Origin of the sequence: Pseudoalteromonas sp. TAE79, from assembly GCF_000498015.1 — a bacterium.
GTDB lineage: Bacteria > Pseudomonadota > Gammaproteobacteria > Enterobacterales > Alteromonadaceae > Pseudoalteromonas.
Genome location: NZ_AUTL01000292.1, coordinates 1 through 51,832 on the forward strand (window position 1 = coordinate 1; position 51,832 = coordinate 51,832).

The 51,832-nt window shown below is 38.6% G+C and carries 42 protein-coding genes and 1 tRNA gene; 15 read left to right on the forward strand and 28 right to left on the reverse strand.

The window, feature by feature from the left end; genetic code table 11:
• Window positions 1-94 precede the first annotated feature (94 nt).
• A complete protein-coding gene (locus L655_RS0124180) occupies window positions 95-1,417 on the forward strand; it encodes an IS4 family transposase (protein WP_198925100.1) in 1,323 nt (440 codons plus the stop codon).
• A 50-nt stretch (window positions 1,418-1,467) separates the two neighbouring features.
• Here L655_RS0124180 and L655_RS0124185 read toward each other — a convergent pair whose 3' ends face one another.
• Window positions 1,468-2,475: a rhodanese-related sulfurtransferase gene (locus tag L655_RS0124185; RefSeq protein WP_002961191.1), complete on the reverse strand. Its 1,008-nt coding sequence runs from the start codon at window positions 2,473-2,475 to the stop codon at window positions 1,468-1,470.
• Window positions 2,476-2,683: 208 nt separating this feature from the next.
• Here L655_RS0124185 and L655_RS0124190 point away from each other — a divergent pair, with 208 nt between their 5' ends.
• Window positions 2,684-4,012, forward strand: a complete 1,329-nt coding sequence (locus L655_RS0124190; RefSeq protein WP_024595714.1) for a DEAD/DEAH box helicase — start codon at window positions 2,684-2,686, stop codon at window positions 4,010-4,012.
• Window positions 4,013-4,014: 2 nt separating this feature from the next.
• Entirely contained in the window at window positions 4,015-4,848 is an 834-nt protein-coding gene (locus L655_RS0124195; RefSeq protein ID WP_002961188.1) for a S1-like domain-containing RNA-binding protein, read from the forward strand.
• A gap of 39 nt (window positions 4,849-4,887) precedes the next feature.
• On the opposite strand, the gene L655_RS0124200 is transcribed toward L655_RS0124195, so the two are convergent.
• The 10 genes from L655_RS0124200 to gyrA form a co-directional block, all read right to left on the reverse strand.
• Complete coding sequence (locus tag L655_RS0124200) at window positions 4,888-5,262, reverse strand: hypothetical protein (protein ID WP_024606545.1); 375 nt, start codon at window positions 5,260-5,262, stop codon at window positions 4,888-4,890.
• Between the two features lie 93 nt (window positions 5,263-5,355).
• Window positions 5,356-6,060, reverse strand: a complete 705-nt coding sequence (gene pyrF / locus L655_RS0124205; RefSeq protein ID WP_002961184.1) for an orotidine-5'-phosphate decarboxylase — start codon at window positions 6,058-6,060, stop codon at window positions 5,356-5,358.
• 44 nt (window positions 6,061-6,104) lie between these two features.
• Window positions 6,105-7,241 (reverse strand): lipopolysaccharide assembly protein LapB, encoded by a 1,137-nt coding sequence (gene lapB, locus L655_RS0124210; protein WP_002961182.1) that lies wholly within the window; start codon window positions 7,239-7,241, stop codon window positions 6,105-6,107.
• 2 nt (window positions 7,242-7,243) lie between these two features.
• The gene (locus tag L655_RS0124215) at window positions 7,244-7,525 is read right to left on the reverse strand and encodes a LapA family protein (protein WP_024606546.1); all 282 of its coding nucleotides are present in this window, start codon (window positions 7,523-7,525) and stop codon (window positions 7,244-7,246) included.
• A 21-nt stretch (window positions 7,526-7,546) separates the two neighbouring features.
• Window positions 7,547-7,834, reverse strand: a complete 288-nt coding sequence (gene ihfB, locus L655_RS0124220) for an integration host factor subunit beta (protein ID WP_002961178.1) — start codon at window positions 7,832-7,834, stop codon at window positions 7,547-7,549.
• A 67-nt stretch (window positions 7,835-7,901) separates the two neighbouring features.
• Window positions 7,902-9,569, reverse strand: a complete 1,668-nt coding sequence (gene rpsA, locus L655_RS0124225) for a 30S ribosomal protein S1 (RefSeq protein WP_002961176.1) — start codon at window positions 9,567-9,569, stop codon at window positions 7,902-7,904.
• A 95-nt stretch (window positions 9,570-9,664) separates the two neighbouring features.
• Window positions 9,665-10,375 carry a (d)CMP kinase gene (gene cmk / locus L655_RS0124230; protein ID WP_024606547.1) on the reverse strand — a complete coding sequence of 237 codons (711 nt, stop codon included), beginning with the start codon at window positions 10,373-10,375 and terminating at the stop codon, window positions 9,665-9,667.
• 106 nt (window positions 10,376-10,481) lie between these two features.
• Complete coding sequence (aroA, locus tag L655_RS0124235; RefSeq protein WP_024606548.1) at window positions 10,482-11,759, reverse strand: 3-phosphoshikimate 1-carboxyvinyltransferase; 1,278 nt, start codon at window positions 11,757-11,759, stop codon at window positions 10,482-10,484.
• Entirely contained in the window at window positions 11,759-12,841 is a 1,083-nt protein-coding gene (gene serC, locus L655_RS0124240; RefSeq protein ID WP_024606549.1) for a 3-phosphoserine/phosphohydroxythreonine transaminase, read from the reverse strand. The genes aroA and serC overlap by 1 nt, the downstream gene beginning before the upstream one ends.
• Before the next feature lie 158 nt (window positions 12,842-12,999).
• Window positions 13,000-15,699 carry a DNA topoisomerase (ATP-hydrolyzing) subunit A gene (gene gyrA, locus L655_RS0124245; RefSeq protein ID WP_024606550.1) on the reverse strand — a complete coding sequence of 900 codons (2,700 nt, stop codon included), beginning with the start codon at window positions 15,697-15,699 and terminating at the stop codon, window positions 13,000-13,002.
• A 176-nt stretch (window positions 15,700-15,875) separates the two neighbouring features.
• Between gyrA and ubiG the strand changes: the two genes are divergently transcribed.
• The 5 genes from ubiG (at window position 15,876) to yfaE (ending at window position 22,081) form a co-directional block, all read left to right on the forward strand.
• Window positions 15,876-16,586 carry a bifunctional 2-polyprenyl-6-hydroxyphenol methylase/3-demethylubiquinol 3-O-methyltransferase UbiG gene (gene ubiG, locus L655_RS0124250; RefSeq protein WP_024597262.1) on the forward strand — a complete coding sequence of 237 codons (711 nt, stop codon included), beginning with the start codon at window positions 15,876-15,878 and terminating at the stop codon, window positions 16,584-16,586.
• Entirely contained in the window at window positions 16,586-17,266 is a 681-nt protein-coding gene (locus tag L655_RS0124255) for an HAD-IA family hydrolase (RefSeq protein WP_024606551.1), read from the forward strand. The genes ubiG and L655_RS0124255 overlap by 1 nt, the downstream gene beginning before the upstream one ends.
• A gap of 1,064 nt (window positions 17,267-18,330) precedes the next feature.
• A complete protein-coding gene (gene nrdA, locus L655_RS0124260; RefSeq protein ID WP_002961160.1) occupies window positions 18,331-20,613 on the forward strand; it encodes a class 1a ribonucleoside-diphosphate reductase subunit alpha in 2,283 nt (760 codons plus the stop codon).
• A 65-nt stretch (window positions 20,614-20,678) separates the two neighbouring features.
• A complete protein-coding gene (nrdB, locus tag L655_RS0124265) occupies window positions 20,679-21,809 on the forward strand; it encodes a class Ia ribonucleoside-diphosphate reductase subunit beta (RefSeq protein WP_002961159.1) in 1,131 nt (376 codons plus the stop codon).
• Window positions 21,809-22,081, forward strand: coding sequence for a class I ribonucleotide reductase maintenance protein YfaE (yfaE, locus tag L655_RS0124270; protein WP_007583035.1), 273 nt, complete (start codon window positions 21,809-21,811; stop codon window positions 22,079-22,081). The genes nrdB and yfaE overlap by 1 nt, the downstream gene beginning before the upstream one ends.
• A gap of 79 nt (window positions 22,082-22,160) precedes the next feature.
• On the opposite strand, the gene pbpC is transcribed toward yfaE, so the two are convergent.
• The 4 genes from pbpC to L655_RS0124290 form a co-directional block, all read right to left on the reverse strand.
• Window positions 22,161-24,542: a penicillin-binding protein 1C gene (pbpC, locus tag L655_RS0124275; protein WP_024606552.1), complete on the reverse strand. Its 2,382-nt coding sequence runs from the start codon at window positions 24,540-24,542 to the stop codon at window positions 22,161-22,163.
• Complete coding sequence (locus L655_RS0124280) at window positions 24,523-30,447, reverse strand: alpha-2-macroglobulin (protein WP_024606553.1); 5,925 nt, start codon at window positions 30,445-30,447, stop codon at window positions 24,523-24,525. The genes pbpC and L655_RS0124280 overlap by 20 nt, the downstream gene beginning before the upstream one ends.
• 65 nt (window positions 30,448-30,512) lie before the next feature.
• Window positions 30,513-31,106, reverse strand: a complete 594-nt coding sequence (locus L655_RS0124285) for a DUF1287 domain-containing protein (RefSeq protein ID WP_024606554.1) — start codon at window positions 31,104-31,106, stop codon at window positions 30,513-30,515.
• A 27-nt stretch (window positions 31,107-31,133) separates the two neighbouring features.
• Window positions 31,134-31,607, reverse strand: a complete 474-nt coding sequence (locus L655_RS0124290) for a hypothetical protein (RefSeq protein WP_024606555.1) — start codon at window positions 31,605-31,607, stop codon at window positions 31,134-31,136.
• A 284-nt stretch (window positions 31,608-31,891) separates the two neighbouring features.
• Here L655_RS0124290 and L655_RS1000000128320 point away from each other — a divergent pair, with 284 nt between their 5' ends.
• Both L655_RS1000000128320 and L655_RS01000000126150 read left to right on the forward strand, forming a co-directional pair.
• On the forward strand, window positions 31,892-32,131 hold the full coding sequence (locus tag L655_RS1000000128320; protein ID WP_241764555.1) for an alpha/beta hydrolase: 240 nt from the start codon (window positions 31,892-31,894) through the stop codon (window positions 32,129-32,131).
• Window positions 32,132-32,146: 15 nt separating this feature from the next.
• On the forward strand, window positions 32,147-32,887 hold the full coding sequence (locus L655_RS01000000126150) for an alpha/beta hydrolase (RefSeq protein WP_241764556.1): 741 nt from the start codon (window positions 32,147-32,149) through the stop codon (window positions 32,885-32,887).
• Window positions 32,888-33,022: 135 nt separating this feature from the next.
• Here the strand turns inward: L655_RS01000000126150 and L655_RS0124300 are convergent, their stop codons facing one another.
• Window positions 33,023-33,451 (reverse strand): hypothetical protein, encoded by a 429-nt coding sequence (locus tag L655_RS0124300; protein WP_007586178.1) that lies wholly within the window; start codon window positions 33,449-33,451, stop codon window positions 33,023-33,025.
• 199 nt (window positions 33,452-33,650) lie between these two features.
• Window positions 33,651-33,830 (reverse strand): hypothetical protein, encoded by a 180-nt coding sequence (locus tag L655_RS0124305; RefSeq protein ID WP_024592379.1) that lies wholly within the window; start codon window positions 33,828-33,830, stop codon window positions 33,651-33,653.
• Window positions 33,831-34,113: 283 nt separating this feature from the next.
• Between L655_RS0124305 and L655_RS0124310 the strand changes: the two genes are divergently transcribed.
• Together L655_RS0124310 and L655_RS0124315 are read left to right on the forward strand one after the other, a co-directional pair.
• Window positions 34,114-34,503, forward strand: a complete 390-nt coding sequence (locus L655_RS0124310) for a YkgJ family cysteine cluster protein (protein ID WP_024590141.1) — start codon at window positions 34,114-34,116, stop codon at window positions 34,501-34,503.
• A gap of 215 nt (window positions 34,504-34,718) precedes the next feature.
• Entirely contained in the window at window positions 34,719-37,088 is a 2,370-nt protein-coding gene (locus tag L655_RS0124315; RefSeq protein WP_024606556.1) for a TonB-dependent receptor, read from the forward strand.
• A 365-nt stretch (window positions 37,089-37,453) separates the two neighbouring features.
• Here L655_RS0124315 and L655_RS0124320 read toward each other — a convergent pair whose 3' ends face one another.
• The 7 genes from L655_RS0124320 to L655_RS0124350 all read right to left on the reverse strand — a co-directional run bounded on the left by L655_RS0124320 (window position 37,454) and on the right by L655_RS0124350 (window position 42,830).
• Entirely contained in the window at window positions 37,454-38,074 is a 621-nt protein-coding gene (locus L655_RS0124320) for an FKBP-type peptidyl-prolyl cis-trans isomerase (RefSeq protein WP_007586200.1), read from the reverse strand.
• Window positions 38,075-38,143: 69 nt separating this feature from the next.
• Window positions 38,144-38,530 (reverse strand): hypothetical protein, encoded by a 387-nt coding sequence (locus L655_RS0124325; protein WP_024590139.1) that lies wholly within the window; start codon window positions 38,528-38,530, stop codon window positions 38,144-38,146.
• Window positions 38,531-38,582: 52 nt separating this feature from the next.
• A tRNA-Ser gene (locus tag L655_RS0124330) sits at window positions 38,583-38,673 on the reverse strand.
• Window positions 38,674-38,831: 158 nt separating this feature from the next.
• A complete protein-coding gene (locus L655_RS0124335; protein WP_007582705.1) occupies window positions 38,832-39,209 on the reverse strand; it encodes a hypothetical protein in 378 nt (125 codons plus the stop codon).
• Between the two features lie 203 nt (window positions 39,210-39,412).
• Entirely contained in the window at window positions 39,413-39,961 is a 549-nt protein-coding gene (locus L655_RS0124340) for an NAD(P)H nitroreductase (RefSeq protein WP_024590138.1), read from the reverse strand.
• Between the two features lie 130 nt (window positions 39,962-40,091).
• Window positions 40,092-40,775: a DoxX family protein gene (locus tag L655_RS0124345; RefSeq protein ID WP_024606557.1), complete on the reverse strand. Its 684-nt coding sequence runs from the start codon at window positions 40,773-40,775 to the stop codon at window positions 40,092-40,094.
• A 93-nt stretch (window positions 40,776-40,868) separates the two neighbouring features.
• The gene (locus L655_RS0124350; RefSeq protein ID WP_024606558.1) at window positions 40,869-42,830 is read right to left on the reverse strand and encodes an NADPH-dependent 2,4-dienoyl-CoA reductase; all 1,962 of its coding nucleotides are present in this window, start codon (window positions 42,828-42,830) and stop codon (window positions 40,869-40,871) included.
• A 219-nt stretch (window positions 42,831-43,049) separates the two neighbouring features.
• Here L655_RS0124350 and sppA point away from each other — a divergent pair, with 219 nt between their 5' ends.
• On the forward strand, window positions 43,050-44,915 hold the full coding sequence (gene sppA, locus L655_RS0124355; protein WP_024606559.1) for a signal peptide peptidase SppA: 1,866 nt from the start codon (window positions 43,050-43,052) through the stop codon (window positions 44,913-44,915).
• 82 nt (window positions 44,916-44,997) lie between these two features.
• Window positions 44,998-46,008, forward strand: a complete 1,011-nt coding sequence (gene ansA, locus L655_RS0124360; RefSeq protein WP_024606560.1) for an asparaginase — start codon at window positions 44,998-45,000, stop codon at window positions 46,006-46,008.
• Between the two features lie 68 nt (window positions 46,009-46,076).
• Here the strand turns inward: ansA and gndA are convergent, their stop codons facing one another.
• The gene (gene gndA / locus L655_RS0124365; protein WP_024606561.1) at window positions 46,077-47,450 is read right to left on the reverse strand and encodes an NADP-dependent phosphogluconate dehydrogenase; all 1,374 of its coding nucleotides are present in this window, start codon (window positions 47,448-47,450) and stop codon (window positions 46,077-46,079) included.
• A 377-nt stretch (window positions 47,451-47,827) separates the two neighbouring features.
• Between gndA and pyk the strand changes: the two genes are divergently transcribed.
• On the forward strand, window positions 47,828-49,264 hold the full coding sequence (pyk, locus tag L655_RS0124370) for a pyruvate kinase (RefSeq protein ID WP_002962904.1): 1,437 nt from the start codon (window positions 47,828-47,830) through the stop codon (window positions 49,262-49,264).
• A gap of 68 nt (window positions 49,265-49,332) precedes the next feature.
• Here pyk and L655_RS0124375 read toward each other — a convergent pair whose 3' ends face one another.
• The 3 genes from L655_RS0124375 to L655_RS0124385 form a co-directional block, all read right to left on the reverse strand.
• A complete protein-coding gene (locus L655_RS0124375) occupies window positions 49,333-50,157 on the reverse strand; it encodes a LytTR family DNA-binding domain-containing protein (protein ID WP_024606562.1) in 825 nt (274 codons plus the stop codon).
• The gene (locus L655_RS0124380; RefSeq protein WP_024606563.1) at window positions 50,150-51,226 is read right to left on the reverse strand and encodes a histidine kinase; all 1,077 of its coding nucleotides are present in this window, start codon (window positions 51,224-51,226) and stop codon (window positions 50,150-50,152) included. The genes L655_RS0124375 and L655_RS0124380 overlap by 8 nt, the downstream gene beginning before the upstream one ends.
• A 294-nt stretch (window positions 51,227-51,520) precedes the next feature.
• Window positions 51,521-51,832 (reverse strand): group II intron maturase-specific domain-containing protein (locus L655_RS0124385; RefSeq protein ID WP_024605253.1); only part of this gene is annotated, 312 nt, incomplete at its 5' end.

The following is a 51,832-nucleotide window of genomic DNA, read 5'->3' on the forward strand; positions in this document are numbered from 1 at the left end:
TAATGCCGATCAGTTAAGAAAATGACCGGTTGACCGATCCAAACGATCATGCAAAATCCGTAGTTAGGAAACTAACTACGGATTTTTTGTGAATATAGAACAAGCACTGCAAGCAACACTTGAAGAAAGCAGCCGATACCATACCTTTGAAAAATTATCAGAAATTCTTGACCCTGAAATCATTGAACAAGGTTTTCAACAAGCAGGGATTGCAACCGTTCGTAAGCGAAGATTACCGCTTGAAGCCGTTTTGTGGTCAGTTATTGGCATGGCATTGTTTCGAAAAGAATCAGTTTGGAATATCGCTAATAAGCTAGATATCATGTTACCTGGCAAGAACCCACTCGTTGCTCCAAGTGCGATGGTACAGGCGAGACAAAGGTTAGGTGATGATTCCGTTAAACACGTTTTCAATAAATCTGCTCAATCAATGTATAAGCAACAGTCATTCGAAACATGGAATGGTTTGAACCTATTAGCTGTTGACGGTGTTGTGTGGCGAACAGCCGACACGCCTGATAATCGTAAAGCCTTCTCTTCAGGTAGCAACCAATACGGTGATACAGCCTTTCCTCAAATACGCATGGTCTGTCATATGGAATTGACCAGCCATCAACTTCTCAGTAGCGAGTTTGATAACTATAAAACCAACGAGATGAAATTAGCTGAGCGTTTAATTGAACGTACACCAGATAATTCACTGACTATGTTTGATAAAGGATATTATTCTTTAGGCCTGTTAAACCGTTGGCACCAAACTGGGGAGATGAGGCACTGGTTGATACCAGCAAGGCCCGACTTACAGTATGAAATCATCTCCAGCGCGGGTAAAAATGACCATATCATTGAATTGAAAACAACAAAGCATGCACAAAAAAACTTTCCCGATGTTCCTGAAACGATTAAAGCGAGATTAATCAGCAAAACAATAAAGGGCAAAAGCTACCGTATATTAACCTCGATGACGGATAGATTGCGTTATCCAGGTAATGAAATTGTTGAATTATATTGTCATCGTTGGGAGATAGAACTTGGGTTTAGAGAAATCAAACAAACCATGCTTGATAGCGCATACCATTTAAGAAGTAAGCGTCCAGACATGGTGCGTCAGGAGCTATGGGCCGTGTTACTCGCCTATAATTTAATACGAAGAATAATGACGATGGCGGCGACAGTCACAGGGATATGGCCTAACCAGCTTAGTTTCTCTAGCAGTTCGATGGCTGTCATTCAGTATTTCTCGTCAGTATCTATAATGAGCCCAGGGAACATTCCAATACACTGGCAGCACTTACTCGATACACTGGTCTTATTTAAGCTTCCAGCTAGACGAGAAGATAGAAGATATCCCCGATGGGTTAAGCCAAAACCATCTAAGTATCCCCATAAAAAGAAAGATGCCAGTCAGCTTAACTGACTGGCATTAGCCTAAATAGACTCTTTAAATGTAATACTTATTGTATAAATTTATTTACCGCGCTGAGCGTCTTTTTGGGCTTTTTTAGCTTCTTTACGTTGCTGTAAAACAGCTTGTGCTTCATTACCAATATGGCCTTCACCACGCGCTTGCGCTAATTCTATTTGCTTTTGGCGCTCTGCAAAACGTGCGCGTTGTTCATCCGTAACTTCTTCAATACAATGATGACAAGATACACCTTCCATGTATTCAGGCTTTAACTTTTCGTCTTCTGTAATTGGCATACGGCACGCGTGGCATTGATCATAAGAGCCCTTTTGTAAGTCGTGATCAACCGCAACGCGATTATCAAATACAAAACATTCTCCTTCCCACATGGTTTCTTCTTTTGGCACTTCTTCTAGATATTTTAAAATGCCGCCTTCAAGATGATAAACTTCGTCAAAACCTTGCTCTTTCATGTAGGCCGTCGATTTTTCGCAGCGGATACCACCTGTACAAAACATCGCTACTTTTTTATGTTTTTCAGGGTCTAAGTTTTCTTTAGCCCACTGTGGAAATTCGCGAAAAGTTTTAGTATTTGGATCGACTGCATTTTGAAATGTACCAATTTCAATTTCGTAATCATTACGTGTATCAATTAAAATTACTTCTGGGTCAGATATAAGTGCGTTCCACTCATTTGGCTTTACATAGCTACCCACAACTTTAAGCGGATCTACGCCTTCAACGCCCATCGTTACAATTTCTTTTTTTAGTTTTACTTTAGTGCGGTAAAACGGGCATTCATCATCGTAAGATTCTTTTGTTACGATGTTTTTTAAATTTGGTTGCTCATCAAGCCATGCTAATAAGTTGTCTATCCCTTCACGTTTTGCAGAAACAGTGCCGTTTATACCTTCGGCAGCGAGTAGTAAAGTACCGCGTACTTCATTTGCTTCCATCACTTCAAGCAACGGCTTACGGATAGCTTCAAATTCAGGTAAACCAACAAATTTATACAGCGCACATACTACAAAGTGATCGCCCGTTACATTATCTTTATGAACAACAGTCATTATATTTCCTATTTTGCCTTATTAGCCAGTATTGGCGTTTACCGAATCGTAAATCCGGCGCATATGGGGCGCGTATTTTACGCTTTTTTAGTTTAATTGCAAAAAATAGCGCTATAGATTGGTTTTTACTGTTAGCGACCTAGCTGTGTAAGCTATAATGCGCTGATAAATTTATAGACTTAATTTGCTCATTTTGGAGAAACACACATTGCAGTTTACTGATCTTGGGATTGATACACGCCTTGAAACACAACTAGCACATCAAGGGATCACCCAGCCCACCGATATTCAAGCGCATGCAGTGCCTACCGCACTTGCAGGGCATGACATTTTCGCTCAGTCTAAAACTGGGTCGGGCAAAACCTTGGCGTTTTTATTACCTGCTGTACAAAGGGTTATGAAACAAAAAGCACTCAGTAAACGCGATCCTCGTGTACTTATTGTTGCTCCTACTCGTGAGCTTGCTACGCAAGTATTTACTCAGCTGCGTTTATTAATTGCAGGCACAGCCATTAAGGCCGTAAAAATACTTGGTGGCGAAAACTTTAATGACCAAATAAAAGCACTTAGAAACGACCCACAATTCGTAGTTGCTACACCAGGGCGTTTAGCTGATCACATTACAAAACGTTCATTACAATTGAGTGGACTAGAACTGCTTATTTTTGATGAAGCCGATCGTATTTTAGATTTAGGCTTTACCGAGCAGTTAAAAATGATTAACGAGCAAGCTAATCACCGTTTACGTCAAACGTTATTGTTTTCTGCAACACTTGACCATGCTCAAGTAGATGCTCTATCACGTAACCTATTAAAAAAACCAAAGCAAATTACGCTAAGTGCAGCGAACGAGCAACATAGCGATATTAAACAAACTTTATATCTAGCCGATCACCTTGATCATAAAGAAGCGCTATTAGAGCACTTTTTGAATCAAGATGATGTTGGTCAATGCATTATCTTCACAGCAACACGTTCTGACACGAGTCGCTTGAGTGAAGCGCTTAATGCTAAAGGCTTCAAGTCTGTAGCGCTTGCTGGTGATTTAACACAAAATAAACGTTTAGATATAATGGATTCGTTTAGTCGCGAAAACTTTAAAATATTGATTACCACCGACGTTGCATCTCGTGGTTTAGATTTGTTAAGCGTAACGCACGTTATTAACTTTGATTTACCAAAACACGCTGAAGAGTATGTACACCGCATAGGTCGTACAGGACGTGCTGGCTTTAAAGGAAATGCAATTTCATTAGTTGGCCCAAAAGATTGGGCAAGTTATTTAGCTATTAAAGCATTTTTAAATGACGAATTAAAATTTGCGAGCGTAGAGAGCTTAAAAGCTAAGTTTAAAGGCTTAAAAGAGAAAAAGCCTGAGGCAACGTGGGATAAATCTAAAGAAAAATCCGCCGCTGTTAAAAAGCCTGTATTTAAACGCAAAGCCAAAGCTAAAAAGCCAACAGCACCTATTAAAGCACCAATGAACATTGATGGCGATACACCAATGCGCCGTAAAAAAAAGACTGAGCAGGAATAATTATGAGTTACCTAGGAACCACACAAACATTATTTGTAAAAGAAGTGAGTAACGAAGGTGCTTACTTAGACGGCCATGATTTAGGTGAAGTATTTTTACCAAAACAAGAAATAAAACATGAGCTTGAAGCGGGCGATAGTATTAGTGTATTTATCTTTTTAGACAATGCTAATTTAGCCACAGCAACAATAAAGAAACCACATGCTCAAGTTGGCGAGTATGCCCTACTACGCGTTAAAGAAATAAATAGTATTGGGGCATTTTTAGATTGGGGGCTTGAGAAAGATGTGCTTGCACCTTTTAATGAACAAAAGCCACGCATGCAAGAAGGCCATTCTTATTTAGTACGCCTGTACCTTGATAATGCAAGTCAACGTATTTGTGCCTCAAACAATTTTAATCGTTTCTTATCAAAAGATGAGCCGCAATATACTCACTTACAAGAAGTGGATTTAATTGTTGCTGGCAAAACAGATATTGGCTACAAAGTATTAATTGAAGAGTCGCACTTCGGTGTTGTTTTTTACAATATGGTATTTAAAAGCTTATTTGTGGGTCAAAAGCTTAAAGGCTATATTCAAAAAGTACGTGACGACGGAAAAATTGATGTTGTACTAGAAAAGCCAGGTATGGGAAAAGTAAGTGACCTTGGTGAAACTATTATGCAAAAGCTTAAAAACGAAGGCGGTGTTATTCCACTTGGTGATAAGTCTGATCCTGAAGCAATAAAAAAGATGTTTTCTACAAGTAAGGCTAATTATAAAAAAGCAATTGGTGGCTTATTTAAACAAGAGTTAATAGATATTGAAGCGAAATCCATTCGCTTAAGATCTTAATTATAATTGGCTGTAATTACTAATAATACCTGTTTGTAATTAACCTAAAATATATTTATAAGGCAATGTACATTGCGTATATTGCCTTGAATAATCAAGCACTTCAACTTCCGACTCAAGATTGAGCGGCGCCAAACGAAAAACCTTTTTTTCACATTCTGTTTTTTTATCATCAAGCTTTGATATACATTCACTAACGCTTACATGCTGAGATATGAGTGTATCTTCATTTTTGTAACACAGATGATGAGCATAATCTTGCATTGTTTTTTTAAAATCAAACATATCGACTGGGTACGTTGGAATTATATCTGTAACGGTTGTTACACCATCGTATGCTTTATAAGAAAAAACGTACTTATTTACTGAAAAACCCGCAATAACAATTATTATAGAACCAAAAAATAACTTCAAAACAAACCCCTACTACATTTTGATTTTATTAATGTAACATAAAACTCACATAAGGTAAGGGGTTTTAGCACTATATGACTGCTTATTGTTAAATTAAGCTATAGAGTTATTAACATCACTAAGCACTTTTACAGGATTATCTGCTTGAGTAATCGGTCTGCCTATAACTAAATAGTCACTTCCTGAATCTATAGCTTGCTTAGGAGTCATTATACGCTTTTGATCACCCGCATCACTCCCTTCAGGGCGTATACCAGGCGTAACAAGCTTAAAGCTATCACCTAACTCTGTTTTTAAAGCTTTTGCTTCTTGTGCAGAACACACAACACCATCAAGCCCAGCTTCCTTTGCAAGCTTAGCTAAATAGATAACTTGCTCTTGAGCTGATTTATCAACACCTAAACGCTTAAGTTCTGTTTCATCCATACTTGTTAATACAGTCACAGCGATAAGTAATGGCGCTTTGTCACCGAATTGCTCTAGAGCCGATTTAGCTTTACTCATCATTTCAAAGCCACCAGAAGCATGAACGTTTACCATCCACACCCCCATTTTAGCAGCTGCAGTAACCGCTTTAGCTACTGTATTAGGAATATCATGAAATTTTAAATCTAAGAAAACATCAAAACCTAAATCAATTAACTCTTTAACAAATGCAGGTCCAAAATAGGTAAACATTTCTTTGCCGACCTTGAGACGGCAAGTATCAGGAGAAAGTTGTTTAACAAAGTTTAAAGCAACTTCTTGATCATCGTAATCTAATGCAATAAGAATTTTTTTTGAGTGTTCGAAAGACATAACTATCCTAGTGAATGGCAGTAAAGTTATTAATTATGGGGTTATTAAAATCCGTCTAAGCCTCGACTTGGAACAATGGTTTCCCAATGCTTACAAGAAGGGCAGTTCCAATATATGGTGTAGCTTGTAAAACCACAATGCTGGCATTGGAAATCTGGTTTTGTAGCAATATAAGAGGTTACAAGCTTATCAATTTCGTTAAGTACTTCCTTAGTATTTTTATTTTGGTCACCCATTAATTGCAGTAAAAAACTAAAACCACGAATAGTAGGTTGACGTTTTAAGCTATCAGTTAAAAATTCAAAGGCTTGCTTGGTGTGACCTTGCTCAAGTAATGCTTGGCAATGCTTTATTTTAATTAATACACCGCCCTTCTCTAACAAGTCACTGACTAACTCGTGAAATTGATGCGTCAAATTCAATTGTTTATAACTGTGTGCCAGCTCATCAATAAACAACGGAGCAAACAAGGTAAATTGAGAGACAAGTTCACGCCAGTAATAAATAGCTTTAACGTAATCTTCTTTTGCGTAAGCAACTAACCCTAACTCGTAAAGCGGACGCACGGCTTTATAATTTAAGCTAATCGCTTTTCTCATTAGTTGGGGTGTATTGTCACTTAAAGCTGACTCACAATAAAAATTAGCAATTGCTTTAAATTGCTGTTCTTTTGAAAATAGTTCGCTATGGGCTTCAAACATGTTGATGCCTTTTTCCCACTCACGGGTTTGCGAATATAAAGTGATAATAGGGTCCAGCGCTTCTACATGCCCTGCTTTAACTAGCCAAACTAAGTGCTCTTCCGCACTATCTAGTAGTCCGGCCATTATATAATCTTCGGCTAATTCTAAACGGCTAGTTGCAGCTTGTTGTTCATTTAAGCTTGGGTGTTTTAATAGAAGTTCGTGAATTTTTATTGCGCGGTCTAATTCACCTCTACGGCGAAACATGGTGGCAAGTGTAGAATAGTGTTCAACCGAGTCGGCTGAAACTTCAAGTAAGTTGATTAAATGCTCTAAGCCTTGATCTTCTTCTCTATCGAGTAGAAATTTTAAGCCTTTGCTATATTCAGAAGTGATCTGACGATTAAGTTGATGAGCTTGGTTTTTAGCACTGTTTTTACCCATAATCCAACCGTAACCAGCGGCAACAGGTAATAGTAAAAACAAAAGCTCAATCATAGTTAGGTGTCTTTATTCGCGGCAAGCTTTTTTTTATCTTTTTCAGGCGCTAATTGCTTTTTTAAGCGGTAGTTTTGCCACTTTAATCGCGAAAACAATTTAAAGCTAATAAAACAACCAATCAAAACACCTAATAAAAAGCAGATACTTATTATTACAGCTAAAGGTAGCGTATTACTGGCTATAATGTAATTTACTTGTACTAACTGTGGGTTTTGTGACCCTAATACAAATGCACTGATAAAGCATAGTGCAACCAGAATAATTTTTAATACCTTGAACAAGTAACTACTCCACTAAGTTAACTAGGCAATGCTTTCATTCACGCGGTCGCGTAATTCTTTGCCTGGTTTAAAATGAGGTACATGCTTTCCTTCAAGCTCAACTGTATCGCCAGTCTTAGGATTACGACCTGTGCGAGGAGCGCGGAAATGCAAAGAGAAACTACCAAAACCTCTGATCTCAATACGATCTGAAGTAGATAATGAGCCGGCCATTTGTTCAAGAATTTCTTTTACAGCATTCTCAACATCTTTCACTGGAACGTGTGCGTGTTGTTCCGCAAGTATTTCTATCAATTCTGACTTAGTCATAGCGTTTCCTTAAAAAGAGATATAGGAAGGGCAAAAAATGCCCTTCCAACTAAAAACTAATTATATATTAGTCTTTTTGTGCATTTGCGAAAGCAGCTGCCATTGCGTTTTCAAACACTGGCTCTTCTTTCTTAAGCTTCTCTAGTACTTCTTTCTCTTCTGCTTCGAAAAGAGCTTTTACAGATAAGCTTAAAGTGCGGTTCTTACGATCAACACCAACGTATTTAACTTCAATCTCGTCGCCTACAGAAACAACAGTAGTTGCATCTTCAACGCGCTCTTGAGCGATATCAGCTACACGGATGTAACCTTCAACGCCTTCGATAAGTTCAACAGTTGCGCCTTTCGCATCAACTTCAGTCACTTTACCTTTAACAATAGCACCTTTTTTGTTTGCATCAAGGTAGTTATTGAATGGGTCAGCTTCGATTTGCTTAACACCTAGAGAGATACGTTCACGCTCTGGGTCAACTTGCAATACGATAGCAGTGATTTCGTCGCCTTTCTTGAATTCACGTACAGCTTCTTCGCCAGGTGTATTCCAAGAAATGTCTGAAAGGTGTACAAGACCGTCAATACCACCGTCAAGACCGATAAAGATACCGAAGTCAGTGATTGATTTGATCTTACCAGTAACTTGATCGCCTTTGTTTTGTAGACGAGCAAATTCCTGCCAAGGATTAGCAATACATTGCTTAAGACCAAGAGAAATACGACGACGTTCTTCGTCAATTTCTAAAACCATAACTTCAACAGTGTCGCCAAGGCTTACAACTTTTGAAGGATGGATGTTCTTGTTAGTCCAATCCATTTCAGAAACGTGTACTAAACCTTCAACGCCTTCTTCGATTTCCACGAAACAGCCGTAATCTGTAAGGTTAGTAACACGACCAGAAAGTTTAGAACCTTCTGGGTAACGACCAGCGATAGCTGCCCATGGATCTTCACCAAGCTGTTTAAGGCCTAGAGAAACACGAGTTTTATCTTTGTCGAATTTTAGAACTTTAACTGCGATTTCGTCGCCAACATTAACGATTTCTGAAGGGTGCTTAACACGCTTCCAAGCCATATCAGTAATGTGTAGTAGACCATCAACACCACCAAGGTCAACGAATGCACCGTAGTCAGTAAGGTTCTTAACGATACCTTTAACTTCTTGGCCTTCAACAAGGTTAGCAAGAAGCTCTTCACGTTCTTGTGAGTTTTCAGATTCGATAACTGCACGACGTGAAACAACAACGTTGTTACGTTTTTGGTCAAGCTTGATTACTTTAAACTCAAGCTCTTTGCCTTCAAGGTGAGTTGTGTCACGTACTGGACGAACATCAACAAGTGAACCAGGTAGGAAAGCACGGATTGAATCAACTTCAACTGTGAAACCGCCTTTAACTTTACCGTTGATAACACCAGTAACAGTCTCTTGCTCTTCACATGCTTTCTCAAGACGGATCCATGCTTCGTGACGCTTAGCTTTCTCACGAGAAAGGATAGTTTCACCGAAACCGTCTTCAATTGCATCTAGTGCAACATCTACTTCGTCGCCTACAGCAACTTCTAGTTCACCAGCAGCATTTTTGAACTGCTCTGCAGGGATAGCACTTTCTGATTTAAGACCAGCATCTACAAGTACAATGTTATTCTCGATAGAGATTACTGTACCTTTAACGATAGAGCCTTGCTCTGCTTCAAAACCCTTTAAGCTTTCTTCAAATAACTGCGCAAAATTTTCTGACATACGAATATACGTCTCATATATTAATACCAATAAGCAACCATGCTGCATGGGGTTGTTAAAATAGCACTGGCATCCTGCTGGCGCATAAAATGTGTTTAGCTTCGTTTAGGAAGCTTACCTTCAGAGATAGCAATATCCAATAAAGTTATTACCTTATCAAACACTTGCTGTGCATTAAGATCGCTAGTATCGATCTCAATAGCATCCTCTGCAGGTACAAGCGGAGCAACGGTGCGATTCATATCGCGCTCGTCACGAGCTTGAATGTCCTGTAATAGACCACTTAGTGTAACATCAAGGCCGCGCGTATTCAACTCAACAAAGCGTCTACGAGCACGCTCTTGTGCACTGGCTGTTAAATATATTTTTAACGGCGCATCTTGAAAAACCACAGTGCCCATATCACGGCCATCGGCAATTAAGCCATTTTCAGTGCGAAATGCACGCTGGCGACGTAATAACGCTTCACGAACGCGAGGTAATGCTGCAATTTTTGAAGCCGCAGCGCCTACTTCTTCATTACGAATAGTAGTGGTTACATCTTCGCCTTCTAAAATAACTTTTCCTGCATTAGTTTGACTATCTACCAAAAACTGCACATCTAAATTTGCAGCAAGCGGGACAAGCCCTTCTTCATTGTCTAATGCAATTTGGTGATGAAGTGCAGCTAAAGATAAAACACGATAAATCGCACCGCTATCTAATACATCCCACCCTAACTTGTCGGCTAACAAGCGACAAACAGTTCCTTTACCTGAACCACTTGGGCCATCAACGGTGATCACGGGCATTAATAACGCCTGCATTTAAAACCTCCTGCAATGCACACCTAAATAAACCGCGACATTATACGTCAGTTATTAAAATATATCTGCTATTAGTGTGTAACTTTTGTAATTACTTCTAATTAGCTTATTCACTGACTGACGCTAAAACATTGAAAAATGTAGGAAATGTTTTATAGGTACACTTTGGATCATTAATTGTTATTGGCTTTCCACCAACGGCAACCATTGCAAAACACATGGCTATACGGTGATCGTCGTAAGTATCAACAGCAACATCATTAAATGTTTCAGGTGGGGTGATCTCTATAAAATCTTCACCTTCTACAACCTGTGCGCCTACTTTACGAAGCTCAGTTGCCATTGCATATAAACGGTCTGTCTCTTTTACTCGCCAGTTATAAATGTTACGAATGGCTGTTGGGCCTTTGGCAAAAAGAGCAACAGTTGCAAGAGTCATAGCTGCATCAGGAATTGCATTGGCGTCAATATCCACACCTTTTAGTTCGCCTTTGCGAACAACTAAACGCTCATCATACCAATCAATTTTTGCGCCTACTTGCTCCATTACTTTGGCAAAGCCTATATCACCTTGCACCGACTTGGCACCCACGCCCTTAATTTCAATCTCACCGCCTGCAATTGCAGCCGCAGCAACAAAGTAAGAGGCAGAAGATGCATCGCCTTCAACCATTATGCGATCTAATGATTGATACTGTTGACCACCTTTAACTTTAAAGGTTGCATAATCACTGTGCTCAACATTAACCCCAAAACGTGCCATTACATCAAGTGTAATATCAATATAAGGTTTAGAGACTAAAGTACCTTTAATAGTTATTGTTGTATCACCGTTAAATAATGGCGCTGCCATTAATAGAGCGGTTAAAAATTGACTTGAAATACTGCCGTCAATTTCAACCTCACCGCCTTTTATTTGGCCACCAACAATTTTAAGTGGTGGGTAGTCTTTGTGCTTTGTATAAGTAACATCACCACCCAATGCTTGCAGTGCGTCAACCAAGTGCCCTATCGGGCGCTCTTCCATACGTGGCTCGCCTATTAGCTCGTACTCACCAGCAACGCCAGCAAGTACTGCTGTTAAAGGTCTATAAGCAGTACCCGCATTACCTAAAAACAAGGGCTCAGTCGGTGTATTAAACACACCACTAACACCCTCTACGGTGGCTACAGTGCGTTCATCATTTAAAGTTACATTTACACCTAATAACTTTAAGGCGCCCAGCATATGGCGTATATCGTCACTATCAAGTAAGTTTTCTACAACGGTAGTACCGCTTGCAAGTGCTGCTAATAATAAAATTCTGTTCGATAGACTCTTTGAACCTGGTAGGGTTACTGTGCCATTTACTCTAGAAATAGGTTCTAAACGAAGCTGCTCCATTAGCTGTGCTCCTTTGCAAAAGCAGCCATAAAGTCTACAAGTGCTTGAACACCTTCAATAGGCATTGCGTTATAAATACTTGCGCGCATACCGCCCACAATTCTGTGGCCTTCAAGAGCTAGTAACCCTGCATTTTTAGACTGAGCAACAAACTTATCATTTAAGCTTTCATCATTAAGCCAAAACGGAACATTCATACGTGAACGGCAATGTTTAGCTACTTTATTGGTATAAAAGCTCGATTCATCAATAAAGTCATAAAGTAGCTGCGCTTTAGCAATATTTTGAACTTCCATCGCTTTTACGCCACCATTACTTTCAAGCCATTGAAATACTTCAGCAGCTAAATACCAAGCAAATGTAGGGGGCGTGTTAAACATACTGCCTTGTTTTGCTTCTAATGCGTAATCTAAAATGCCTGGCTTAGGTAAGCCTTCACGCTCAAGTAATGTTTTACGAACAATAACGATTGATATGCCCGACGGGCCGATATTTTTTTGCGCACCAGCGTAAATTAAATCAAATTTATTAACGTCTATTTCGCGTGATAAAATAGTTGACGACATATCAGCAACGATCGGTGCTGTTGGGTGGCTTGGTACATCAAAAATTTCTAAGCCGTCAACCGTTTCGTTAGGGCAATAGTGAATGTAAGATGCATCTTCTGGTAACACCCAATCAGCAACCTGTTTAATAGAAAACTCGCCATTGGCATCATTACGCACATCAATAGAGGTTGCTTGAGTAAACTTGTTGGCCTCGTCTGTTGCACTTTTTGACCACACGCCGTTTTCGCAATAAACCGCAACTTTGTCTTCTTGGTGTAAATTTAATGGCACAGCACTAAACTGACCACGGCCACCACCATGCATAAACAGCACTTCAAATTCATCACTGATATTCATTAGGCGACGAAGGCTGGCTTCACATTTAGCTGTAAGGGCTAAAAACTCTTTGCTACGATGGCTTATTTCCATCACAGACACACCTAAATCTTGCCAATCTAGAAACTCTTTTTGTGCTTTTTTCATAACCGCTTGCGGAAGCATAGCTGGCCCCGCACAAAAATTATATTTACTCATTACCTTTGCCTCATTCCAGTAATTTAACTACTAAGCATGAACGCTCAATACCCACCCACTAAACCTTTGAGTTTTAATGAATGAATATAACTTCACACCCTATTAATTTTTTTCAACAACATTAAAAAAAGCGGCCAAGGCCGCTTTTTCAATATCAATTATTCTGAAGGAGGATTATCATCCGCTACTTCATCAATAACCGTATCTACAGTTTCAACGTCTTCAATATCAATCAAGTCACTTTCTGTAACTTCAATCTCTTCTATACGTTGTAAACCAACTACTTGCTCTTCGTCAATAGTTCTGATCAAAATAACACCTTGGGTGTTACGTCCAACCGTAGAAACTTCATTAACGCGAGTACGTACTAAGGTACCACGATTTGAAATAATCATGATTTCGTCGTTATCATCAACTTGTACAGCGCCAACAACAGCACCGTTACGCTCACTCACCTTGATAGATACAACACCCTGTGTTGCACGGCTCTTAGATGGGTAATCTTCAAGTTGTGTACGCTTACCGTAACCATTTTCAGTTACCGTTAAAATAGCACCGTCAGTTTTTGGTACAATTAACGATACTACGCGTTGATCATCGACCATTTTAATACCACGAACACCTGTAGCAGTACGACCCATTGGGCGAACACCTTTGAAACGAATCTCAGGGTTACCTTCTTCGTCTAATACTGGGTTACCGTTTTCATCAACAACTGTTGTTTCTTCAGCTTCTTTAAAGCGTACAACTTTACCTGCATCAGTGAACAACATAATTTCGTTGCTACCATCGGTAATATCAACACCAATCAAGCTATCGCCATCATTTAAGTTAACAGCAATAATACCGCTTGCACGTTGACGACTGTAAGCCGTTAATGGTGTTTTCTTAACTGTACCAAATGCTGTTGCCATAAAGATGTATTTATCTTCTGCGTACTCGCGTACTGGCAATATAGCAGTAATACGTTCATCAGCTTCAAGTGGTAACAAGTTAACAATTGGCTTACCGCGCGCTGCACGACTTGCTAGTGGTAACTGATACACTTTAAGCCAATATAAACGACCGGCCGTAGAGAAACACAATATAGTATCGTGTGTATTTGCAACTAAAAGACGTTCGATGAAATCTTCATCTTTCATCTTCGTTGCTGACTTACCTTTACCACCACGACGCTGTGCTTCGTAATCAGACAATGCCTGATACTTCACATAACCTTCGTGAGAAAGCGTTACTACTACGTTTTCTTCAGTAATTAAGTCTTCAAGGCTGATATCGTGAGCAGCTGCATTAATTTCAGTGCGACGCTCATCACCATATTGCTCTTTAATTTCAACTAGCTCGTCACGAATAACTTCCATTAAACGCTCAGGAGTTGCCAAAATATAAAGTAGTTCAGCAATTAGTTCTAATAACGCTTGGTATTCGGTCAAGATTTTTTCGTGTTCAAGACCTGTTAGCTTATGTAAACGCAAATCAAGAATTGCTTGAGCTTGTTGCTCAGAGATATAATATTGACCATCGCGAATACCAAGTTCGCTTGCTAACCAATCTGGACGAGCAACATTGTCTTCTCCTGCTTTTTCAAGCATACCTTGTACATTACCTAATTCCCACGGACGCGCTGTTAAAGCAATTTTAGCTTCAGCAGGTGTAGGGGATTTACGAATAAGCTCAATAATTGGGTCAATGTTTGCAAGCGCAATCGCTAAGCCTTCAAGCGTGTGTGCACGGTCACGGGCTTTACGTAAATCAAATACTGTACGACGAGTTACTACTTCACGACGGTGAATAATAAACTCTTCTAACATTTCTTTTAAATTGAAACATTTAGGTTGGTTATTAATTAGCGCAACCATATTCATACCAAACACAGTTTGTAACTGAGTTTGTGAATACAAGTTGTTTAAAATAACTTCGCCTACGTCACCACGTTTAATTTCAATAACGATACGCATACCGTCTTTATCTGATTCATCACGTAGCGCACTAATACCTTCAATTTTCTTATCTTTAACCAGCTCAGCAATTTTTTCAATTAAACGAGCTTTATTAACTTGATAAGGAATTTCGTGAACGATGATTGTTTCACGGCCTGTTTTTTCATCGGTTTCGATGTCGGCGCGTGCACGCATGTACACTTTACCACGGCCAGTTAAGTAGGCTTGTTCAATACCCTTCTTACCGTTGATAATTGCAGCCGTTGGGAAATCAGGACCAGGGATATAATCCATTAACTCTAAAATAGTTAAATCTGGATTTTGAATAAGTGCCAAACAACCATTTACAACTTCAGTTAAGTTATGTGGTGGTATATTTGTAGCCATACCTACTGCAATACCTGACGAACCATTCACTAATAAATTAGGAACTTTCGTTGGTAAAACATCAGGGATGAACTCAGTGCCATCGTAGTTAGGAACGAAATCAACCGTTTCTTTTTCAAGATCGGCTAATAACTCATGCGACATTTTAGCCATACGTACTTCTGTATAACGCATTGCCGCTGCTGAATCACCATCAACCGAACCGAAGTTACCTTGGCCATCTACTAGCATATAACGCAGTGAGAATGGCTGAGCCATACGAACTATCGTGTCATAAACTGCACTGTCGCCGTGTGGGTGGTATTTACCGATTACGTCACCAACCACACGGGCCGATTTTTTGTAAGGCTTGTTCCAGTCATTACTAAGCTCGTTCATTGCAAACAAAACGCGGCGATGAACAGGTTTTAAGCCGTCACGTACGTCTGGTAATGCACGTCCTACAATTACGCTCATTGCGTAATCTAAGTAGGAGTTTTTTAACTCGTCTTCAATATTGACTGGCAGAATTTCATTGGCGAGATCAGTCATTTGATATCACATTCCTTCAGTATCAGCTCTCAACAACCCGGTATTGGGTATTAAGAGTATTGTTATTATTTCTAACAGCCATGCTATCACAATTAATTTTAATTTACAGGCGCAAAACTTTGCGATTTATCAATTTAGCCCTATATAATGGCCTCAGATTGACGAGGAAGTATTTTATGACCGAACATCAAAATGTAGATCACGCAGAAATAGCAAAATTTGAAGCCATCGCCGAGCGTTGGTGGGACCTAGACGGAGAATTCAAACCTCTTCACGAAATTAACCCGTTACGTTTAGACTTTATAGCAAACAAAACGCAAGGCTTATTCGATAAAGAAACACTCGATGTTGGCTGTGGTGGCGGTATTTTAAGCCAAAGCATGGCGCGCATGGGCGCAAAAGTAACTGGCATCGACATGGGGCAAGAGCCTTTAACTGTTGCTAAGTTGCACAGTTTAGAAACTGGTGTAAATGTAGATTACATAAAAGTGCCAGCAGAAGAGTTTGCATCGCAACACCCAGAGCGCTTTGATGTAATAACCTGTATGGAAATGCTTGAGCACGTTCCCGACCCAGCATCTATCATTCATGCCGTAGCTGCACTTGCCAAACCAGGCGCAGACGTGTTTTTTTCAACCCTGAACAAAACACCTAAAGCATATTTATACGCTATTGTTGGTGCTGAAAAGCTTTTAAAAATGGTGCCTGAAGGTACACACGACCATAAAAAGTTTATAAAACCTGCGCAGCTTATTACATGGGCAGAGCAAGCGGGTTTAAAAGTTCGTGCAAGTACAGGCCTTTCTTATAACCCACTATCAAAGCAATATACGCTCAATAGTGACGTTAGCGTAAATTACATACTGTACTTTGAGAAGTTAGCTTAATGGCTAACTCTCAAGCCCCCCTCCCCCTTATTGAGTACGATGCATTTTTATTTGATTTAGACGGCACTCTACTCGACACCGCTGATGATTTAGGTGCGGCTTTAAATGCAGTTCTCATTAATAATAAAGTAGAGCCTGTTAGTAGTGATGTATACCGTCCTGCGGCATCTAACGGCGCAGGCGCATTATTAGAGGCTGGTTTTAAAGAATTATGGGCTAAACAACCCCAAAGCGAGCTTATTAAGCAATTAGTTGACGAATACGCTGCAAACATAGCAAATCACACGCATTGCTTCAGCGGTGTTGAATCGTTGCTTATTGCCCTTGATCAGAAAAAGATCAAATGGGGGATCGTGACTAACAAACCAGGGTTTTTAACCGATCCTTTAGTGGAAGCTATGCCCGCATTAAAAAATGCCAGTGTAGTAATAAGTGGCGACACATTAGCTGAAGCTAAGCCATCCCCATTACCGCTGCTACACTGTGCAAAGCTTATGCAGGTAGAACCAAGCCGTTGTTTATACATTGGTGATGCACAGCGTGACATACAAGCAGGCAAAGCGGCAGGTATGCATACCGCAACGGCACTTTGGGGTTACATCCCAAGTAAAGATGAAGCGATAGCTTGGGAAGCCAATTTTAACTGGCTAAGCCCAATTGATGGTTTTAACCATATATAGTGCTATGTTAATTATTAAACACTATATATTGTGATTGTGTTAGTTTTCACATAAAGCTTGCTGATAAAAAAAGCAGTCAGAATTTTTTTTAAAATGCGTAAATTTAGCAGATCATTAGTTTACTTTTTAAACGCCTTTAGTTAAATGCTCGTTTAAGTGTGAGCGTCTACTAACACAAATACGCTATACCGAAGTTATCCACAAATAGGGGCAATTATGTCCCTTGCAAAACAACTCAGACCACATTAGAGTTTTATTAACACTTTGATGGGATTGATATTTCAATTAAGTGGAGGGGCTAACACCATACTCAAATTTTGAATATGATGTTAGCAAAGACACTTGCTCGAGTTTTAAGAAAGTGCCCAAGTTTGGAAGTTTGAGCGTAACTTATTCTTATATTCTCAGCAAGTGACTAACTCAGATTTAGGATAACTAAAATTGAAGTTCAGTTTATCTATAGAAATATCAGAAAGTGTAATAATAGGTATTTTTAAAATTATTACACTGAGCAGCATGCTCTTTGTATAAATTTAAATGGGCTATCTTTTAGCCCATTTCTATATCTTCCCTCTAATTATGCTTTTTATTTATAAAAGCGTTCAACCATGAACACTAAACAACTCACTTAGATAGTGCACTGAAACCATATATAGTGCCATGTTAATTAATAAACACTATATATTGTGATTGTGTTAGTTTTTACGCAAAGCTTGCTGATAAAAAAAGCAGTCAAAATTTATTTTTAAAATGCGTAAATTTAGCAGATCATTAGTTGATTTTTGCATATTTCAACTTAAATGATTGTTCGAAGGTGAGTGTCTACTAACACAAATACGTTATCCCGAAGTTATCCACAAATAGGGGCAATTATGTCCCTTGCAAAACAACTCAGACCACACTATCTTGTGATCTCTAAATTGAACAACACCAGATATTGTGGCCAAATGTTATTCAATTAAATTCGCAAATATGGCGAAACTTATAATAAATGAGTATATACCTTGCCTCGGCGAGGTATAAAGCATTGGTCAAAATACATAATTCCCAAGGAATACAGGCAAATGAACCAACAGTTATCTGTAAGCAAACGTGACGGGCGTAAAGAGCCTCTTGATCTGGATAAGATCCATCGCGTTATTGAATGGGCCGCCGAAGGTTTAAACAACGTTTCGGTTTCGCAAGTTGAATTAAAGTCACACATTCAGTTTTACGACGGTATTCGTACTAAAGACATTCACGAAACCATCATTAAAGCAGCAGCGGATCAGATTTCAAAAGAATCGCCTGATTACCAATACTTAGCTGCACGTTTAGCTGTATTCCATTTACGTAAAAAAGCGTACGGTCAATTTGAGCCACCACGTTTATTTGACCACGTAACAAAAATGGTTGGCGATAAACGCTACGATGCTCATTTACTAGTAGATTACACAGAGCAAGAGTTAGATGAGCTTGATGCATACCTTGATCATTCTCGCGATCTTAACTTTAGCTACGCTGCTGTAAAGCAACTTGAAGGTAAGTACCTCGTTCAAAACCGTGTATCGGGTGAAATATACGAAAGTGCACAGTTTTTATATATTTTAGTTGCGGCAAGCTTATTTTCAGATTACCCACGTGAAACACGTACTGATTACATTAAACGTTTTTACGATGCAGTATCTTTATTTAAAATATCTCTACCAACGCCAATTATGTCGGGTGTACGTACGCCTACTCGCCAGTTTAGCTCGTGTGTATTAATTGAATGTGGCGACAGCCTTGATTCAATCAATGCAACGTCGTCAGCTATTGTTAAATACGTTTCACAACGTGCGGGAATTGGTATTAATGCAGGTAGAATACGTGCGCTAGGTAGCCATATTCGTAACGGCGAAGCGTATCACACAGGGTGTATCCCTTTTTATAAGCACTTTCAAACAGCGGTTAAAAGTTGTTCACAAGGTGGTGTACGTGGCGGCGCAGCAACATTGTTCTACCCGCTTTGGCATTTAGAAGTAGAGAACCTACTTGTACTTAAAAATAACCGTGGTGTAGATGATAACCGCGTTCGCCACCTAGATTACGGCGTACAGTTTAATAAATTAATGTACTCTCGTTTAATTAAAGATGATTACATTACATTATTTAGCCCATCAGATGTGCCTGGCCTTTATGATGCATTTTTTGAAGACCAAGCTGAGTTTGACGCACTTTACGTTAAATACGAACAAGACGAGTCTATTCGTAAAAAGCGTATTAAAGCCATTGAGCTTTTCTCAATGTTTGCGCAAGAGCGTGCAAGTACTGGTCGTATTTATTTACAAAATGTGGATCACTGTAATACACACAGCCCATTTATTTCTAAAGTTGCGCCAATTCGCCAATCTAACTTATGTTTAGAAATTGCATTGCCAACTAAGCCACTTAATAACGTAAATGACGAAGAAGGCGAAATTGCCCTTTGTACACTTTCTGCGTTTAACTTAGGTGCAATAGAGTCACTTGATGAGCTTGAAGAGCTAGCTGAACTTGCAGTACGCGCACTTGATAACTTACTTGATTTCCAAGACTACCCTGTACCGGCTGCTAAAAATGCAACTATGGGTCGTCGTACACTAGGAATAGGCGTAATTAACTACGCATACTACCTAGCTAAAAACGGTAAACGTTATTCTGATGGCAGCGCTAATGCATTAACACATAAGACCTTTGAAGCTATTCAATATTACTTGATGAAAGCATCAAACGAGCTTGCTAAAGAGCGTGGCGCGTGTCCTAAGTTTAACGAAACAACGTATTCACAAGGTATTATGCCAACAGATACGTATAAACGTGATTTAGATAAAATTTGTGATGAGCCACTTCATCTTGATTGGGATACACTACGTGCAAGTATTAAAGAGCACGGTATGCGTAACTCAACACTAAGTGCGTTAATGCCATCAGAAACATCGTCGCAAATCTCTAACGCAACTAACGGTATTGAGCCACCACGTGGACATATTAGCGTTAAAGCAAGTAAAGACGGTATTTTAAAACAAGTTGTTCCTGAGTATGAGCGTTTAAAAGATCAGTACGAGCTACTATGGGACATTCCATCAAACGATGGTTATCTACAACTTGTTGGCATAATGCAAAAATTTGTTGACCAAACAATTTCTGCAAATACAAATTATGATCCAAACAAGTTCGAAGGCGGTAAAGTACCTATGCAAGTCTTATTAAAAGACTTACTAAGCGCGTACAAACTAGGTGTTAAAACCTTGTATTACCACAATACTCGCGACGGCGCCTCAGATTCACAAGAAGATGCTCCAGAAGTGGAAGATGACGATTGTGAAGGCGGCGCGTGTAAAATTTAACTGCTGATTTTTATTTTAAGCGGGCATTTAGCCCGCTTTTTCTGATAGTTTTTTGAGTGATAAACATGTCTTATACTACTTTTAGCCGAAACCATAATAACCAAATGCAAGAGCCAATGTTTTTTGGCCAAACTGTAAACGTATCTCGTTACGACCAACAAAAATACCCAATTTTTGAAAAGTTAATTGAAAAGCAACTGTCTTTCTTTTGGCGTCCTGAGGAAGTAGATGTAAGTAAAGACCGTTTAGACTTTCAAGCATTACCAGATCACGAAAAGCATATATTTTTAAGCAACTTAAAATACCAAACACTGCTTGATAGTGTACAAGGTCGTTCGCCAAACGTGGCTCTACTTCCAATTGTATCGCTACCAGAGCTTGAAACATGGATAGAAACGTGGGCGTTCAGTGAAACAATTCACAGCCGCTCATACACGCATATTATCCGTAACGTAACACAAGCACCTGAGCTTATTTTTGATGACATTGTTAGCAACGATAAAATTAGCGAACGTGCTGATGCCGTAACTAAATACTACGATGACTTAATTAACTCTGTATCGCTTTACAACTTATACGGTGAAGGCAAACACGAGATTAACGGTAAAACAGTTATCATTAATTTATTTGAGCTTAAAAAGAAACTTTACCTGGCTATGATGTCGGTAAATATTCTTGAAGCGATTCGCTTTTACGTAAGCTTTGCATGTTCGTTTGCATTTGCTGAGCGCGAATTGATGGAAGGTAACGCTAAAATCATCAAGCTAATTGCACGCGATGAAGCACTTCACCTTTCTGGTACTCAGCATATTTTAAACATCATGCAAGACGGTAAAGACGACCCAGAAATGGCGATTGTTGCTGCCCAGTGCCGCGACGAAGCAATTAAAATGTTTGTTGATGCTGCAGAGCAAGAAAAAGAGTGGGCCGAATACTTATTTAAAGATGGTTCGATGATTGGCTTAAATAAACATATTTTATGTCAGTACGTTGAATACATTACCAATGCACGTATGACTGCGATTGGTTTGCCAGCACAGTTTGAAAATAACAGTAACCCTATCCCGTGGATAAACTCGTGGTTAGTGTCTGATAACGTGCAAGTAGCGCCTCAAGAAGCAGAAATTAGCTCATACCTTGTTGGTCAAATAGACTCTCAAGTTGATGCATCAGAATTTGGTGATTTTGATTTATAATGAGTGACAAGTCTACTGCAAGCATAACGCTTGCAGAAAACAGCCAGTGTATAGAATTTACCGCTGGCTGCCCTTCTCTTCTACAGTGCTTAGAATCCATGAAAATAGACGTTGCATTCCAATGCCGCGAAGGTTACTGCGGCGCCTGTAGAGCAACGTTAGTGTCAGGTAGTGTTGAATATAACGAAGAGCCCCTTGCATTTGTGCGCGAAGGCGAAATACTCCTGTGCTGCTGTAAACCCAATGGCAATGTAAGTATTAATTTAAAGTAGTCTAAACGCTAAATACAGTTTATAAACGCCAATCTAATTGTTTAATACCCGATAACTAGCTCTTTAGCTTATTTACGTATCACTGAACGAGCTTTACACGCATTGAAACTGATGCGCTACGCCCTAAATTATCAACCACTCTTACGTCAAATTCGCCTACTTGCGGGTGCCAGAAAAAAGGCGTATCTCGCTCTACTTTACCAACAAAGCTGTTATCTACAAACCAATATAAAATACGTGAATCTGTATCTGTGATTGCGCTAAAAGGCAGGCCTTCTTTTTTCAATTTACTGGCTCTTATCGTGTAGCTAATTAAATTACTCGGGGATGTAATACTCGGTGCTGAGCCTCGTGTACTCGTGTCATTAATTAAGCATGAATCTAAATAAGGTGGAGGCTGGCGTTTAACAATGCCTGCTTGTTTGAATAATCTGACTAAGTCAGATGGCCAAAATTCATAAACTGCCTTTGTAGTTGTAGATTCAACATACTGACAAGCACGTAATCCCGATACTTTATCAATATAAATTTCACGATGTACATCGGACACTTTAATTGGCGACTTACCTGGAATAAAAAGTCCTTTTTCTGTTTTAGGGCAATGCACATTAGGTAAATCACCTGTTGTTGAACAAATATCTACTTCTGTAATATTTAAACCACCTGGTTTTATATTGCCTTTGATTAAGCCGTAACTATCTAATGAACGTATTATTTCAAAAAATAAAGGCGCGGCTGCTTGTCGCCCAATAAAAGATGGGTGCCCTTCTCCTGAGAAATTACCCACCCATGTAGCTAAAACATACGGACCAACAATACCTACTGACCATGCATCGCGAAAAGCAAATGAAGTACCTGTTTTCCAATATACAGGGTATGATTGTCTTCTTTCTTTTTGAAATGAGATTTCATCAACTGCACTATTTTCACTTAGCATTTGTAAAGTCAGGTAGGCTGCCTCTGGGCTGATGAGTTGCTTGATATGATTGTTTTGATTATTTGGGTTGTTTTGGTTAATAACAGTGGCGTCTTTTTTTAATATAACTTCATCCTTATACACCCCTAAATTAGCTAACATGGCGTATAACTTAACGAGCTCTAGCATCGTTACTTCACTGCCGCCCAGCGCAAGCGCTAAACCATAAAACTCTTTGGGCTGAAGCTTTTTAATATCGGCTGCAACGAGTAAATCGTATAGCCCAACTTTTTGTAAGCGATACATCAAATTAACAGCAGGCACATTACGGCTCAGCACTAGCGATTCAGTAGCCGATATAGGCCCTAAAAACTGCTGATCGTAATTCTCTGGTGTATATCCTCCAAAGCGTTTGGGGGCATCTTTTACAAGCGTTAATGGATGAATTAACCCTTCGTCTATAGCAAGCGCATAAATAAATGGTTTAAGGGTTGAACCTGGTGAACGTTTAGCTCTTACACCATTTACTTGACCGCTAATGTCATTATTAAAAAAATCCACAGAGCCTAATTCAGCAACTACTTCCATAGTTTTATAATTTAGTAAAATAGCAGACGTATTACTAAGCCCGTCTCTATGCCTGCGATTAATGTAATTTCTTGCATGGCGCTGAAGTAAGTTTTGTAAATTAAGGTCTATCGACGTTTTATATTCTCCAGGCTTTAGGTGCGGGTACTCGCTTTGTAAATTATCAATAAAATGTGGAGCTTCAAAAGGCAAGTCTGAAGAGGCATATACCTTTATCGGTAATTGCATAGCTGCTAGCCAATGTTTATCGTCTGGGTGGGTTTCAAGCCAACGAGTAAACAGTTTTTTTCTTGTTTCTAGCAATACCAGTTTAGCCGATTTTTTAATGGGATTTCGTTTGGTTGGGTTTTGCGGGATTAAGCTAAGTAATAATGACTCAGGTAAATTAAGATCAATAGCTGGTTTCTTAAAATAAATTAAACTGGCTGCACCAACACCTTCAATATTTGATCCATAAGGCGCTAAGTTAAAATACGCCTCGAGTATTTGGTTTTTACTGTAGTGTCTCTCAATTTGTAGCGCTCGAAGTATTTGTTCTACTTTTCCAAAAATAACATGCGTGTTCATTCCAAAGTGCAACCGGGCTACTTGCATTGTTATTGTTGACGCACCGACTCGGTGACTTCTTTTAATATAGCTAGTATAAAACGCATTTATTAAAGCAATAAAATCGATACCAATATGCTCATAAAAGTCTTGGTCTTCATACAATAAAGTAGCTTGTTGAACGCTCAAAGGGATTTTATCTATTGGCGTCCATAATCTATATCTATCGTCTGCGGCTAAATTTAAACGAAGTAATTTATCACTGCTATCGTAAAAAGCCGTTGAGTAAGCATTGGGCTGGGTAATATCAGGCTTTGGAGTAAACAAATACAACAGCACTGCAAGCAGTGCTGTTGTAAAAAAAGCCGTTTTTATTATAAAACTAAACTTTTTATTTAGCGGCGGTAACATCAAAACGACCCGATTTTGAGTGCGCTTTAATACTTAAATCATACATAGATTCAGCATAAGCCGATGGCACTACAAAGCTGCCAGATGTAGTAGCCTTAATCTTGTAAGTAAGCTCAGTCATGCTATCGCCAAAGCTGCCATATAATATAACGCGATCCTCTCGTATATCTTTATAATCAGAGGTCCAGCGATTATAACTATTGCGAACGCGGTCTCTGAGTACTTCAAACCCACCAGGTAGTAAATCAATAACAGCAACATCCGAAATATTTTTACCCGTTGTACTACGCACTCGTAATACAACGTTTAGTTCTTGACCTTGAACAGCGGTGGTTATCACATTACCTTTATCGTCTTGGTATTCTCTGACAACTTCTAAACCATTACTTAATGACTTTTGTGGCACGTTTGTATCAAAACCAGCTTGGCTCATCATGTAAAATGAGCGAGGTGGTGCTAATACATCAAGCGTTTTAACGTCATTTAAAAACGAGGCTTTAGGATAAGGTGTATAGGTTACGTCTAATGCCTTTTTTTCTGCCATTGTCGTTGTTGCCATTATTTTTACATCTTCAGGCTGGGCTTGTGATAACGCAACTTTTGAGTATGCCGTCATAGCAAGTACAGACCAAGCAGACGACAACGTGTTGTAGTCTCCTTTAAAAATAGGGTCAACGACATTAAACAAATCATCTTTAGTTAACTGCTTTAAGCGAGCAGGAAAATGTTTTGATAACAAATAAATATACTGTCCGTCGTGAGCTAAACGTGAGTCGTAAGCGCCCCAATTATCGTGCTGGGTATCTTGCCCAATTTTATAGCTATTGATCAGTGCTTGCGCTTTGTCGCTTGCACGTAATAGCTGATAAGTTGCGCCCATAAACGCGGACGTTATATCTTGTTGCCATACTTTGCTATTACTCGCATTTACACTTTTTTCTAAATCAGATAAGTAATTAGTTGTTACCTCACCTTGTCGTGTTAGCAAATAAATGGCATAAGCGCGGTTTCTGTCATTCGCCTCTAAAGATCCGCTCGCTATACTGCGCACACCTTCAAAACCACTGCTCCACATATCATAAGGTATTGCTACGCCCGCTTCTTTTGCATCTAATAAAAAATGCATAACATAAAGAGAAGAATAAATAGATGCACTAGAATTACCCGGCCATAACATAAATCTGCCATCAGGTAACTGACGTTGACGAAGGGTATCTATTAAGTTGTTTATACGCTCATGTTTATAAGATACATCGCCCATATAACTTGGGTGTTCTAAATAACTTAGCACCGGAAACACACTACTCACTACTTGCTCGGTACACATATGAGGAAAGTTATCTAAATAACTAATAAGACCATCAACAAGCGCTAACGGGCTTTGTGAAGCGGTAATATTATTTTGTGATAAGTTAGGATATAGCTGTCTCGAAACCGCTATTTCTTTTTTACCTGATTCACTAAAGCCACTTTCAAAGCTACTAACAAATGCAACCGCAGGGCGCACACTTAACGTTGCCGTGCGTTGGCTAACATTGTCACTCGATAACGCAGTAAATGTAATTGATGCAGCGCCAAGCTTATCAAGCACTTTCACTCTAAACGTTAATGTGTCTTCTGATTTTTCATCAATATTTAGCGTTAATTTTTTATCGCTTATTATTTCAATGTTGCTTGAAGTAAGCGCTTCTACCGTAATTGGCAGTTGTTTACCTGAATCCTCAACACCATTAGCAATACCAAGTACAATATTAAACTCATCGCCTGGTGCTGCTGTCGTTAATACATTAGGAGTTAATACGAAGGGCCCTTTCACAAGTGTTGTACTTTCTTTAACACCAACACCCTCGTCATTTACGGCAATAGCAATTACACGTACCTGACCTGCAAAAGTATCTGGGATAGTAAACGTATGTTTTTTCGTTTTAGCATCAGCCGATAAAATACCAGACCAAAATGCGACTGGTTTTTGTACCTTACGAGAAAACGGGTTAAGTTGCTTGCTCTTGCGGTTCATTGCCATTGAGTCAGCATAACCACCACCCGCAGCTGCAAGCTCTTGCACTAGTTTAAATTCAGGTAAAATAAGATCAACAATTTGCATAGTACTAACTTCTAAAGCACGTTTTTGTAAGAAGTGATTTAACGGCTTTGGCGTCCGATAATTTGCCACTTGTAAAATACCTTCATCTACAGCAAATAACAGAACACGTGAAGGTGATTTGGCACTATATGAAATGACTAAATCGTCACCTGGTTTTACTTTATCAGGTATGTTTACGTCAAAATCTATTGCGCGTTTACTACGATCAATCGCAAATGGTTTAACTGCGTAGCTTAATGGGCTTGTAAATATTTCTTTCGATTCAAGGCTTCGAACAAATGAAACATTAACATACGCATTGCCTTCTATCCCTTTAGGTATCGTTATGGTTTGTATGCTACTTGTTGTTTTACTCTCAAACCATTTAAAAGCGTGTACTTTATTAGTTTCAATTGTAATTAAACCCGAGCCAACATAAGGCGCTACAATACTTATTTCAATTGTTTCGCCCGGTTTGTAATCCGGTTTATTTAATTGAACTTGCAGTTCAGCATTCTTTTCAAGCTTACCCGCTAAGTTACCCGTGCCGGTTATCGTAAATGATACCCTACTAACGGTATTCCCTTTGCCATCAACGAGTTCTATTAAGTAATCACCTGGTTCAGCAGTGGGTAATTCGTAGTTTGCGCCATCTTGTTTAATGTAAAACGGATTGCTTGATACCTGTTTGTTTTTTCTAACCGATTGGTACTTATAAGTGCCGTTATTTTGTTGCACCAACGTAGATACATATTGTTGTTCTATTAAATTTAGCGATAAATCATCACGAGCAACTTGCTCAGTTTCTGAATTAATATTAATAAATTTTACAACACGTTTTGACTCTTTTGATATGTAGCTTAAATCGCCATCGGCTTTATAACCAACTAACTGCTCAACGGGTGAAACAAGCACCGAGCTGCTTGCACGAACACTTTTACCACCGCCTTCTTCATACCCTTGTACTGCAAAATTTAACTGATAAGTACCTGCCTCATAGCGAGTTAAGTCAATATCAAATTCTGCCTTGCCTTGTTCATCAGTTTTGGTTTCGGTTAATGATTCATAACTGTGTCTAATATTTTTTCCTTCACTGTGGGGATCAGAAAACACATAATCTTTGTATTCATTAAAGTAAAAACCAGCTGGAGATAAATGTAAATCAGCAGTAACACGTCTATTTTGAGCAGGTGTACCAAATAAGTTTTGAAGGCTCACCAATGCTTTAAATTTTGAGCTGTTTACCCACCCCTTTGCAGATGATTGAGAAAATTGACTACTAATTTTCAATCTATCGGGTACAAACTCTTCAACTTTAAACTCAGTGCTGCCTAATTGGTCGCGGCTATTATTATTTTTAATAAGTTGGACCGATACATAATACGTTCCGGTATTGGCGCTATTTTGTGTTTTAAAGTCAAAATCAAGCAATCCATACTTATCTAAGCTCACTCGTTTATTATAAACAGTTGTCCCTTTAGGATCGGTAATTATAAGTTCAAGCGGTATATCGCCCAGTTTTGCAAAGTTTTGTTGCTTCACAATCGTGGCAAGTTTAACACTATCGCCTGGTCGATAAATTCCACGGTCAGAAAAAACAAACGCATCTATTTTATTACTACCACTGAGCCCAGAACTTACACCGCCGGTATCAAACCGAGAGTAGTTAACCATTCGAGCATAGCGATTATAAGGAATAAAAGACATGTCACTTTTAGTTTCGACTACAAAAGCAACGGGAGTTTGATCATCAGTAAACCACGTTGTTTTGTCGAAAAATGCGTGCCCCTCAGAATCTGTTTTAGCATTTAAAATAACTAATCCGTTTTTACCCAATAACGACACCTTCGCTTTTGCTACCGGTTTTCCTGTTTCAATAGATTGGACAAATATATCGCGAGATCCATCTGCATTATTTTTTACCAAAATACCTAAATCAGTAATAAGGATAAGTCGTTTTTCTTGGGGGCCATATACGTAATTATCTTCTGTATTTAACGCTTGAGCATTTATAAAAAATAAGCCTAAACCAACTGACTCATTATACTTACTACTCAAATCAATAGATGAATAGACCGCTTTTTTAGGGTGCTCCAATTTTAAATTAACTTGTCTGGTAAAAATTGAACTTATGTTTTCTTCTGTAAAGTAATAATTATTAAATTCTGGATTAGAAATATCACCACTGGTTTGACTTATAAGGTGGTTAATTTGATTGGCTTCTACCCTACCTACTTTAACTTGAAGTGCGTTTACACCGCGGGTCAAAAATGACAATTTATGATCGCCATTTTTTGATAATATAGACCCTTTAGACATAATATTTACTTGTGTCGGATAAGCCGGCGTATCTAAAATAGTGTCGTATTTATTCACCATCCTAAACTCACCCTTCGACTTTAATCCCTTATCAATCGCGATATAAACTTGCTGGTTTTGAGGGGCGTCAAACGTAAAACTGTGTAACTTAGCGGTATCTTGCGCGGTAGGAATCGCATTTAACTTAACTTTTTGAGATTGCTTAAGCACTGCATCAGTAACCTCTCGTGGACTACCGAAGTACTTATAATTACCTTTTGAATCTTTAGTCGGTAATACGTAAGCAACTGTTTTACTAACCACATCTTGCGATGAAATATCATCTGTGAAGTCTAAAACAAGTGTTTGTTCGGGCTCCCCTTGCTTATTTTTTACCATCAACACATTGGCAGTATTTACTCTAAAAAAGCTATTTACACTTGGGATCAACACGGCGTCTTTAATCTCTACTGTTGTTTGAGAAGGACCCATAACCGGCTTTACACCGCTATTAAGAACAAAATACAGATAGCTTTCGGTATCTTGAATACGTATTTGCTCTGAAGTAATGTAAATCTCTCGTTGATGCTTGTCGTAAGTAACATCAAATTTGTATTGTGCTAGTTCGTTTTTGCCATCTTGCTCAAGCGATTGAGTCAGCTTTAAATTATTTTTTATGGTGCTTATATCTGTTGGGTGAGTCGCTTTTAATGTTGCTATCACCTTGTGACTTTTTTTAACGTTAGGGTCTTGATAAAAAGCGAGCGAGCTTAGTGTTAGTTCAAAGTTGGGAGTTTTAAATACATGCTCATTATCGCTTAGATGTATATCACTTTTAAAAATAGATGAATCAAAACGTACCTTATATTTTTGCCCTGCTGACCAATCTTGTTTTGGGATAAATTTAAGCTGGCTTTCACTATTCCAAGACCACTGTCCAATTAGCTCAGGCGTGACTTTTATACCTGTGGGAATCACTTTGCCAACAAGCGCAAGCTTTGCGACAGAGTAAGATACGGCATCAGTGTTCTCTACATCATCTAAAACGGGAGTAAAATCAATATAAAGCGGTTCCGGGCTTAAAACATCAGATAAAGTGGTAACAGCAGGTGTAGAGTGAGTTGCTTTGTAACTAATTGGCTGTGGTAAGGAAAGAAAAAAACAATAGCCTGCTATAATTAATATCAGCATTAGCACGGCGCTAAAAAATGCTGTTTTGCGCTTTTTAGCAAACCTAAGCACATTATTTATAGCAGTAATTAACCATTTCGGTTTATGCCAAATAATGACACCAAATACATTTAAAATAACAAAAAATGTGGTCAGTAAAACCCACACACTGCCAACTGTTTTTTCGGTTACATTTACGTTGCCAAGTAAGCTTGCAACCAAACTAAACAAACCCGTTCCTATGGCTGAAAAAGCAATACTCATAAATAAGCTAGCTATTTTGGGAGCGAGTTTACTTTGTTTAAGATTAACCTCTTTTGGGCTAGCCTCTTTTGAATCGGTTTTTGTATTCACGTTCAAAATCCTTTTTCTTTATACTGCAATATCAATAAATGAGAGAACTCATACTTATAATCTGGTTATTTATATTCTTGTGGGACGAAACGGTAATGCCCCGTAATTTTAAAATCGAAAAGCATGTCGCTTTTTTCAGGTCCTCGACCAATATTATGAACAATTAATTGATTCCCTGTGTCTTTTGCTAACTCATTCACAACCATACCAATGTGCGGCAAATTACCTGGCAGCATCCACGTTACAATGTCACCCGTTTTATAGTCGTTCACGTTACTTGATTTAGCGAGCACTTGGCCATGATTTTTAAAGTAAGCCTGTAAGTTTGGCACACGGCGGTGGTCTATATTTTTATCCGGTTTGGTTAAACCCCAAATACGCTTAGAGGGATATAGCTCAAAGCTTTTTAACATGTCCTCATGCACAAGCTTTTGCAAATCAATACCTAAAAGTCGATATGATCGAATAACTACATCGGTACACACCCCTACATTAGCGGGCACATCGCCACCCGGATAAGTAATAGAGCGATAAGACCCGTCATAGGTAACGTTATGTGTTGTTCTTTCAAGTAACGCAGCCACAATATCGTCATCAAACGATGCCGCATAGGCATTTACACTAAGTAAGCTCAGTAAAAAAACAGTAAAGCGTGTCATATGCAATCCTTTGAAAATGTTAATTAACTACAACGCTTGAACCACGAGTTCAGGCACGTTTATTTTCTTGCCATTATTTGTAAAGTGCTTATCAAGACCATACGCCATGACTTCAAGTGGCGCAGCATCATAACCAACCTGCTGAATTTCGGTTATGTAACGCAACATAAAAGCCTCGGCGCCAAGTTCACTCCATTGGGCTACGTGAACAAGTTCATGAAAATGCACAGCTAAATTATCAGCTACGTAAGGAAGCATGTAATAAGTGTTTTTGTATGTAGTACCTGCGGCATCCATGTCAATAAAATCGTCTAATCCCATTTCACGCAAAAAAGGAAAGTTAGGTTTGGGTATTTCATCGACAATAACGGAAAAGGCATTTTTTAAAAATTCGACAGGATAAAACCCTGCAAACTCACTGGCAAATTTCTCACAGCTAATTCTTTGGGTTTTATATTTAATATTTGTTGCATCAATCCATTGTTCTATTTGTTCGAGCACGTCCTTCCTCCAAAATACTCACTTAACGTTGTATAAATGTTGTAAGCCAACAACTCAATTGTAACAAAAGTAAATTAACGAATCTCTTTTTAAAGTACAAAAAGCTGCTAAAAAACCACTTACCCTCTAATCAACTATATATTTGATAATGTGCTTTAAAAACACAGGTATTGTTACTGTGTCCTTATTAGTAGTAACTTGTAATTATTAACTGAATGCAATTGTGTAAATAACGGGTCTGGTAAATTAATAAAGCGTCATTACCAAAAATAACGAGTTTACTTATGTACCCAGATATACAAAAAAATCTTAAAGTAAAACCTGCTCACATCGTCTCATTTATTGTGTTTTTATTAGTTTCAATGTCTACGCTTACCGCTCAGGTATATGCCGCTGATGCTGTATGGCCTTCAAAAACCGCTTACAAATATGCAAATGTAAACGGTAAAAAGATATTTTACCGAGAAGCTGGCATCCAGCATAAGCAAACCATTGTGCTTTTACATGGCTATCCGTCGTCTTAACACAGCTACCGAGAATTGATCCCGCTTTTATCAGGTCGTTATCATGTAATTGCACCCGATTATTTAGGCTCAGGATACAGCGAACGCCCAAACCCAGAAACTCAAAAATATACTTTTGAATTACTAGCTCAATACGTTGAAGGGTTACTAACAACGCTTAAAGTAAAGCGCTACAGCCTATATATACAAGACTTTGGAGCACCTGTAGGCTTTAGAATGTTGTTAAATAATCCTAATAAACTTGATGCACTTATTGTACAAAATGGTAATGCGTATTTAGAGGGGCTAACCCTACCGAGGCAAGCATTTTTTAAAGCCGCGAATGAAGATAGTTCGAAAGCTCAGCAAGATAAAATTTATTCGTACACGTCTGAACAAGCCATTATTAATAAGCAGTATTTACGAGACGTACAAAGTAACCCAGAAGTGATGAGCCCAGATAGCTGGACGCATGATCTTCACTTTTTACAAACCAAAGCCGATAGAGTAATTCAAGTGCAATTGCTACAAGATTACTACAACAACCTTCTCGACTATCCAAAGTGGCAAGCTTATTTACGCAAGTACCAACCACCAACGTTAATTGTATGGGGTAAAAACGACCCTGCGTTTATAGCCGAAGGCGCTAAAGCATACTTAAAATATGTACCGAACGCTGAACTGCATTTACTCGATTCAGGGCACTTTAGCGTTGAAGAAAAACCAGTAGAAATTGCAAAGTACATTGTCGACTTTATGAATAAGCTAGCTCAATAGTAAGCCTTTTCTTTTGGTTTAGTATTTATAGCGAACATAAAAAACGCTGAGGGTATAAACCATCAGCGCTTTATTAAGCTCAAGCTAAATCCACAAAAATCACATTTAATATGGATAAGTTATACTTTTATGTATTTAACCTTCTTCTTCAATAAGCGACTCTAGTAGGTCGTGTATTTCAGCTTTAAGCTCTTTGTCTTCAATTTTATTGGCGCTGACTTTAGCATTTTGAAGGTTTTTAATAGCTTCATCTTTTTGGCCAAGCTCAAGCTGTAATGTAGCCATTGAAAAAGAAACCGACGACATGTGATCTTTGTTATTAATCGCAATCGACTTTTCTAATGCTTTTTCGTAAGTAGTAATTGCCTCTTCTAACTCTTCGGTAAAATCAGCTAAAGTTTCCCATTGTACAGGGTGATCTTTTGAGGTGTTTTCGTTTTCAATACAAATAGCTTTTAATTGAGCAAATAACGACTCAAACTTTTCACGGTTATTTTTGTTAGCCGCCGCCATTAAATCTTCTGCTAGATCATGTACCGCTTTATATACTTTTGTATTCATCATCACTGGTTATCCTTTAATGCAGCTAAACTCATTTACTCACTCAATTTAGCTAAAATGTATCATTACAGTCATTATAAAACGTATTTAAACAACTGATTTATTTAATTTGGTGTATAGCGTAATAATACATTAATAATGAACATCGCGTAGGCGTTAAACACTCTGTGATTAAACTTAATCGCAATTACTCTTGGTATACTTACACGCTGAATAAACTTGCAACCCAATCCAACGTAAAAATGGTCGTAAACACTTTAAGTGCAATGACAACTAAAAATAATAGGATGATTGCCGCTTTAGCTTTGCTACTTTTAAGATTGTTCCAATACAATAACTTTGCATTAAATTCTGTTTTTAACTTAGTGACAGCCTCTTTCATAATAACGCCCTGCTTAGGTATCCGCGCTCAGCAACATTTAACAATCACACAGTTTCTCAAGCGGGGTTTGTAACATTTTTCGCTACCTTTAGAGTAAACCATTAAATAAAGCCTGTACTATATAAAATGTAACAAGGGATTTAACTTAAGTTATTGTATCTAACTATTGTTTACACACCCAAAAATTAAAGGATGGGTAAATTCAGTAGAGCGTTAATAATAAATTTGGTGCTACACTAATAACTAACTTAAATTCGTTAACAGCCAACTAAATTAGCCAATTATGAAAGAATGCAACCAGTGTGGTAAATGCTGTATTAAATATGGCGGCGGCGATTTAAGCGCAACGAAAGAGGAAATAGATTTATGGGAGCTCTTTAACCCCGAAATTTATGAATACGTTAAAAACAACGAAATTTGGTTTGACCCAAAAACAGGCTTAAGACTTCAAGTGTGCCCATTTTTAGAAATTGCGCCTAAAAAAGATCCTCTCGCTAAAAATATGTATACCTGCAGTATTTACCTCGACCGCCCAGAAGACTGCCGCCACTACCCTAGTCTTATTTCAGAGATGATCCGCGACGAATGCGAAATGATTGAATCTGTAGATATAACAAATCAGACAAGAGCGCAGCATAAACTAGATGCGATAATGATAGATAGCCGCTATTAAATACATAGGTTTACCGGTTAGCGCTATGAGTTCTTCGATCAAATAGATAAGTTTTCTATTCACAAACCTATTATTTGAATTTTTATAATATTGGCTTAATCGTCATTTTTAGATTATTCATCGCAAAATTCAAAGTTATACTATAACATTGTTGATTCGTTAATTTTGCGGTGTTATATTATATCACAACATAATAACCACGAACCAATATATCCATGACAAAGTTAACATTAATCTCCTCTGCTATTTTTTCTGTTTTATGTTCTCAATCAGCTTTGGCTGCAACCGTTACTGGTAAAGTAATGGATGATAAAAATCAACCTATTAAAAATGCCTTTATCCATGTCCATGGCAAAAACCAAAGCGTTAAAAGTAATGATTTAGGCGAGTTTGCTATCGATATAGATGCAAACAGCCAATTACATATTAGTAAAGACAACTACATCGACTCTCGTATTGCTGTTACCGAATCTTCAAATAATCTGTCTGTGTCACTTAAACCAACATCGGTTGAAACAGTGGTTGTTTATGCCTCTGCACTTCATAAGAACAGCCTAGAAATGATTTCTCCTGTAAGTGTGCTATCTGGTGATGAATTAAGAAATAAATCTAAACCAACACTTGGCGAAACTCTTAAAGGTTTACCAGGCGTAAATGCAAGTTACTTTGGCCCTGTATCATCAAGCCCAATTATTCGTGGTTTAGATGGCCCTCGCGTTAAAATCACACAAAATGGATTAGATGCCAGCGATGCGTCGCGAATTGGCCCAGACCACGCGACATCAAGCGACAGCCTAGCGGCAGAGCAAATTGAAGTGTTGCGCGGTCCAAGTACCCTACTTTATGGCTCTGGTGCAATTGGTGGCGTTGTAAACGTGGTTGATAACCGTATTCCTACTAGCAATATCGACGAGCTTACAGGCGCTGCTGAATACAGCCACGATACGGTGTCAAATTCAAACACCGTAGCTGCAAAACTTGAAACAGGTAATGAAGGCTTTAACTTTCATTTTGATGGTACTAAGCGCAGCGGCGATGATTACCAAACACCGACCTTTACTATTGCCGACGATGATGGCGATGTTGAAACCGAAAGCTCGGTAGAAAATACTTTTATTGATAGCGAAACACTCAACTTTGGTACCAGCTATGTTGGCGATCACTTAACGATTGGTTTTTCTTACGGTAGCATTGATACTGGTTACGGTATTCCTGGGCATGAGCATCATCACGATCACGAAGGTGAAACTGAAGAAGAGCATGCAGAACATGAAGATGAAGCTGCTGAAGAGCCAGTTTACGCACATTTAGAGCAAGATCGCTGGCAAGGGATTGTAAGTTACGCCCTTCATAATAACTGGATTGAAACCATTAACCTACGTGTTGGCTACACAGATTACTCGCACAGCGAAATTGAAGATGGCGAAATTGGTACTACTTTTAAAAATAAAACGACTGAAGCACGTTTAAATGTAGAGCATAAGTTTGCTGATTGGCACGGAATGATGGGCTATCACTACAGCGATTCTGACTACGATGCAATTGGTGAAGAAGCCTTTACACCCGCAAGTGTAACTACAACTAACGCATTATATTTACTTGAAGAGCGTGAATTTGGCGACGTTACAATTGAACTTGGCGCACGTGTTGAAGATTACAAAATTGAAAGCCAAATCACGGCACACGAGCATAGCCACGGTGAAGTAGAGATAGATCATAGCGACGAAGAAACCATTGGGTATAACGAAAGTTTTACCAATTTAAGTGCCTCTGCTGGTGCCATTTGGCAATACAAGCCGGGTCATAGTATCGCTACGAGTATTTCTCATTCAGAACGAGCACCACTTTCGGCAGAGCTTTTATCTAACGGTTTACACATTGCAACTGGCACTTACGAGCTAGGCCTTGGTTACAATATTGAAGATAATGAAGCGCATTTTGAGCCAGAAAATATCAAACAGGAAACTTCAACAAACTTAGATTTAAGCTTTAGACGCTTTAGCGGTGATTTTGGTTACACAGTTAACTTTTTCTATAACGATATTAAAAACTTCTACTTCCAAGAAAATACAGGTTTAGTTTACGATGAAGAAGATGGTTTAGAATCGGCTATTGGTGCACATGATGATGCCGTTGCGGTTTATCAGTTTACCAGCAAAGATGCAGAGCTATATGGTATTGAATTTGATGCTCACTATCAAATTACATCAAGCGCTATGGTTAAAGTATTTGGTGACTCAACTCGTGCAAAACTTAAAGATGATGAAGGTAACCTACCGCGTATTCCAGCCAATAAATTAGGCTCGGAGCTACAGTATGATTTAGGTGATTTACAACTAACGCTTACAGGTACTCATTACTTTGATCAAAACGATGTAACTGCGTTTGAAACACAAACCGATGGTTATACGTTATTTGACGCACAAGCTAATTACCAACTTGATTTAGGTGCGGTAGATGCACAACTTTATATAAATGTAGATAACATTACCGACGAGTTAGGTTTTGTACATAGCTCATTTATTAAAGATAAAGCCCCACTACCAGGCAGAAACTTCCGCTTTGGTGTTCGTGGTTATTTTTAATAATTAAAAACAGTTTTTAGTTTATATTTTTACAAACCGCATTTTATTAATGCGGTTTTTTTATTTTTAGAATATATAATATCAACACGCAGTAATACTTAATCGATTTGAAGGATTAAACCTGACGCTAACTGCGTTAAGAATTTCTGATATACGACTGCATGGAGGCAGGAGGCAATGCAAGAGCAATTAGTGATAACAACTAAACAACGAAATTTTTGCCTTGTTATCGACACGATTTTCTTAGCGAAAAATAGATTACTTAATTAAGCTAATTGGTATAAAACTCTTAAATTACAAACACAAAAAAGCCGTATTCAAATTGAATACGGCTTTTTAAATTCTTAAATTAAAATTTATTTAATTTAAGAAATGATTTCGTGTAGCTCAACATCAAATACAAGCGTTGAGAAAGGTGCGATTGCAGCACCTGCGCCACGTTCACCATAAGCAAGCTCATGAGGAACGTAGATACGCCATTTAGTACCTACAGGCATCATTTGTAATGCTTCAGTCCAGCCTTTGATCACGCCACCAACTGGAAATTCAGCTGGTTGACCGCGCTCGTATGAGCTATCAAACACAGTACCGTTAATAAGTGTACCGTGGTAATCAACACGTACTGTAGACTCAGCTGTTGGCTTTTCGCCTTCGCCAGTTGCTAGTACTTCGTATTGAAGACCAGACTCAGTTACTGTGATTTCAGGACGTTTTGCGTTTTCTTCTAAGAATGAAATACCTTCTGCAGAAAGTACTTTAGACTCTTCTTCACGACGAGCTTGAATCTCTTCGTTGATTTTTTCAAATGCAGCTTGGATCTCAGGGATCTCAACTTGAAATGCGCTACCAGCGTATGCATCTTTCATGCCTTCAAATACTGAATTTAGGTTTAAGCCTTCAAAAGGATTAGACTTAAGTTGCTCACCCATTTGTAAGCCAATACCGTAACTTGCTTTTTCAGCATCTGTAGTAAAATTATCTGACATAATGTGTTTTTCACGTTTTGTTAGTTAAAAGACGCGACTATGCTATCACAAAATAAACCGCGTTTGGGGCTAGTTTTTGCTGAGTTTTAGCTTAATTAGGCCAACAATATAACTACAAAGCGGCAAACTGAATAAAATTCCAACAAGTAGAGGCATTGTTAGTAATCCTGATTCGCCAAACAGTAAAAATGGCACTACAAGCAGCCCTATACAACCAATAAAAACAGAGCCAATAACTGGCCAATGCTTATCGTATTTGGTAATAAGATGGGCAGCTAAAACATTAAAACCAACACCATAAATTAAACCGGTAATTAATGGATACTCTGGTTGAGCGTCTATAGCCATTTTTACTAATAAGCTAATAGCACTTTGATAGCAGTAACCAAATACCGTCCATAATAAAAGATGTTTTATTAATTTCTGCGAGGTTGGTAGGTTTGTTGCTTTAGTCATTTAGAAACTCCACAAAGCAAAAAACCGCCCATAAGGCGGTTTTTTTAAATAATGGTGGAGAGATAGGGATTTGAACCCTAGATGGGCTATAAACCCATGCCGGTTTTCAAGACCGGTGCATTCGACCACTCTGCCATCTCTCCGCACGGCGCGAATAATATGGCTAAATACATAACTTGTAAAGAGCTAAATAGAAATTAATATAAAATATTAACATATTGGATAAAATAGACCCACTTTGTTCTTTTGTTAAGCTCTTCACTTTAATAAAAGTGTAGTTAATGGACTAAAGTTAAACACATTAATAATATTGTTTAGGTCTACGTGCAATCCAAGAGCAGATTAAACAAGCCAATATACTCAGTGCGGTAAAGGTAACGCCTTGAAAAATTAAATCGAATCGATTTAAATCATCACTTGGTACTACAACAAACATAAAAGCAGGTAGCACACTAAGCGATAAAACGTAGCAACATACTTTAAATGCACGCCCAAAGTCGAAACGTTTGGACTGGTGCATCCACCATGTTAACAACACAAGCATACCCATCGCTGAACCGGCTATAAAGTGTGATGCATTTGTGCTCATTGCAACATACAGTGTTACAAAAGCACCAATGATTCCCCAAATTGACCATGCTAGCCAATTCTCTTTTTCACGTAAAAATAAATTTCCCATAGTTTTCGTCTTCTTTATCGTTATTTTTATTAAGACTTTCCATAATGTATCAAAAAACAACCGATTAAAAAACAAACTGAAGAAGATTTAGTAAATTTAGTGCTTCCAAGCGCTTCTTACAGCCAAGTCATTAACTTTTAAATAATACTCTTTGTAACCTTAATGAATTATGACTATGTAAGTTGCGCAAAGTTCATACTATTTCACAAATTACTAAAATAGTGTTCTGGCTTATGGCGAGGCGACTTTTTACAATCGACTTCGGGTGTACCTATATATAAATACCCTACTATTTCATCTTGCTCATGTAAGTTAAGCGCTTTTTTAACCGCGCTACTTTGTGCAAAGTAGCCTGTGCGCCAAACACCGCCTAACCCTTGGGCAAATGCAGCTTGTTGCATCGCTAATACACTACAGCCTGCGCTTTGTACTTGTTCTATTCGAGGAACTTTTGGGTGTTCTTGATATTTAGCAATTGCTATTACAATCATAGGCGCACGAAGGGGAAGCTCTTTAGCACGGTTAATTACTTTTTCTTCTTGTTGCTCTGCCACTGCACTTTGATGGTAAATTTCACCCAGTTTATTGCGTGCATCACCTTGAGCAACAATGAACTGCCACGGTGCTATACAGCCATGATCAGGAACACGTAATGCTGCTTGCTTAATTATGTCGAGCTGCTCAGGCGTAGGGCCCGGCTCTGTTAGTTTAGAGTCTGATTGGCGGGTAAGTAAAAGCTCGATAGCGTTCATAACGATTCCTCAAAATTCAAAACGCTAGAGTAACATTTAAACCCTTAAAAAATAAATACCGAGAAATTAAAATGCAAAACGGCCGCAAAGGGTTAAGCTATGGGGCCGTTAGTAAAGCAGATTGAATACGTTATTCTTTTACAATATTTCGCCTTAACCAGTAATCTATACTAACAAAGCGTCCTCCTCCCATAAAAAATAAGCTAAGGAGCATTGCAAAGTAAATTGCCGAAAATTCTATACCGTTGTTTAAAATAGACGGCTTGCCCTTTTCGTATAGATAATCAGGAAACCCGTGTTCTTCAACTAAGCCACGAATTTTACCTATTCGGTCTTGTACTTCTAGTGAGTTTTCAAGGCTTTCTTTAGCGCCCGGAATTGATAACCAATCGAGCACTTGCGCAGCACTTGTTTCTGGATTAGTTGGTGCTATTGCAAACCAACCATTATGCCAATGCACTGAGGTTGCAGCGACAACCATTGTGAACATAAGTGGGATACTGACCAAGCGAGTTAAAAGGCCAAATAATAACAACCAACCACCTAAAAATTCACTCCATCCAGCTAAAAAAGCGAGTAAGTCAGGAAACGGTAATCCTAAACCCCATTCATTATTACCAAACCATTGAACTACATCTGGAGATGCTAAAAAGTTATCAAAGAAACCTTCTGTCTCACCGCTTATAGCAAGTTTGTTATAACCTGCAATGATCATAACAGGGGCTAAAATCAAGCGAAATAGCAATACAGGTAAACCATCTAAAAATGATAGTTTACCCAATATTGCATCATAAAGATTGGTTAGTTTGTTCATGCGTATCCTGTGTGTTCACTGTTTATTAAGTTATAGACTATAAACAGCAAAGACCGCATGAATTGATAAACTATTTCAATTTATTTACAAAGGTTAAATACTTCTAGCGACCTGAAGAGCTTCAAAAATAGCGCGTTTAGCATCAATAGCAGCAGCTAGTTTAGCTCCGCCTATAACATGTACCTTTGCATTATCTGTGTAATTTTCTAGCACTTCGTTGTTAGAAACCTGACCAATACAGGCAATAACCGTGTCTACTGGCAGCACTTGAGTTTCACCAGCAACATTAATAGTTAGTCCGCTTTTATCAAAGCTTTGGTATTGGCAATCAGCAATTTGCTTAACGCCATGCTGCTTAGCAACTTGGCGATGTATCCAACCCGTTGTTTTACCAAGCTCGCTACCAAAACGACCCGCACTGCGTTTTAACATATACAATTGACGTTCATCTTTATGAGGTTGGGCTTCACACTCAATCCCCCATTGCGTTTTAAACTCGCTAATAGTTTGCGATTTATGTTCGCTTAAAAACGCAACCATATCAAAACCTATACCACCGGCACCTAAAATAGCAATTGATTTACCCAGCTCTACTTCGCCGCGTATAACTTCGTCATAAGCAAATACACGCTTATCATCGCTACACTTAATAGAGGCTTCACGCGGCCTAACGCCAGTTGAAAATACGATGTCATCATAGTTTTTAAGCATTGAATCGTCATAAGCTTTACTAAGCTCCACAGTTACTTTTAATCGCTCGAGCTCATTAGTGAAGTAAGTAAGTGTATGGTTAAAGTCTTCTTTACCCGGTATCTGCATGGCTAAATTAAATTGACCGCCCATTTGCGATTTTTGATCAATTAACGTGACGTTATGCCCTTTTTGAGCCAAGTAACAACTTGCTGATAAACCAGCAGGACCTGCACCGACAACTAATACATTTTTAGCTTTGGCTGCTTGCTCTAGCGGGTAATCTAGCTCAAATGCAGCTTGTGGATTAACTAAACACGTAGCACGTTTATTTTTAAATACGTGATCTAGACAACCTTGGTTACAGCCAATACAAATATTAATTTGTTTAGATTGATTGTTTACATACTTATTAAAAAACTCAGGATCAGCCAATAACGGACGTGCCATCGAAATTAAATCAGCCTCGCCTGCATTTAAAATATCGTTAGCAATTTCTGGAGTATTAATTCGGTTAACAGCAATCACAGGGACATTAACTACGTCTTTTAAACGCTTTGATGCTTCTTTAAATGCACCCGGTGGCACCATACTCGCAATAGTCGGTACACGCGCTTCGTGCCAACCAATACCAGTGTTAAATATATCAACACCCGCTTTTTCAAGTTCGGTAGCTTGAATAACAACTTCCTCTGGTGTTGAACCGTTTGGAATCAAATCAATGACCGACAATCTAAAAATAATTAAGAATTTTTCAGATACTTTTGCTCTTACAGCTTTAACTATTTCAAGTGCAAGTCGCATTCTATTTTCTAAGCTGCCACCAAACTCATCATCGCGTTTATTGGTGTGCGGCGCCATAAACTCATTAATCAAATACCCTTCAGAACCCATGACCTCTACGCCATCGTAGCCGGATTTTTCAGCCATATAGGCAGAATGCGCAAAGTCTTTAATTGTTTTTTTAATCGAGCCAAGCGACATCGCTTTAGGTTTATAAGGATTAATAGGTGCTTTTATTGCACTTGGTGCTTGATTGAAAGGATGGTATGCATAACGTCCAGCATGTAATAATTGCAAACAAATTTTTCCACCGTGTTTATGCACAGCATCTGTGTAAGCGCGATGCTTAAACACATCGTAATAACTATTAAATGAGGAAGAAATAGGTGTTAGCTTGCCACGTAAATTAGGGCTGTATCCGCCTGTAATTAACATCGCGGTGCCACCTTTTGCACGTGCTTCATAAAATGCACGTAAGCGTTTGCGGTTATGCCAGCCCTCTTCAAGACCTGTATGCATTGAGCCCATAACCAAGCGGTTACGTAATTGTGTGTGTTTTAGTTGTAATTGTTGTTCTAACATCTTGTGCCCCGTTAACTGGTCTAACCTGTATACATTAGCTAATTCTGCTTTAATGGCAAGTAATAAGCAATATGTGCATGCATTTAATTAAAAATAGCAGTAAAAACTTACGTTTATATAGGTTCATAAACACTTCGTTACGATTTAGCAGTTAAATTTATTTTTATTCTAAGCTAAGATGGGACTAATGTATTAACTGTACCAAATTAAGGAGCTATTTTGATAGCAAAGGTATTTAAAGGTATTTGGGCTGGAATTAATTTTTCTCGTCGCTTAATACTAAACATTTTGTTTTTATTACTGGTAATTGTTTTCTTTGTGTCACTCTCAAGTGACGATGATCAAATAATAGTTGAAAATGGCTCTGTACTTAGGCTTAACTTAAATGGCCCTATTGTTGAAGAGAAAACATATATAGACCCAGTTGAAGCCGCAATTAGTGATGCAACTTCTGGTTCTGAAGCACCAAGCGAAATATTACTCGACGATATTGTTGAAGTAATAAACGAGGCGACTAAAGACGATCGTATCACGGTGATATTGCTTGATTTACAAGAGATGCCTAAAGCACATTTAAATAAACTTAAGCAAATTACAAAGGCTATTGATGCCTTCAAGCAAGCTGGCAAAAAAGTAATTGCATCGGGTTATTACTATACTCAAGCGCAATACTATATTGCATCGCATGCTGACGAAATAGCTATGCACCCATACGGCAGCGTAGGTATTGAAGGTTATGGCATGTACCCGCTTTACTTTAAAGATGCACTTGAAAAGCTTGAAGTAACGCAGCATATTTTCCGTGTTGGTACATTTAAGTCAGCAGTAGAACCTTTTATTCGTAACGACATGTCCGATGCAGCTAAAGAAGCTAACCGCGTTTGGTTAGGCGCTCTTTGGAGCGAATACAAACAAGATGTTGCCGCTGTTCGCCCGTTTGATGAGTCAAATTTTGACGAAACAATGGACGTATATCTAGAAAAAATGAAAGCTGCCGATGGCGATGCAGGTAAATATGCACTTGATCACCAGTGGGTTGATTCTTTAAAAACAAATCAACAAGTTCGCAAGCAATTAATTGATTTAGTGGGCGCACGAGAAGATGGCAAAACATTTAAGCAAGTTTCATTTCGTGAATACTTAAGCTTAGTTAAACCACCGATTGAATTTGATAACCCTATTACCGAAAAAGTAGCCGTTGTTGTTGCTAAAGGTACAATTGTTGATGGTGAGCGTAAAGCTGGCGAAATTGGTGGCGACTCTACAGCAGCCCTACTTCGTAAGGCACGCCTTGATGATAAAGTTAAAGCGGTTGTACTACGTATAGACTCTGGTGGCGGTAGTATGTTTGCCTCTGAAGTTATTCGTGCTGAAGTATTAGCCCTTAAAGCTGCTGGTAAACCTGTTATTGCTTCAATGAGTTCTGTGGCTGCATCAGGTGGTTATTGGATTGCCTCTGCTGCAAACGAAATTTGGGCAGCACCAAGTACAATTACAGGCTCAATTGGTGTATTTGGTACGTTTATGACATTTGAGAAAACCTTATCGAAAATTGGTGTTTATTCAGATGGCGTTGCTACAACCGAAATGGCTGGTTTTTCAATCACTCGCCCTCTTAACGAAAAGATGGGTGAAGTAATTCAAATGAGTGTTGAAGAAGCATACGGTCGCTTTTTAGCTGTAGTGGCACATGCGCGAAATATGACGCCAGAGCAAGTAGATAAAATAGCACAAGGTCGTGTTTGGATTGCATCTCAAGCGCAAGAACTCGGTTTAGTTGATAAGCTAGGCGATAAACAAGATGCGATTGAAGCCGCTGCTGCACTTGCTAAGCTTAATCATTATGAAGTTAAAACAATCAAACAAGATTTAAGCCCGCAAGAAAAAATGATTCAAGACATTTTTGGTAATGCGTCTATTAAATCTATGCTTGGTTTGCAAACACAAAAAACATCTGTGTTAGCAACACAAGCTAATTTACAAAGTGTTATTAATCAATTAAGCACTGAAGTTGAAAACCTTAAAGATTACAACGATCCACAAGGTGTATACGCACGCTGTTTAGTGTGTAATGTTGCACAATAAAAGTGCATAGCTTCACCTAATCAGCTGTATTTAAAGCTGCTTAACGTTATACTAGGCCCAGTTTTTTTACTGGGCTTTTTTTATGAAACGTAAACGCATTTATATCGCTTATACTGGCGGTACTATAGGTATGAAAAAATCGAGTCGAGGCTATATTCCGGCTGAAGGTTTTTTAACAGAAACCGTAGTAAATAACGCAGAATTTAATCGTGATGAAATGCCTTTGTTTGATATTCACGAATACTGCCCTCTTATAGACTCTTCAGATATGTCGCCCGAGCATTGGCAACTCATTGCTGATGATATCAAAGATAAATACCAAGATTATGATGGTTTTGTAGTGCTCCATGGCACTGATACCATGGCTTATACAGCCTCAGCGCTGTCATTTATGTTCGAAAATTTATCTAAACCGGTTATTGTAACCGGCTCACAAATTCCGCTCTCACAATTACGTTCTGATGGCCAAGTAAACTTGCTTAATGCCATGTATTTAGCTGCAAATTATCCTATTGCTGAAGTAAGTCTCTTTTTTAATAACCAACTGTTTAGAGGTAATAGAGCAACTAAAGCACACGCGGATGGGTTTAACGCCTTTGCATCGCCTAATCTTGATCCTCTCGCGTTATCGGGTATTAATATTCAACTTATTAAAGGTCAGCTTAGCCCATATGTTGAAAATGAGCTGCAAGTTACACCTATAACACCTCAACCTATCGGAGTGCTTTATCTGTATCCTGGTATTAGCCAAGAGGTAGTTAAAAGCTTGGTCAATGGCAATATTAAATCACTGGTGCTACTTAGTTTTGGTGTTGGTAATGCACCCCAAGATCCGAGCTTTTTGTCAATACTCGAAGAAGCAAGTAAACGTGGCGTCGTAATTGTTAACCTAACTCAGTGTTTAAAAGGCCATGTAAACATGGGTGGCTATGCAACAGGTAATGCACTATTAAATATTGGTGTAATTAGTGGGTACGATATGACCCTTGAAGCATGCTTAACTAAGTTACATTATTTATTTAGCCAAAAGCTTGAAGTCGAAACGATTCGTCATTTAATGCAAGACAATTTACGTGGTGAGTTAAGCCGCTAATTTTTAAGGGCTAAAAATACAAAAGGCACGCTAAATAGCGTGCCCTTATCGTTTTAAACAACTGCTTATTATCTAACTTTAGCTTCTATATCTACTAAATCAGTTAAATGACACATTTCACCACTGTGGGTTTTTATGCCGTGCTCACCAAAGTAATCACGCTGGGCTTGAACTAAATGCCCATTACTCGGTGTAGTTAATGTTGCTAAATACGTTTGTGTAGCACCCAATACAGGGAATGCTAAACCAGTCATTATTGCTTGACCGGTAATTTTGCGCAAAGAATTAGACTCTTTTTCAAGAGTGTCAATAAATTCAACACCTTGTGCAACGCTATCAAGGTAGTCAGCACGGATTATACAACCAGCGCGCCACGTTTGAAGCGTTTTAGATAAATCTACTTTCCACTGATGAGTACGTGATGCACCTTTGATTAGCGCTAAACCTTGACGATACGCAAGTAAGCTTGCAAGTAAGAACGCGTCTTTTAGCTCTTCTAAATCAATTTCAACATTGTTCGTTGATTTAGATGCATATGTCATCTCTTGTGCAGCCGTTGTGTTACATGCATTAGTTAAATGACGAGCTTGAACAGCAGCAACAAGTGAAGGGACAGCAATACCAAGTTCGAGTGCATTTTGCGCAGTCCAAAGACCAGTACCTTTAGCGCCAACTTTATTATCAATTAAGTCCGCAAGCGGTACATTATTATGATTTTCAAGTGACAATATATGGCTAGAAATAGACAGTAAATAACTATTTAATTGACCTTCTGACCAGTCATTAAATATCTCAGCTACTTCTTTTGGAGAACGATTAGTACCTAAACGAAGTAATTGGTACACTTCTGCAATAAGTTGCATCAGTGCGTATTCAATACCGTTGTGAACCATTTTTACAAAATGACCACTTGCTGATTGGCCAACACGTGCAAAACACGAGTCGCCATTATAGCTAGCAGCTACTTTTTCAAACCATGGCTCAATACGTTCCCAACCACCTTCAGAACCACTTGCCATCATTGCAGGACCATGGCGAGCGCCTTCTGCACCGCCAGAAATTCCCATAGTGGCAAATTCAAATTTATTTTGGTATTTGAGTTTACGCGTTATACCGTCTTTATAATTACTATTACCGCAATCGACTATCATATCGTCACAATTAACGCCGGCCTCTACAAGTTCATTACAAACTGTATCAACTAACTCACCAGCAGGAACAAGTAATAAAATAGAACGAGGTGCCTCTAAACGCCTTACCATGTCACTTAAATCAGAGACAATGTGAAGCCTATCAGCCATGCCTTGTGATTTGGCACAACTTAGTAACTCTTCACCCGCATGTGGGTTTTTATCATAAGCGACTAGCGTTATCCCTTTTTCAATCAAGTTTAGGGCAAGATTTTTTCCCATAACGCCTAACCCTACTAATGCAACTTGCATCTAGTGTCCTCCTCGGTAACAACTATTTGGTTAGAAAATTCAGTGTATAAATTAAATAATACCGCGTGCATTATACTCATACAGTCATAAAATACTAACTATGAGCCCATACAACATGCTTTTTTATTACAGATAAATAAGCTACGTAATTATATCAAACATCAATGCTCTCGGGGTGACTAAAAGCAACGCTAATTGAAATTAAGATCATTGACGCATTCTGACACCGGTGTCATAATGATGACACAATAGTTTTGTATAAAATAGTGGCAAACCTTTGAAGTTTGCACATAATTAAAATATTTTAATCTAATATAGATGTTTTAATTCAACAAAATAACGTCAACATGCTTTCACCAAGCAAACAGGAGAAATTGATGCTAAGACGCACGAAAATAGTTGCTACCCTTGGACCTGCTACCGATAGAGATAACAACTTAGAAAAAATTATTATCGCTGGGGCTAATGTAGTACGTTTAAACTTCTCACATGGTGTTGCCCAAGATCATAAAGACCGTGCGCAAGCTGTACGCGATATTGCAAAAAAATTAGGCAAGCATATTGCTATCCTTGCTGACCTTCAAGGCCCTAAAATCCGCGTTTCTACTTTTAAAGAAGGTAAAGTAACGCTTGCTGTGGGTGCAAAGTTCACTCTTGATGCAAAAATGGAAAAAGGCGAAGGCGATGTTAACTCTGTAGGTATTGATTATAAAGAACTACCTAACGATGTTAGCCCTAACGACTTACTACTCCTAAATGACGGCCTTATTCAACTAACTGTTGATGAAGTAGCTGGACACTTAGTACATTGTACTGTAACTGTTGGCGGTGTTTTATCTAACAATAAAGGTATTAACCGTTTAGGTGGTGGCTTAACTGCTCCAGCATTTACTGAAAAAGATAAAGAAGATTTAATAACTGCCGCTGAAATTGACGTAGATTACATTGCCGTATCATTCCCACGAAGTGGCGACGATATGCGCTACGTACGCTCACTTGCTGAAGCTGCTGGTTCAAAAGCACAACTACTTGCAAAAATTGAACGTGCTGAAGCCGTTGAAACACAAGAAGCTGTTGATGACATCATTCTAGCGTCTGACGCTGTAATGGTTGCTCGTGGTGATTTAGGTGTTGAAATTGGTGATGCAGCTCTTATGGGCAAGCAAAAACTAATTATTCGTCGTGCTCGTTCATTAAACCGTACTGTAGTAACAGCAACGCAAATGATGGAATCGATGATCGATAACCCTATGCCTACACGTGCAGAAGTTATGGATGTTGCAAATGCTGTTCTTGATGGAACAGATGCTGTAATGCTTTCAGCTGAAACAGCTGCTGGTGATTACCCTGAAGAAACTGTTGCAACTATGGCACGTGTTTGTTTAGGTGCTGAATCTCAAAAAGAAACACATGTTTCTAAGCATCGTTTAGATAGTCGTTTTTCTAACAATGCAGAATCTATCGCACTTTCTGCTATGTATGCAGCTAATCACTTAGATTCTGTTAAAGCTATCATCACGCTTACTGAATCTGGTAGCACGGCTAAATTAATGTCACGTATCAGCTCTGGCTTACCAATCTACTCGCTTTCACGCCATGCGAGTACATTAGGTCAAACAGCACTTTATCGTGGTGTTTACCCAGTATTTTTTGATTCTACAAAAACTGAAAAAGACGGTATGGTAAAAGCCGCGCTTGATACTTTAGTTTCTCAAGGGTCTTTACAGTCTGGCGATACAGTAATTATTACTCACGGTGACTCAATGGAAACTGTGGGTGCAACTAACACAATGAAAATTGTAACTGTTGCGTAATTAAACGCTGAATATAAAAAATGCGAGCTTAGCTCGCATTTTTTGTGCCTGTAATAAAAGCGTTGGCTTTAACTTGCTAATGCCGCTTTAACCTTATCTCGGTAGCTACGGCTCACTTTTAATTCTTGTCCGTTTTCAAGTACTAATAAATACTCGCCACTTACTTGTGTAACCAGCTTACTAATTTGTTTTGTATTTACTATTGCACTGCGGTGTACACGCACAAATAACTGAGGGTCTAGCTCTTGCTCAAGCTCTTTCATTGTTTTACGAAGTATATGCGTTTGTCCATCTTCACAGTGTAAACACATATAGTCACCTGCAGCATCAACCCATTGGATAGTCGCTACAGGTACCCGTATAATTTCACCCTGCTCTTTTACTGCAAGCGATTCTGGGTAACGTCTATCTGTTAAGGTATCGCCAGTGGCTAATTTTTTTAATATTTCTTCGCAATTATTACCAGTAATACCGGCTACAAAACTCGCTAGTTTTTTCTTATGGGCGTTGTCTTGCTGCGTTTTTAAATAAGTATGCACTTTTTCTACCGCCTGTTTTAATCTGTTATCATCAACGGGTTTTAAAATGTAATCGAGAGCATGAATTTCAAATGCTTTTACAGCAAACTGATCAAAAGCAGTTACAAATACTATAGCAGGTAATACTTTTGTACTTTCGCTAAGCGCTCTTGCCACCTCAAAGCCATTCATACCTGGCATCTGAATATCTAAAAAAACCAAATCGATTTTCTCTCTTTGGCACATTTCAATTGCATCAGCGCCTGAACTACATAAGTTAATTACTTCAATATCAGAGAACTCTTCAAGCCTTACTGCTAGACCTTTACGGGCTAACGGTTCATCATCAACAATAAGTGTTTTTATTTTAGTCATTTTTCACAGCCTTCTCAAAAGGTACTCGCAGATTAACTTTTAATCCACTTGGCGTATTATGTGATAATACAAACGAATAATTATTTTCATACAACGTTTTTAATCTATCTTTGGTGTTAGCAACACCTACACCTTGAGCGTTAACTAATTGGCCATCAAGTATTTCAGTGCCTGGGCCGTTGTCACCCACTTCTAGTAATAATTCATTCGCAAATACTTGTGCTTTAATATCAATTACACCACCTTCTGTCAGATGGGCAATGGCATATTTAATCGCGTTTTCTATAATTGGTTGCAAAATTAAGCTCGGTACTAAAGCCTCTTTTGCTTGCTCGCTAATATCTACATTTACTTTCAACCGCTCATCAAAACGGACGCGCTCTATTTCTAAGTAAAGCATGAGCGCATGTAGCTCTTGCTCAAGCGGTACTTTTTTAATTGGATCGGTATTAAGTGTGTAACGTAAAAAGTCACTTAACCTTGCTACCATTAAGTTAGCATCTTTGTTTTCTTTAACCAAAATTAAAGTAGAAATAGCGTTAAGTGTATTGAATAAAAAATGGGGATTTAACTGATACCTGAGCATTTTTAGTTGCGCTTCGTGTGCCATCGTTGTGGCCTTTAACGCTTTTTGTCGCTCACTTTGTAATAACTGATAATATTTAACGCCAAAGTACAAACCACTCCAACATAAAATAATATAAACCGAATCTAAACCTTGCTGCAGGTAATAAAACCACTCCTCTGGTCTATAACCATGGCGGTATATTTCCCATAGATTGAATTTTTGAACGACAGCCCATAGAGTGCCCGTTATATAAGAGGCACCAAATACTACAATCATTAACACCCAGGGCGAGGCATTCCAAATTTTACGGTAAATATACCTAAGCGGCACTGTCATCAAACAACCAGCGTAAGCATTCAATAAAATAACAAATACGTATATATCACGCATTTCAAATACTTTAGAGCCGATATAATTTACTAACGCGTAACCAATCCAGCCCGCGATTTGCAAAAGCCAAAAAAAACGTTGCCTGTTATCGACTAAAGTTTGCCAGTTCAAAATAGATGTTTACTCCGTATGGTTAAAACTAATTCCATAAAATAGGCTTTTGTTATTTTTATTATTTTTATTATTTTTACCTATGTAGGGCTAATTTTCACAAAATTAGGTAGTCTTATTATATAGATTTATGAGTTTGCATAGCACTACAGCTTGCCTTGCTTTTTAAGAGTCTTACCGCAAACAAATAGTCGAGACACTATCGAGTAGGGTGAGGCTTATGCCTCATCCCTCTCACAGAACCGTACGTACGGACCTCGTATACGGCTCCTGTACCCTTCACATTTTATCAACTTATTTCCTAAACGCTGATAAAGCAAGCCATCCCGTATTCACTTTTTCTATTGGATATAAACCAAGCTCCTCAAACCATTGGTTTGGCATCGATACACAAGATAAAGGGCTTAGTGAGTTACGCCACGAGTTCATCTTTATGAACTTAAACGGTGGCTTTTTCCCTAACTGCTTTAGTCGTCGATGTAGCCTTGATGGCTTCTTCCACAACCTCAGCTGTATTGCCCTTAGTCTTCGTCTGATCCAACCTGCCAAGGCTTTTAGCTCTCGCTTACAATTGGCTATACTAAAATAATTTACAAAACCGCGCAC

Bases quoted from the DNA above. Each gene is read 5' to 3' on its own strand.
- L655_RS0124185 (WP_002961191.1), bottom strand. From the start codon at position 2,475: ATGACTGTTGTTCATAAAGATAATGTAACGGGCGATCACTTTGTAGTA.
- L655_RS0124195 (WP_002961188.1), top strand. From the start codon at position 4,015: ATGAGTTACCTAGGAACCACACAAACATTATTTGTAAAAGAAGTGAGT.
- pyrF (WP_002961184.1), bottom strand. From the start codon at position 6,060: ATGTCTTTCGAACACTCAAAAAAAATTCTTATTGCATTAGATTACGAT.
- lapB (WP_002961182.1), bottom strand. From the start codon at position 7,241: ATGATTGAGCTTTTGTTTTTACTATTACCTGTTGCCGCTGGTTACGGT.
- ihfB (WP_002961178.1), bottom strand. From the start codon at position 7,834: ATGACTAAGTCAGAATTGATAGAAATACTTGCGGAACAACACGCACAC.
- rpsA (WP_002961176.1), bottom strand. From the start codon at position 9,569: ATGTCAGAAAATTTTGCGCAGTTATTTGAAGAAAGCTTAAAGGGTTTT.
- cmk (WP_024606547.1), bottom strand. From the start codon at position 10,375: ATGCAGGCGTTATTAATGCCCGTGATCACCGTTGATGGCCCAAGTGGT.
- aroA (WP_024606548.1), bottom strand. From the start codon at position 11,759: ATGGAGCAGCTTCGTTTAGAACCTATTTCTAGAGTAAATGGCACAGTA.
- serC (WP_024606549.1), bottom strand. From the start codon at position 12,841: ATGAGTAAATATAATTTTTGTGCGGGGCCAGCTATGCTTCCGCAAGCG.
- gyrA (WP_024606550.1), bottom strand. From the start codon at position 15,699: ATGACTGATCTCGCCAATGAAATTCTGCCAGTCAATATTGAAGACGAG.
- ubiG (WP_024597262.1), top strand. From the start codon at position 15,876: ATGACCGAACATCAAAATGTAGATCACGCAGAAATAGCAAAATTTGAA.
- L655_RS0124255 (WP_024606551.1), top strand. From the start codon at position 16,586: ATGGCTAACTCTCAAGCCCCCCTCCCCCTTATTGAGTACGATGCATTT.
- nrdA (WP_002961160.1), top strand. From the start codon at position 18,331: ATGAACCAACAGTTATCTGTAAGCAAACGTGACGGGCGTAAAGAGCCT.
- nrdB (WP_002961159.1), top strand. From the start codon at position 20,679: ATGTCTTATACTACTTTTAGCCGAAACCATAATAACCAAATGCAAGAG.
- yfaE (WP_007583035.1), top strand. From the start codon at position 21,809: ATGAGTGACAAGTCTACTGCAAGCATAACGCTTGCAGAAAACAGCCAG.
- pbpC (WP_024606552.1), bottom strand. From the start codon at position 24,542: ATGTTACCGCCGCTAAATAAAAAGTTTAGTTTTATAATAAAAACGGCT.
- L655_RS0124285 (WP_024606554.1), bottom strand. From the start codon at position 31,106: ATGACACGCTTTACTGTTTTTTTACTGAGCTTACTTAGTGTAAATGCC.
- L655_RS1000000128320 (WP_241764555.1), top strand. From the start codon at position 31,892: ATGTACCCAGATATACAAAAAAATCTTAAAGTAAAACCTGCTCACATC.
- L655_RS0124300 (WP_007586178.1), bottom strand. From the start codon at position 33,451: ATGATGAATACAAAAGTATATAAAGCGGTACATGATCTAGCAGAAGAT.
- L655_RS0124305 (WP_024592379.1), bottom strand. From the start codon at position 33,830: ATGAAAGAGGCTGTCACTAAGTTAAAAACAGAATTTAATGCAAAGTTA.
- L655_RS0124310 (WP_024590141.1), top strand. From the start codon at position 34,114: ATGAAAGAATGCAACCAGTGTGGTAAATGCTGTATTAAATATGGCGGC.
- L655_RS0124315 (WP_024606556.1), top strand. From the start codon at position 34,719: ATGACAAAGTTAACATTAATCTCCTCTGCTATTTTTTCTGTTTTATGT.
- L655_RS0124320 (WP_007586200.1), bottom strand. From the start codon at position 38,074: ATGTCAGATAATTTTACTACAGATGCTGAAAAAGCAAGTTACGGTATT.
- L655_RS0124325 (WP_024590139.1), bottom strand. From the start codon at position 38,530: ATGACTAAAGCAACAAACCTACCAACCTCGCAGAAATTAATAAAACAT.
- L655_RS0124335 (WP_007582705.1), bottom strand. From the start codon at position 39,209: ATGGGAAATTTATTTTTACGTGAAAAAGAGAATTGGCTAGCATGGTCA.
- L655_RS0124340 (WP_024590138.1), bottom strand. From the start codon at position 39,961: ATGAACGCTATCGAGCTTTTACTTACCCGCCAATCAGACTCTAAACTA.
- L655_RS0124345 (WP_024606557.1), bottom strand. From the start codon at position 40,775: ATGAACAAACTAACCAATCTTTATGATGCAATATTGGGTAAACTATCA.
- L655_RS0124350 (WP_024606558.1), bottom strand. From the start codon at position 42,830: ATGTTAGAACAACAATTACAACTAAAACACACACAATTACGTAACCGC.
- ansA (WP_024606560.1), top strand. From the start codon at position 44,998: ATGAAACGTAAACGCATTTATATCGCTTATACTGGCGGTACTATAGGT.
- gndA (WP_024606561.1), bottom strand. From the start codon at position 47,450: ATGCAAGTTGCATTAGTAGGGTTAGGCGTTATGGGAAAAAATCTTGCC.
- pyk (WP_002962904.1), top strand. From the start codon at position 47,828: ATGCTAAGACGCACGAAAATAGTTGCTACCCTTGGACCTGCTACCGAT.
- L655_RS0124375 (WP_024606562.1), bottom strand. From the start codon at position 50,157: ATGACTAAAATAAAAACACTTATTGTTGATGATGAACCGTTAGCCCGT.